52 protein-coding genes and 1 riboswitch (1 of these 53 running past the window's edge) are annotated in these 56,909 nt (G+C 64.5%); of the genes, 25 read left to right on the top strand and 27 right to left on the bottom strand.

Features of this window, described 5'->3' with window-relative positions; translation table 11 throughout:
• From HGQ17_RS05845 to dnaG, 5 genes are all read right to left on the bottom strand, one after another.
• Positions 1-881: the 5' end (the start) of a prolyl oligopeptidase family serine peptidase gene (locus tag HGQ17_RS05845; protein WP_168887042.1), read on the bottom strand. It extends 1,315 nt beyond the left edge of the window; 881 of the gene's 2,196 nt are visible here — the first part of the coding sequence; its start codon is at positions 879-881; its stop codon lies off the left edge, out of view.
• 42 nt (positions 882-923) lie between these two features.
• Positions 924-2,309: a uracil-xanthine permease family protein gene (locus tag HGQ17_RS05840; RefSeq protein ID WP_168887041.1), complete on the bottom strand. Its 1,386-nt coding sequence runs from the start codon at positions 2,307-2,309 to the stop codon at positions 924-926.
• 23 nt (positions 2,310-2,332) lie between these two features.
• Positions 2,333-5,011, bottom strand: coding sequence for a phosphoenolpyruvate carboxylase (locus HGQ17_RS05835; RefSeq protein ID WP_168887040.1), 2,679 nt, complete (start codon positions 5,009-5,011; stop codon positions 2,333-2,335).
• A 124-nt stretch (positions 5,012-5,135) separates the two neighbouring features.
• Positions 5,136-6,113 carry a hypothetical protein gene (locus HGQ17_RS05830; protein WP_168887039.1) on the bottom strand — a complete coding sequence of 326 codons (978 nt, stop codon included), beginning with the start codon at positions 6,111-6,113 and terminating at the stop codon, positions 5,136-5,138.
• A 42-nt stretch (positions 6,114-6,155) separates the two neighbouring features.
• Complete coding sequence (gene dnaG / locus HGQ17_RS05825; protein ID WP_168887038.1) at positions 6,156-8,009, bottom strand: DNA primase; 1,854 nt, start codon at positions 8,007-8,009, stop codon at positions 6,156-6,158.
• Positions 8,010-8,093: 84 nt separating this feature from the next.
• On the opposite strand from dnaG, the gene HGQ17_RS05820 reads away from it, so the two are divergent.
• A complete protein-coding gene (locus HGQ17_RS05820) occupies positions 8,094-8,579 on the top strand; it encodes an aminoacyl-tRNA deacylase (RefSeq protein WP_168887037.1) in 486 nt (161 codons plus the stop codon).
• Between the two features lie 23 nt (positions 8,580-8,602).
• On the opposite strand, the gene HGQ17_RS05815 is transcribed toward HGQ17_RS05820, so the two are convergent.
• The 7 genes from HGQ17_RS05815 to HGQ17_RS05785 all read right to left on the bottom strand — a co-directional run bounded on the left by HGQ17_RS05815 (position 8,603) and on the right by HGQ17_RS05785 (position 18,842).
• On the bottom strand, positions 8,603-12,046 hold the full coding sequence (locus tag HGQ17_RS05815; RefSeq protein WP_168887036.1) for a pyruvate carboxylase: 3,444 nt from the start codon (positions 12,044-12,046) through the stop codon (positions 8,603-8,605).
• A 114-nt stretch (positions 12,047-12,160) separates the two neighbouring features.
• Positions 12,161-12,751, bottom strand: a complete 591-nt coding sequence (locus HGQ17_RS05810) for a short chain dehydrogenase (RefSeq protein WP_168887035.1) — start codon at positions 12,749-12,751, stop codon at positions 12,161-12,163.
• Positions 12,752-12,758: 7 nt separating this feature from the next.
• The gene (locus HGQ17_RS05805) at positions 12,759-14,084 is read right to left on the bottom strand and encodes a deoxyguanosinetriphosphate triphosphohydrolase (RefSeq protein ID WP_168887034.1); all 1,326 of its coding nucleotides are present in this window, start codon (positions 14,082-14,084) and stop codon (positions 12,759-12,761) included.
• Between the two features lie 58 nt (positions 14,085-14,142).
• Entirely contained in the window at positions 14,143-15,342 is a 1,200-nt protein-coding gene (dusB, locus tag HGQ17_RS05800) for a tRNA dihydrouridine synthase DusB (protein WP_324615208.1), read from the bottom strand.
• A gap of 119 nt (positions 15,343-15,461) precedes the next feature.
• A complete protein-coding gene (locus tag HGQ17_RS05795; protein WP_168887033.1) occupies positions 15,462-16,415 on the bottom strand; it encodes a GNAT family N-acetyltransferase in 954 nt (317 codons plus the stop codon).
• Between the two features lie 59 nt (positions 16,416-16,474).
• Positions 16,475-17,863 (bottom strand): glycine--tRNA ligase, encoded by a 1,389-nt coding sequence (locus tag HGQ17_RS05790; RefSeq protein ID WP_407670756.1) that lies wholly within the window; start codon positions 17,861-17,863, stop codon positions 16,475-16,477.
• Between the two features lies 1 nt (position 17,864).
• A complete protein-coding gene (locus HGQ17_RS05785) occupies positions 17,865-18,842 on the bottom strand; it encodes a DMT family transporter (RefSeq protein WP_168887031.1) in 978 nt (325 codons plus the stop codon).
• Between the two features lie 23 nt (positions 18,843-18,865).
• Here HGQ17_RS05785 and HGQ17_RS05780 point away from each other — a divergent pair, with 23 nt between their 5' ends.
• Positions 18,866-19,108: an RNA-binding S4 domain-containing protein gene (locus tag HGQ17_RS05780; RefSeq protein ID WP_168887030.1), complete on the top strand. Its 243-nt coding sequence runs from the start codon at positions 18,866-18,868 to the stop codon at positions 19,106-19,108.
• Positions 19,109-19,122: 14 nt separating this feature from the next.
• Here the strand turns inward: HGQ17_RS05780 and HGQ17_RS05775 are convergent, their stop codons facing one another.
• The gene (locus HGQ17_RS05775) at positions 19,123-19,785 is read right to left on the bottom strand and encodes an alpha/beta hydrolase (protein ID WP_168887029.1); all 663 of its coding nucleotides are present in this window, start codon (positions 19,783-19,785) and stop codon (positions 19,123-19,125) included.
• A 60-nt stretch (positions 19,786-19,845) separates the two neighbouring features.
• On the opposite strand from HGQ17_RS05775, the gene HGQ17_RS05770 reads away from it, so the two are divergent.
• Positions 19,846-20,742 carry an SGNH/GDSL hydrolase family protein gene (locus HGQ17_RS05770; protein ID WP_324615200.1) on the top strand — a complete coding sequence of 299 codons (897 nt, stop codon included), beginning with the start codon at positions 19,846-19,848 and terminating at the stop codon, positions 20,740-20,742.
• 14 nt (positions 20,743-20,756) lie between these two features.
• Here the strand turns inward: HGQ17_RS05770 and HGQ17_RS05765 are convergent, their stop codons facing one another.
• From HGQ17_RS05765 to HGQ17_RS05755, 3 genes are read right to left on the bottom strand one after another with little or no spacing between them, the layout of a single operon-like run.
• Positions 20,757-21,176, bottom strand: a complete 420-nt coding sequence (locus HGQ17_RS05765) for a molybdenum cofactor biosynthesis protein MoaE (protein ID WP_168887027.1) — start codon at positions 21,174-21,176, stop codon at positions 20,757-20,759.
• On the bottom strand, positions 21,173-21,655 hold the full coding sequence (gene moaC / locus HGQ17_RS05760; protein WP_168887026.1) for a cyclic pyranopterin monophosphate synthase MoaC: 483 nt from the start codon (positions 21,653-21,655) through the stop codon (positions 21,173-21,175). Before moaC ends, HGQ17_RS05765 begins: the two co-directional genes overlap by 4 nt.
• Positions 21,652-22,986, bottom strand: a complete 1,335-nt coding sequence (locus HGQ17_RS05755; protein ID WP_168887025.1) for a molybdopterin molybdotransferase MoeA — start codon at positions 22,984-22,986, stop codon at positions 21,652-21,654. Before HGQ17_RS05755 ends, moaC begins: the two co-directional genes overlap by 4 nt.
• On the opposite strand from HGQ17_RS05755, the gene moaA reads away from it, so the two are divergent.
• Entirely contained in the window at positions 22,985-24,091 is a 1,107-nt protein-coding gene (moaA, locus tag HGQ17_RS05750; RefSeq protein WP_168887024.1) for a GTP 3',8-cyclase MoaA, read from the top strand. The genes HGQ17_RS05755 and moaA overlap by 2 nt on opposite strands.
• Position 24,092: 1 nt before the next feature.
• Positions 24,093-24,347 carry a MoaD/ThiS family protein gene (locus HGQ17_RS05745; RefSeq protein ID WP_168887023.1) on the top strand — a complete coding sequence of 85 codons (255 nt, stop codon included), beginning with the start codon at positions 24,093-24,095 and terminating at the stop codon, positions 24,345-24,347.
• 2 nt (positions 24,348-24,349) lie between these two features.
• Here the strand turns inward: HGQ17_RS05745 and HGQ17_RS05740 are convergent, their stop codons facing one another.
• From HGQ17_RS05740 to gluQRS, 6 genes are all read right to left on the bottom strand, one after another.
• Complete coding sequence (locus HGQ17_RS05740; protein ID WP_168887022.1) at positions 24,350-24,616, bottom strand: helix-turn-helix domain-containing protein; 267 nt, start codon at positions 24,614-24,616, stop codon at positions 24,350-24,352.
• Positions 24,613-26,091, bottom strand: coding sequence for an amidohydrolase family protein (locus HGQ17_RS05735; RefSeq protein WP_168887021.1), 1,479 nt, complete (start codon positions 26,089-26,091; stop codon positions 24,613-24,615). Before HGQ17_RS05735 ends, HGQ17_RS05740 begins: the two co-directional genes overlap by 4 nt.
• A 66-nt stretch (positions 26,092-26,157) precedes the next feature.
• Entirely contained in the window at positions 26,158-26,331 is a 174-nt protein-coding gene (locus HGQ17_RS05730; RefSeq protein WP_168887020.1) for a hypothetical protein, read from the bottom strand.
• 55 nt (positions 26,332-26,386) lie between these two features.
• Positions 26,387-27,544: a homoserine O-acetyltransferase MetX gene (gene metX, locus HGQ17_RS05725; RefSeq protein ID WP_168887019.1), complete on the bottom strand. Its 1,158-nt coding sequence runs from the start codon at positions 27,542-27,544 to the stop codon at positions 26,387-26,389.
• A gap of 3 nt (positions 27,545-27,547) precedes the next feature.
• Positions 27,548-28,894 (bottom strand): O-acetylhomoserine aminocarboxypropyltransferase/cysteine synthase family protein, encoded by a 1,347-nt coding sequence (locus HGQ17_RS05720; RefSeq protein WP_168887018.1) that lies wholly within the window; start codon positions 28,892-28,894, stop codon positions 27,548-27,550.
• A gap of 47 nt (positions 28,895-28,941) precedes the next feature.
• Positions 28,942-29,059: riboswitch (SAM riboswitch) on the bottom strand.
• Positions 29,060-29,099: 40 nt separating this feature from the next.
• Positions 29,100-29,996, bottom strand: a complete 897-nt coding sequence (gluQRS, locus tag HGQ17_RS05715) for a tRNA glutamyl-Q(34) synthetase GluQRS (protein ID WP_168887017.1) — start codon at positions 29,994-29,996, stop codon at positions 29,100-29,102.
• A gap of 198 nt (positions 29,997-30,194) precedes the next feature.
• Here gluQRS and paaI point away from each other — a divergent pair, with 198 nt between their 5' ends.
• The 12 genes from paaI to HGQ17_RS05655 all read left to right on the top strand — a co-directional run bounded on the left by paaI (position 30,195) and on the right by HGQ17_RS05655 (position 41,636).
• Positions 30,195-30,608: a hydroxyphenylacetyl-CoA thioesterase PaaI gene (gene paaI, locus HGQ17_RS05710; protein ID WP_229503356.1), complete on the top strand. Its 414-nt coding sequence runs from the start codon at positions 30,195-30,197 to the stop codon at positions 30,606-30,608.
• Between the two features lie 14 nt (positions 30,609-30,622).
• Entirely contained in the window at positions 30,623-32,011 is a 1,389-nt protein-coding gene (locus tag HGQ17_RS05705) for a phenylacetate--CoA ligase family protein (RefSeq protein WP_168887015.1), read from the top strand.
• Between the two features lie 23 nt (positions 32,012-32,034).
• Positions 32,035-32,661, top strand: coding sequence for a TetR/AcrR family transcriptional regulator (locus tag HGQ17_RS05700; RefSeq protein WP_168887014.1), 627 nt, complete (start codon positions 32,035-32,037; stop codon positions 32,659-32,661).
• A gap of 90 nt (positions 32,662-32,751) precedes the next feature.
• A complete protein-coding gene (gene paaA / locus HGQ17_RS05695; protein ID WP_168887013.1) occupies positions 32,752-33,792 on the top strand; it encodes a 1,2-phenylacetyl-CoA epoxidase subunit PaaA in 1,041 nt (346 codons plus the stop codon).
• Positions 33,793-33,844: 52 nt separating this feature from the next.
• Positions 33,845-34,198: a 1,2-phenylacetyl-CoA epoxidase subunit PaaB gene (gene paaB, locus HGQ17_RS05690; protein WP_168887012.1), complete on the top strand. Its 354-nt coding sequence runs from the start codon at positions 33,845-33,847 to the stop codon at positions 34,196-34,198.
• On the top strand, positions 34,195-35,085 hold the full coding sequence (gene paaC / locus HGQ17_RS05685) for a 1,2-phenylacetyl-CoA epoxidase subunit PaaC (protein ID WP_168887011.1): 891 nt from the start codon (positions 34,195-34,197) through the stop codon (positions 35,083-35,085). The genes paaB and paaC overlap by 4 nt, the downstream gene beginning before the upstream one ends.
• 12 nt (positions 35,086-35,097) lie before the next feature.
• A complete protein-coding gene (paaD, locus tag HGQ17_RS05680) occupies positions 35,098-35,655 on the top strand; it encodes a 1,2-phenylacetyl-CoA epoxidase subunit PaaD (RefSeq protein ID WP_407670755.1) in 558 nt (185 codons plus the stop codon).
• Positions 35,655-36,836: a 1,2-phenylacetyl-CoA epoxidase subunit PaaE gene (gene paaE / locus HGQ17_RS05675; RefSeq protein ID WP_168887010.1), complete on the top strand. Its 1,182-nt coding sequence runs from the start codon at positions 35,655-35,657 to the stop codon at positions 36,834-36,836. The genes paaD and paaE overlap by 1 nt, the downstream gene beginning before the upstream one ends.
• 23 nt (positions 36,837-36,859) lie before the next feature.
• A complete protein-coding gene (locus HGQ17_RS05670; protein ID WP_168887009.1) occupies positions 36,860-37,630 on the top strand; it encodes an enoyl-CoA hydratase/isomerase family protein in 771 nt (256 codons plus the stop codon).
• Between the two features lie 153 nt (positions 37,631-37,783).
• Positions 37,784-39,754, top strand: a complete 1,971-nt coding sequence (locus tag HGQ17_RS05665) for a TRAP transporter permease (RefSeq protein WP_168887008.1) — start codon at positions 37,784-37,786, stop codon at positions 39,752-39,754.
• 8 nt (positions 39,755-39,762) lie between these two features.
• Positions 39,763-40,731: a TAXI family TRAP transporter solute-binding subunit gene (locus tag HGQ17_RS05660; protein ID WP_168887007.1), complete on the top strand. Its 969-nt coding sequence runs from the start codon at positions 39,763-39,765 to the stop codon at positions 40,729-40,731.
• A complete protein-coding gene (locus tag HGQ17_RS05655; protein ID WP_168887006.1) occupies positions 40,728-41,636 on the top strand; it encodes a prephenate dehydratase in 909 nt (302 codons plus the stop codon). Before HGQ17_RS05660 ends, HGQ17_RS05655 begins: the two co-directional genes overlap by 4 nt.
• Positions 41,637-41,639: 3 nt before the next feature.
• On the opposite strand, the gene HGQ17_RS05650 is transcribed toward HGQ17_RS05655, so the two are convergent.
• The 3 genes from HGQ17_RS05650 to HGQ17_RS05640 all read right to left on the bottom strand — a co-directional run bounded on the left by HGQ17_RS05650 (position 41,640) and on the right by HGQ17_RS05640 (position 45,409).
• Positions 41,640-43,064 carry an amidase gene (locus tag HGQ17_RS05650; RefSeq protein WP_168887005.1) on the bottom strand — a complete coding sequence of 475 codons (1,425 nt, stop codon included), beginning with the start codon at positions 43,062-43,064 and terminating at the stop codon, positions 41,640-41,642.
• Positions 43,065-43,129: 65 nt separating this feature from the next.
• The gene (locus tag HGQ17_RS05645; protein ID WP_168887004.1) at positions 43,130-43,690 is read right to left on the bottom strand and encodes an aldolase/citrate lyase/malate synthase family protein; all 561 of its coding nucleotides are present in this window, start codon (positions 43,688-43,690) and stop codon (positions 43,130-43,132) included.
• 156 nt (positions 43,691-43,846) lie between these two features.
• Complete coding sequence (locus HGQ17_RS05640) at positions 43,847-45,409, bottom strand: GMC family oxidoreductase (RefSeq protein ID WP_168887003.1); 1,563 nt, start codon at positions 45,407-45,409, stop codon at positions 43,847-43,849.
• Positions 45,410-45,581: 172 nt separating this feature from the next.
• Here HGQ17_RS05640 and HGQ17_RS05635 point away from each other — a divergent pair, with 172 nt between their 5' ends.
• Positions 45,582-46,547 carry an AraC-like ligand-binding domain-containing protein gene (locus HGQ17_RS05635; protein WP_168887002.1) on the top strand — a complete coding sequence of 322 codons (966 nt, stop codon included), beginning with the start codon at positions 45,582-45,584 and terminating at the stop codon, positions 46,545-46,547.
• On the opposite strand, the gene paaZ is transcribed toward HGQ17_RS05635, so the two are convergent.
• Positions 46,544-48,658, bottom strand: coding sequence for a phenylacetic acid degradation bifunctional protein PaaZ (gene paaZ / locus HGQ17_RS05630; RefSeq protein WP_168887001.1), 2,115 nt, complete (start codon positions 48,656-48,658; stop codon positions 46,544-46,546). The two genes, HGQ17_RS05635 and paaZ, sit on opposite strands and share 4 nt — an antisense overlap.
• Before the next feature lie 85 nt (positions 48,659-48,743).
• Positions 48,744-49,208 carry an Lrp/AsnC family transcriptional regulator gene (locus tag HGQ17_RS05625; protein WP_324615199.1) on the bottom strand — a complete coding sequence of 155 codons (465 nt, stop codon included), beginning with the start codon at positions 49,206-49,208 and terminating at the stop codon, positions 48,744-48,746.
• A gap of 240 nt (positions 49,209-49,448) precedes the next feature.
• Here HGQ17_RS05625 and pdhA point away from each other — a divergent pair, with 240 nt between their 5' ends.
• The 7 genes from pdhA to HGQ17_RS05590 form a co-directional block, all read left to right on the top strand.
• Complete coding sequence (gene pdhA / locus HGQ17_RS05620) at positions 49,449-50,651, top strand: pyruvate dehydrogenase (acetyl-transferring) E1 component subunit alpha (RefSeq protein ID WP_168887161.1); 1,203 nt, start codon at positions 49,449-49,451, stop codon at positions 50,649-50,651.
• Positions 50,651-51,688, top strand: a complete 1,038-nt coding sequence (locus tag HGQ17_RS05615) for an alpha-ketoacid dehydrogenase subunit beta (protein WP_168887000.1) — start codon at positions 50,651-50,653, stop codon at positions 51,686-51,688. The genes pdhA and HGQ17_RS05615 overlap by 1 nt, the downstream gene beginning before the upstream one ends.
• Positions 51,685-53,043, top strand: a complete 1,359-nt coding sequence (locus HGQ17_RS05610; RefSeq protein ID WP_168887160.1) for a dihydrolipoamide acetyltransferase family protein — start codon at positions 51,685-51,687, stop codon at positions 53,041-53,043. The genes HGQ17_RS05615 and HGQ17_RS05610 overlap by 4 nt, the downstream gene beginning before the upstream one ends.
• 94 nt (positions 53,044-53,137) lie before the next feature.
• On the top strand, positions 53,138-54,340 hold the full coding sequence (locus tag HGQ17_RS05605; protein WP_168886999.1) for an acetyl-CoA C-acyltransferase: 1,203 nt from the start codon (positions 53,138-53,140) through the stop codon (positions 54,338-54,340).
• 29 nt (positions 54,341-54,369) lie between these two features.
• Positions 54,370-55,161: an enoyl-CoA hydratase/isomerase family protein gene (locus HGQ17_RS05600; RefSeq protein ID WP_168886998.1), complete on the top strand. Its 792-nt coding sequence runs from the start codon at positions 54,370-54,372 to the stop codon at positions 55,159-55,161.
• A complete protein-coding gene (locus tag HGQ17_RS05595; protein ID WP_168886997.1) occupies positions 55,158-56,036 on the top strand; it encodes a 3-hydroxyacyl-CoA dehydrogenase family protein in 879 nt (292 codons plus the stop codon). The genes HGQ17_RS05600 and HGQ17_RS05595 overlap by 4 nt, the downstream gene beginning before the upstream one ends.
• Positions 56,037-56,511: 475 nt before the next feature.
• Positions 56,512-56,909, top strand: a 398-nt coding sequence (locus HGQ17_RS05590; RefSeq protein ID WP_168886996.1) for a hypothetical protein, incomplete at its 3' end; no start/stop codon positions are given.

Genomic DNA, 56,909 nt, shown 5'->3' with positions numbered 1-56,909 from the left:
AGGTCTCGGTGGAAGCCGGTGCGCACATCGGTGGGGACATCCACGCGGGTCAGCCGGGGTTCGCCCTCCTCATAGTCGATGAGATAGGTCTCGGAGTCGTAGAAGCCGAGCACGCGGGTGGCCAGATGCCGCTCATGCCCCGGAGTGGAGTCATATCCGGCGGTGGCGAGCATATCGTCCTCGGCAACCGAGATGATCGGTTCCGCCTCGGAGAGTTCAGTGCCGCGCTGCCACCGGGTAGCGACCCGGGGATAGCCGGAGGTGGTCACTGGGGCCTCATCAGAAGGACCCGGCTGATCGGTGTAGGCGTAGACCGTATGGGCATCGATCCAGCTGAGCCCGCCCTTGCCTTCAGGCCGGTAGAACCCGCCGTCCTGGGGTTCGATGAATTTGCCGGTGTTGAGGTCGAACTCTCGGGTGACATCGGCATCCGAACCTCCTGGGGAGAGGTCGATCAGCGCCCGGGAGTAGCCGGGGATCTCCTCATCTGTGGTTTGTTCCGGGCGAAGCACCGCTGCCCCGTGCCAGACCCAGGTGATGCCCTCGGTCTCGGAGAGCGCATCGAGATCGAGCAGGGTCTCCCATTCGGGGGTCTCACTCCGGTAGGACTCCAGGGTGGTGCGCCGCCAGATTCCCTGGGGGTGCTCGGTGTCAGTCCAGAAGTTATAGAACCAATCGCCGCGTTTGGTGACCCCGGGGATCCGGTCTGAGGCGTCGAGGATCTCACGCAGGGAGTCCTTCAGCCGGGCGAACTCCTGATCCTGCAGGGCCTGTTCAGCCTGCCGGTTGCGTTCCTCCACCCAGGTCAGCGCCTGATCTCCCTCAACATCTTCCAACCAGAGGAAGGGGTCGGACTCCGGGTTGATCAGGCGCTTGGTCATGGGGGTGCTCCTATCTCGCACGGCTGTGGCGGGGTTGGGCGGTTATTTGCCGGAGAGGTCGTCGTCGAGGTCTCCGCCGGCTTCCAGATGGTCGATATCCCTGCGGTTGATCGGGGTTGCGATGGCTTCGGGGTCGCTGTCCTCATAGCCGGCATCGGTTCCTCGCCAGCGGGCGATCGCACTCATCCCGTGGTGAATGGCCAAGGCGGAGAGGGAGCCCACGGCAATGCCTTTGAGGACCACGTCTCCGAAGGTGATGGTGTAGTCGGCGATGGCGATGATCAGGGGAACACCGGCCACTGCGAGGTTGATGGGATTGGAGAAGTCGACCCGGTTCTGCACCCAGATGCGCACCCCGAGGATGCCGATCATGCCGTAGAGCACGGTCCCGGCCCCGCCGAGGACGCCATCGGGGATTGTATTGACCACGGCCCCGAATTTCGGCACCAGGGCCAGCAGGATTGCGAAGGTTCCGGCCACCCAGTAGGCGGCGGTGGAGTAGACCTTGGAGGAGGCCATAACGCCGATGTTTTCCGCGTAGGTTGTGGTGCCGGAGCCGCCTCCGGTGCCGGCGAGCATGGTCGCGGCACCATCGGCCATCAGTGCCCGTCCGGTGACCGGGTCCAGATCGCGTTTGGTCATCAGGCCCACGGATTTCACATGGCCGACGTTCTCGGCCACCAGCACCAGGATCACCGGGATGAACAGGCCGATCACCCCGATGTGGAAGGTCGGGGTGGTGAACTCCGGCAGCCCCACCCAGCCGGCCTCCCCGATCTCGGAGAAGTCGACCTCATTGCGGATGACGGCGACGATATAACCGACGACGACGCCCAGCAGGATGGACAGGCGGCCCAACAGGCCGCGGAAGAGCACACCGCAGACCAGCATGGCCACGATGGTCGCCGTGGCGGTGACCGGTCCTTCTTGGACATTGTCCCAGGCGGCTGGGGCGAGGTTGAGGCCGATCAGGGCCACAATGGAGCCGGTGACCACCGGCGGCATCAGGCGTTGGATCCAGGCAGGGCCGGCGAAGTGGACGATGAGGCCGACCAGCAGCAGGCCCAGGCCGGCCATGAAGATTCCGCCCAGGGCTCCGCCCATGCCGTATTGGGCGGTTGCTGCACCTACTGGGGCCAGGAAGGCGAAGGATGAGCCGAGGTAGCTGGGGACTCGCCCTGCGGTGATCACCAGGAACAACAGGGTTCCGATACCGGAGAACAACAGGGTGGTCGATGGTGGGAAACCGGTGATGACCGGGACCAGGAAGGTCGCACCGAACATGGCGACCACATGCTGCATGCCCACGCCGGTGGTCTGGAACCAGCTGAGGCGTTCATCGGGGGCGACTACATCGCCCGGGCGGATGGTCTTGCCGTCTCCGTGGAGACTCCAGCCGAAGCCGGGCAGAATACGTCGTCGGGCCATGGGCTCAACTCTACCGGCAGTGCTCAGCCGGTGTTCTGCAGGCCGGCGGCGACCCCTTTGAGGGTGATCAGCAGCAGGTTCCGGGGGTCTTGGATCTCCTCTTCGGACAGGGTGCTGGAGCGCAGTTTCTTCAGTGCCCGCAGTTGGATCAGGCTCAGGGCGTCCACATAGGGGTTGCGCAGCTGCACCGCTCGGCCCAGGACCCGGTGTTGGGCCAGCAGCCGGTCCTGGCCGGTGATGGCCAGGATCCACTTCTCGGTCAGCTCGAGTTCCTCGAGCACTGCTGTGGCCAGTTCCTGTTCCTGTCCGAGGCCGAGGTAGCGCCGGGCGATGCGTTTATCAGTTTTGGCCAAGGACATCTCGATGTTGTCCACCATGGCGGTGAACAGGGGCCATTCGGCATAGGCATTGCGGAGCAGGTCGAGGTCACCGACTGTCTCCAGGGCGGTGCCGAGGCCGTACCATCCGGTGAGATTGATCCTTGCCTGTCCCCAGGCGAAGTTCCAGGGGATGGCGCGGAGGTCTTCGAGAGATTCCACGGAGAGTCCACGTTTGGCCGGGCGGGATCCGATGGCCAGCAGGCCGATTTCGTCCTGGGGTGTGACCTGGGCGAACCAGGGGGCAAAGCCTTCGGCGTGGACCAGCTGGTGGAAGCGTTTCCGTGAGGCGTCATCGAGCTGCTGGGCCAGCTCTGCGTATTTCTCAGCGGCTGCGGCATTGCGCTTCTCGGTGGAGGGTGCGCTGGCCATCAGGGTCGCGGCGGCCACCTGTTCGATATGCCGCAGGGCGATCTCGGGGTTGCCGTAGCGGGCGTCGATGACCTCGCCCTGTTCGGTGACTTTGAACCGTAGGTCCACCGAGTGTGGGGGTTGGGCCAGGATCGCCCGGTTAGCCGGACCGCCGCCTCGGCCCAGGGCGCCGCCGCGACCGTGGAATTGGGTCAGTTGGATGTTGTTCTCCACTGCCCAGGCAGCGATCTTCTCCTGTGCGGTATACAGCGCCAGGGTCGCGGCTACCGGGCCGACGTCCTTGGATGAGTCGGAGTAGCCGAGCATGACTTCCATCCGCCGACCGGTCTGTTCCAGCCGCTGCTGCAGCTGCGGGTTCTGCAGCGCCTCTTCCAGGATCTTGGGGGCGTTCTGGAGGTCGTCGTAGGTTTCGAACAGGGGGATGACATCGAGCACAGGTGCCTGATCGGCCCCGCCGAGGGCTTCTTCTGCCAGGCGGTAGACATCGGCGAGGTTCTGCGCGCTCTGAGTGAAGGAGACGATATAGCGTCGGGTGGCGTTGACCCCGTAGCGCTGCTGCAGGGAGGCGATGGCCCGGAAGGTCTCCAGCACCTCCTCGGGTGGGACGGCGGATTTCTCCACCGCATTGGGGTCCTGCAGCCACTGCAGGGTCTGGGTGTGCACGGCGGAGTGTTGGCGGACCTCCAGTTCGGCGAGGTGGAAGCCGAAGGTCTCCACCTGCCAGATGAGCTCCTGAAGGTCCCCGTAGGCGGACCGCTGTGCCCCAGCCTCAACCAGGGAGGACTGCACGATGCGGAGGTCTTCGATGAGCTCCTCGGGGACCCGGTAGGCGAGGTCTGCATTGCGCTGGCGGGTGGCTTCCACTCGTCCTGCGATGCCCAGCAGCACCTGCCGATGAGGTTCCTTGGGTGAGTGCTGGACTGCCTGCTCGGCCAGCTCCTCGGAGAGCTGTTTGATCCGGTTCCACAAGGCTGTCAGCTCCGCATTCGGCGGGGTGTACCGCTCATCCAGGGTCAGGGAAAGTCCGACGACGCGGGTGCGCTGTTCCAGATTGCCCAGCACCCGGTCGGCGGCCTGGGCTACGGCCTGACGGGTGATGGAAGCGGTGACATTGGGGTTGCCGTCACGGTCGCCGGCGATCCAGGAGCCCAGCCGGATGAAGGCCGGGACCTTGGGTGCTGAGCTGCCGGCCCGGCGGTTCTGCAGCCAGTCGTCCATCCGGCGATAGGCCTCGGTGAAGACTGTGGAGAAGGAGGATTCGAAGACTCCGAGGGCGGTGCGCACCTCATCCAGGGGTGAGGGATTGGAGACCCGCAGCTGGGCGGTGCGCCACATATTGTCGATCTCTTCGGTGATCTCCCGGAGGTTCCGGGCCTGGGCGGCCGGTCCCATCCGGGGGCCATCGCGCTCATCCAGCAGGGCACCGATCCGGCGGATGCTGGCGGTGATCGCATTGCGCCGGGCCTCGGTGGGGTGGGCGGTGAGAACCGGATGGAAGCGCAGCTCCTGAAGTCGACGCTCAGCCTCCTGGTGGCCCACTTCCCCGGCGAGGTGGGTGAAGGCTGCGGCCACCGAGTCCGAGGGTTTCTGCTCCTCCAGGGAGATCTCACCGTCGCGGGCCCGGAGGGTGCGGACCCGGTGCTGTTCCTCGGCGAGGTTGGCCAGCAGGAAGTAACAGGTGAAGGCCCGGGCGACCTCTTTGGCGCGTTCGGCGGAGAGGGATTCCACGAACTCCTCGGCCTTGGCCAGGGTCTCCTCGGTATCGTCCTCGACTGCGGCGATAGTCAGCCCGCGCAGTGTCTCGACATCCTCAAGCAGGCCGGGTGAACCGTATTCCTCCAGAACTGTGCCCAGCAGTGAGCCGAGCAGGCCGACATCACGTCGCATTGCTTCGGGGATCTGGTGTTCGGCTGCGCTGCGCGAGTGGTCCACGGTGGGGTCCGATGCGGTCATGCTGCAGTGTCCTCCTCAATCCTCCAGACCGGTATGGCCTGGTATTGGGCGGGACCCCATTGTCACGCGGGTTGTGCAGTGGGTTACACCGTATCAACCCCTCGGCTGGTGCAGGTGGAGGCTCCTACTTCTGGTCAGCCGGCTGCAGCCGGGGCACTACCTGCACTGTTCCCTCGCCGTAGGTCTCATCGAATTGGGACTGCAGGGTCCCGTCGTCGTAGTCGACATCGACGATCACCGAGTTCTCCACCGGCTGTTCGTAGGCCGACTGGACTACCGAGAGTGACATCAACGCCTGCTGGATATCGCGCAGCTCTTCATGACCGCGTTCGACCTCGGTCACGCACAGCATGCCGCCCCATTCCTCTCGGATGGCGTCGTAGGCGGGATCGGGATCCTGGGTGACCTGGACGTTGAGGATGACGTATTCGGGGTCGTTGAGGGATGCCTCCAGTTCCAGCCGCTCTTCCTCATCGAGGTCGGGATCATTGATGTCCTCCTCGGCGTTGGGGTTCAGGGACTGATCAATCCAGGATCCGGCGTAGCCGTTGGCCTGTTCGGCCACGGCCAGTGCCTCGTGCATCTGCTCTTCGGAGACGAGGTCTGGGTCTTCGAGCTCGGCTTCGTCATGGAACTCCTCGCAGGGGCTGGTGAAGTCCACCTGGTGCTCGTTGATATCCCCGTCCCATTCCTCAGCCGGGGTGAACCTTTCGACTTCGAAGGTCCCCTCATGGGGGTCGTAGTCGCCGATCAGCACGTATTCACCCCAGCGGGTGTCCTCGGCCTCCTCGTATGTCTCGGGGTCCTGGTCATCCCAGTCCCAGCCGATCAGTTGGGGGCCCCCGCATTGGGGTGGATAGGACTCAGCGATGGCGCCGAGGCAGAGTTCCGGGTTCTCGCCGGTGTCCATCACGGTGGCCGGGTAGTCGGTGGTCAGCATTCCCTCGGGTGAGGGCGCGTCCACATCGGGTACCGGTGAGGGATTGCTTCCGGCATTTGCTCCGTTATCTTCACCGTTGCAGGCGGTGACTGCCAGCCCCAGGGTGAGGACTGCGGTGAGCGCGGCGGAGCGGTGCGGTCTTCTGGCGGCCAAAGGAGTCATGGCGCCAAGGTATCGCACTGCCCGCGACTGGTGGCCACTTTCCTATTCAGCGGCTCGCAGACTACGACGACGACGCTCCAGTTCCATCAGTTCGGCGTTGACCTTACGGTATTCCTCTGGTGAGGCTGCCGGGTCCATGCGTTGCAGCTGGCCGAGGAGGTTGGCCTTCTCGTGTTGGATCTTCAGCTCGACCAGGCGGTTGAGGATCTCATAGCAGTACCGGTCGAGGTGAGCCTCAGTTTTGGCCGGCAGGGCGGTGACCGCCAGTTCGGAGACCAGTGGCCGCAGTGGTTCGGGGACTTCCTGGCGCACCGTTTCGACCCAGGTACGGGGGTCGGTGGCTTCTGCTGCGGCGATGCGGATCCCATCGTGCAGGGCCTGGTGGGCCGGTGCGGTGAACCGAACGGTGAAGATCTCCTCCCACTGTTCGGCGGTGAGCCGGGCGGGATGTTGAAGGATGACTTCCAGAGCCTGGCGTTCCATCATCACCGCTGGGTCCCGGGTGTCGGGCCGCTGGTACTGGGGCCCGGGGGTCGAGTTCTCCTCAGGCGCGCTCTGCCGGCGGGGCTGTGCCCGGGGCGCCTCAGTCATGGCTTTTTCGACCTCATCGGGGTCCACGCCCATCCAGCCGGCCAGTTCGCGGGTATATGCCGAACGCAGGGAGTCATCTCGGATCTGGGTCAGCACCGGTGCTGCTGCTCGCAGCGCACCATGCCGACCTTCGATACTGCTGAGGTCCCATTCGCGCAGCCGGCGTCGCAGCACGAATTCCACCAGGGGTGTTTTGGCCTCGATGACGGCTTGGACTGCCTCATCGCCGCGGTGCTGGCGTACATCGCAGGGGTCCATACCGTCGGGGCCGACGGCGATGAAGGTCTGGGCGTTGAACTGGTGGGCTTCGTTGAAGGCTTTGACCGCTGCCTGTTGCCCGGCCTCGTCACCGTCGAAAGTGAAGACCACCTCGGCGGGAGTGCCGTCGTCGGAGAGCAGACGCCTGGCGATCTTGATATGTCCTTCACCGAAGGCGGTGCCACAGGTGGCCACCGCAGTGTCCACACCAGCGATATGGCAGGCCATGACGTCGGTATACCCCTCGACGACGACCAGCTGACGTTTCTTGGCGATATTCCGTTTGGCGTGCTCAATCCCGTACAGGACTTGTGATTTCTTATAGATGGGAGTCTCTGGGGAGTTGAGGTATTTCGGTCCCTGGTCCTCCTCATAGAGGCGCCGTCCGCCGAAACCCACGGTGTTGCCAGTCATGTCCCCGATGGGCCACATCAGCCGCCCGCGGAACCTGTCGTAGAGGCCTCGGCGGCCCTCGGAGAACAGGCCGGTGTCTTTGAGCTCCTCATCGCGGAAGCCCTTATTGCGCAGATGCCCCAGGAGGTTGTTCCAGCCTTGCAGTGAGTAGCCGACCCCGTATTTCTCGGCGTGGTCCTTGGTAAAGCCGCGGCCGGTGAGGAAGTCTCGGGCGATCTGAGCCTCTGGGGAGCCCAGGGCACGTTGGAAGAACTCATCGGCGATCTTATGCGCATCCAGCAGCCGCTGCCGGCGTCCGACCTCAGCCTTATCTGGACCTTTGCCGCCGTCCTCATACCGCAGTTCGATGCCGTATTTCTCAGCCAGACGCTCCACGGTCTCTTGGAAGGTGGTGTGCTCCATGGCCTGTAGGAAGGCGATGACGTCCCCGGATTCCCCGCAGCCGAAGCAGTGGTAGGTGCCCACCTGGGGCCGGATGTGGAAGCTGGGGGTGCGTTCGTCGTGGAAGGGACACAGGCCTTTCCAGGAGCCGATTCCGGCTTTCTTCAGGGTCACATACTGTTCGACGACCTCGCGCAGATCGGCGCGTTCTCGCACCGCATCGATATCCTCACGCTTGATCAGTCCAGCCATAGGGACCAATCTACCCTCGCAGGGGCACTGTCCTCTTCCCTGGGGAAAACCCCTGGGTGAACATCGGGCTTAAGCTGGTGAGCTATGAGCGAGTTATCTGGTCGGGACCGTGTGGCTGCCGCTGCCGAGGCCCGTGGAGTCAGTGTCGAATTCACCGAACGTGGGCAGGCCACCTCCTTGGAGGAGGCCGCCGCCAATCTGGAGGTCTCCCCCGGCGAGATCGTCAAAACACTGGTGGCTAAGGCCAAACTGACCCAGACCACCTCGGAACACTCCTATGTCTTGGCGCTGATACCCGGTGATAAGCAGGTGGACTGGGCGAAGCTGCGCAAACTGGCGGGTATGAAGAAGATGTCGATGGCCTCTCCGGATGAGGGCTTTGCCGCCACCGGCTATCGACCGGGGACGATCAACCCCTTCGGCACTGCTGAGGAACTTCCCATCTACGCTGATGCATCGATCAGTGGGCAGGTGTCCCTCGGCGCCGGCGAACCGGATCTGAATCTGTTCGTCGACGCCGAGGAGCTGTTTTCAGCCTTCAATGTGACCCTTGGGGATATTTCCAAATAAGCCGCGGGACAGACGCCGAGGGCTTATTCCACAACGAGGATGAGGTCTCCACCCTCAACCTGCTGCACCGCATCGATGGCCACCCTGGCCACTGTCCCACTGGTGGGCGCGGTGATCCCGGACTCCATCTTCATCGCCTCGATCGTGGCGATGGTCTGACCGGCTTCAACGCTTTCCCCCTGTGCGACCTGGACAGAGACAGCACCTGCGAAGGGCGCGGCGATATGCCCGGCGTTATTGGCATCTGCCTTCTCCGCGACGGCGACCTTCGATTCCACGGACTCATCGCGGACCATCACCTGGCGGGCCTGGCCGTTGAGAGTGCACATCACTGCCCGCATCCCCTTCTCATCGGGTTCGGAGATGGTCTGCAGGGTCACCAGGAGGCGCACACCCTTGCCCAGGGAGATCACATGTTCATGGCCGGAGGTCATTCCGTAGAGGTAGTCCCGGGTGTGCAGCACGTGGACATCACCGTATTTCTCCCGGGCCGCCTCGAAGTCGCGTGTGGGCCCGGGGAAGAGCAGCCGGTTCAGAGCTGCCCGCCGGGTGCTGGAATCGGCATCCAGGGCCTGGGAGTCCTCCGCGAAGAGGTCCTCCTCCACCGGTTTGACGGTGCGCCCTTCCAGGGCTTTGGACCGGAAAGGCTCCGTCCAGCCACCTGGGGGGTCACCGAGCTGTCCGGCCAGGAATTGGATCACCGAATCCGGCAGGTCGAAGCTCTGCGGGTTCTGTTCGAACTCCTGGGGGTCGGCCCCGGCACCGACCAGCTGCAGGGCAAGATCACCGACCACTTTGGATGAGGGGGTAACTTTGACCAGCCGGCCCAGCATCTTATCGGCGGCGTAGTACATATCCTCGATCTGCTCGAACCGCTCCCCCAGACCCAGGGCGATGGCCTGCTGTCGCAGGTTCGAGAGCTGGCCACCGGGGATCTCATGCCGGTAGACCCGGCCGGTCGGTGCTGGAAGTCCTGATTCGAAGGGCTGGTAGATCCCTCGGATGGCCTCCCAATAGGGCTCCAGAGATGCCACGGCCTCAAGGCCCAGACCCGTGTCTCGTTCGGTGTTCTCCAGCGCTGCAACCAGTGCAGAGGCCGGTGGCTGAGAGGTGGTCGAGGCCATTGATGCAGTAGCAGTGTCCACCGCGTCGACCCCGGCCTCGGCTGCGGCCAGAAGGGTGGCCAGCTGGCCGCCAGCGGTGTCGTGGGTGTGCAGATGCACCGGCAGATCGAAACGCTCCCGCAGGGCGGTGACCAGGATCTTGGCAGCTGTTGGCCGCAGCAGACCGGCCATATCCTTGATCGCCAGGATATGGGCCCCGGCGTCGACGAACCGCTGGGCCAGATCCAGGTAGTAGTCCAGGGTGTAGAGGTCCTCATCGGGATCGGTGAGGTTCCCGGTGTAGCACAGGGCCGCCTCGGCCACTGCGGTACCGGTGGCTCGCACGGCCTCGATGGCGGGGATGACCTGGTCGGCGTCGTTGAGTGCGTCGAAGATCCGGAAGATATCGACACCGGTGGCGGCGGCCTCCTCCACGAAGGCCTGGGTAACCTTCAGCGGATAGGGGGTGTAGCCGACAGTATTGCGTCCGCGCAGCAGCATCTGCAGCGGAATATTCGGCATTTCCGCCCGCAGCCAGGCCAGGCGGTCCCAGGGGTCCTCGGAGAGGAACCGCAGGGCCACATCATAGGTCGCCCCTCCCCAGACCTCAGCGGAGAACAGCCCCGGGGTGACATGTGCGACCGCAGGGGCAGCAGCCAGCAGATCGCGGGTGCGCACCCTAGTGGCCAGCAGGGACTGGTGGGCATCCCGGAAGGTGGTATCAGTGACCGCCAGGGCAGTGTTCTTCCGCAGCTGGGCGGTAAAGGCTTCGGGGCCTTCGGCCAATAGGAGGTCGCGCCAGCCCGGGGGTTTCGGCTGATCGGAGGGACCGTCGAAGGGTGAACGATCCGGCTCATCATGCTTATCGCCGGGGAACCTGGGCAGCTTATCCCGAGGGTCGATGCCCTGCACCCGGGGACCATGCGGCTGGTTGACAGTGATATCAGCCAGGTACTGCAGAGCCTTAGAGCCGCGGTCCTGGGACCGGTTGGCTTTGGCCAGCTCAGGGTGTTTATCGATGAAGTCGGTGGCCACATCTCCTGCGAGGAATTCCTCGGAGTCCAGCACATTGAGCAGGAAGGGGATATTGGTAGCCACACCACGGATGCGGAATTCGGCCAGTGCTCGACGGGCCCTGGCCACGGCCGTGAGGTAGTTGCGGCCGCGGGCGGTGAGTTTCACCAGCATGGAGTCGAAATGCGGGCTGATCTCCGCGCCGGTATAGGCGGTGCCACCGTCGAGCCGGATTCCTGAACCACCGGCGGAGCGGTAGGCGGTGATCGATCCAACATCGGGCCGGAAGTCATTGGCGGGGTCCTCTGTGGTGATCCGGCACTGCATGGCCGAACCGCGGACTCGCAGCTCCTCCTGGACGATGCCGAGATCGGCCAGGCTCTCCCCGGCGGCGATCCGCATCTGGGAGGCCACCAGGTCGATATCGGTGATCTCCTCGGTGACGGTGTGTTCAACCTGGATACGGGGGTTCATCTCGATGAAGACATGCTGTCCAGCCCGCTCCCCTGCGGTCTCCAGGAGGAACTCCACGGTCCCGGCATTGCGGTAGCCCATGGCTTTGGCGAAGGCCACGGCATCGGCATGCAGGGCCTGCCGGACTTCCTCGTCCAGATTGGGGGCCGGGGCGATCTCAACCACCTTCTGGTGGCGGCGCTGCAGGGAGCAGTCTCGTTCGAAGAGGTGGACCACATTGCCCTGCCCATCGGCGAGGATCTGAACCTCAATATGCCGGGGGCGGACCACTGCCTGCTCAATGAATACCGTGGGGTTGCCGAAGGCAGTATCGGCCTCGTTCATCGCCGCCTTCAGCGCATCGGGCAGCTGTTCGCGGGTCTCCACCCGGCGCATACCGCGCCCGCCACCGCCAGCTACGGCTTTGACGAAGACCGGGAAGCCGATCTGCTCAGCAGCAGCGATGAGCTCATCGACATCCTTGGAGGGTTCGGAGGAGTCCAGAACCGGGACACCGGCTGATTTCGCCGCCCGCAGGGCCTTGACCTTATCCCCGGTGGATTCGAGCACATCAGCAGGGGGCCCGATGAAGGTGATACCCGCCTCTTCGGCAGCGCGGGCCAGATCTGGGTTCTCGGAGAGGAAGCCGTAGCCGGGGTAGATGGCATCGGCTCCGGAGTCCTTAGCGATCCGCAAGATTTCCTCGACATCGAGGTATGCCCGAACCGGATGTCCCTCCTCGCCGATGCGGTAGGATTCATCGGCTTTCTGCCGGTGCAGGGAGTTGCGGTCCTCATGTGGGTAGACGGCCACAGTACGGGCGCCAAGCTCCACACCGGCTCGTAGGGCGCGGATCGCGATCTCGCCGCGGTTGGCTACCAGAATCTTTGAAAACATCAGTCAGAACCTTCCGGGGTCATTCAAATAGCCGCCACCCCATTGTGACGGCCAGCACCCACATTACATGGCTGAATGTTTCAGGCTGCTGACACGGAGGTCTCAGAGGGTGTTTCAGACCTCGAAGATCCGTCCAGTATCCAGTCCCTGGACCGCACGCACATATGCCCTGCCGACCAGCTCATCGGGCACCGGGGTGAAACCGGGGAACTTCGGGTGATATGAGGTTGCGCTTTTGAGCACATTGGGGCTGACGATGTTGAGTCGGATACCCCGCGGCATTTCCGGAGCGGCGGCGTAGACGAAGGCATCGAGTGCACCATTGGCCATGGCTGCTGGGGCGCCTTTGGCGATCCGTTCTTTACCGATGATGCCGCTGGTCAAGGTGATCGAGCCGCCGTCGTTGACGTAGTCCAGGCCGCGGGTGACCACACTGAGCTGGCTCAGTGCCTTGCCGCGGAACCCGGCCAGAAGATCCTCCTCAGTGAGATCCTCCACCGCTCCCCCTGGTGTCACCCCGGCTGCCGAGACCAGAGCATCCACGGGGCCGATCGCCGCCAGGGCTGTGCTGATGGTCTCCGGTTCCGTGAGGTCCACTCCGGGGCTTGTGCTGCGGGAGAGGCTGATCACCTCGTGGTCGGCTTCCAGGCCGAGTCGTGCAGCCCGCCCAACAGTTCCATTGCCTCCGATGACGGCGATCTTCATAGCGCTCCTAGGATGAGAACAGGACATTGGTGACCGGCTGGCCCTTGACCAGGGTCGCATACCACTCCAGGCAGGCCCCGTCGGTCAATGAGGCGATCTGGTCGATGATGGCTCGATGCCGCCCGGCGTCATCCTCGGCGGCACGGAAGTCTGCTTGGAAGGGTGGTTCCAGGAACCGGTCTCCGGTCTCGACCAGCAGGCTGTGCAGCTCTTTGAGGACTTCGGTCTGCCGGGTGTAGACCGGCAGCTGCTCCCGCGAGGCCATGATGTAGTGGGCTGCGATCCCCTTCATCACGCAGATCTCCTCCAGGGTCTCCGGCGGGATCACAAGATCAGATTCGTGCCGGACCAGAGGGCGGTCGCCATAGGCCTGGCGGGTGGCACTCCAGAATGCGTGGCAGAACCGGCCGATCAGCTCGGAGGTCATATTCTTCAGGGCCGCCAGGGATCGCCGGGATCCATCGGATTCGTGGACCCAGTTCTGGCTGGTCTCCAAACGGGCGATGGCGGCGTCGATCTGGTCCTCCGGGGTCTCCGGGAGGTACCACTCCTGGGTGGTCTGGATGACCCGGGCTCGTTGGACGGAGTCGGTGAGGAACTTCAGCTGGAACCGGCCGTTGACGATGCCGTCCTCGACGTCATGAACGGAATAGGCGATGTCATCGGCGGCGTCCATCACCTGGGCTTCCATGCATTTGCGGGTTCCGGTGACATCCTGTCGCAGCCACCTGAAGACCTCGAGGTCATCCTCATAGGCGCCGAATTTCTGGCTGCGGGTGCCATCTGGTTTCAGCGGTGCCTCATGGGCCCGCCAGGGGTATTTGACCGCGGCGTCCAGGGAGGCCCGGGTGAGGTTGAGCCCCGCCGAACGTCCATCAGGGTGGAAGCGTTTGGTCTCCAGTCGGGTGAGGATACGCAGGGTTTGGGCATTGCCCTCGAAGCCGCCGATATCGGCAGAGAGGTCATTGAGCACCTTCTCCCCGTGGTGCCCGAAGGGCGGGTGGCCCAGATCATGGGAGAGGCAGGCGCCGTCGACGACGTCGGGATCGCAGCCCAGCAGCCGGCCCAGTTCCCGTCCCACCTGGGCGACCTCCAAGGTGTGGGTCAGCCTAGTGCGGGAGAAGTCATCATTACTGGGTGAGACAACCTGGGTCTTCGCTCCCAGGCGGCGCAGAGCTGAGGAGTGCAGCAGCCGGGCCCGGTCGCGTTCGAAGCTTGAGCGGTAGACGGATTTTCCGTGCTCGGGCACCCAGCGGTCTTCATCCACCTCGGAATAGCCCGGGGCCAGGGCAACGTACTGCCCCTCCACCCGTTCGACATTGCGCACGGTCATCTGTTGTTGCCTTCCCTCACTTCACGGTGCTCCCAGCCTACCGGCCCAGGAAGGAGGTTCAGCCCCCGGAGGTGTCGACCTCGGCAGCCTGGATCATCGCGCGCTGGTCCTCGTTGAGCTCCCGGTCGACCAGCCAGTCCTCGGGCAGATGCACCTTCTTGGGGGATCCGGCCCGACCACGGGGCCCTTCGGCATCCTCACCGGGATAACCGATGCTCTGATCCAGCTGGCCCAAGAGATCCTGAAGCTGGGCGAGGGACTCCACGGTCACCAGCTGGGTGCGCAGCTTCGAGCCCACCGGATAGCCCTTGAAGTACCAGGCAACATGTTTACGGATATCCTGCATGGCCTTGCGCTCGTCGCCGTCGAAGTATGGGATGAGCATCTCGGCATGCCGCAGCAGGGTCTGACAGACCACCGAAACACCTGGCTGGTGGCGTTCAGGCCTACCTTCGAAGGCAGCCTGCAGGTCCCCGAAGAGCCAGGGGCGACCTTGACAACCACGACCGACGACGACGCCGTCGACCCCGGTCTGCTCCACCATCCGGACAGCGTCCTCCGCACTCCAGATATCACCGTTGCCCAGCACCGGGATATCAGTCAGGGAGTCCCGCAGCCGTTTGATGGCGTCCCAGTCGGCCTGCCCGGAGTAGTGCTGCCGGGCGGTGCGTCCATGCAGGGCCACGGCCACGACTCCGGAGTCGCGGGCGACCTTGCCGGCGTTGATATAGGTCAGATGGTCCTCGTCGATACCTTTGCGCATCTTCACGGTCACCGGGATATTGCCCCGGGAAGCCTCACGCACTGCCGTGGAGACGATGGATTCGAAGAGCTTGGTCTTCCAGGGCAGGGCTGAGCCGCCGCCTTTGCGGGTGACCTTGGGAACGGGGCAGCCGAAGTTGAGGTCGATGTGATCAGCCCGATCCTCTTCGACCAGCATGCGCACCGCGTGCCCGGTGGTCACGGGGTCCACCGAGTAGAGCTGTACGGAGCGCGGCACCTCATCCGGCTCATGTTTGATGATCCGCAGGGATTCCGGCCGGCGTTCGACCAGGGCGCGGGCGGTGACCATCTCGTTGACGTAGAGTCCGCCACCGTATTCGCGGCAGAGCCGGCGGAATGCGGTATTGGTGATCCCGGCCATGGGTGCCAGCACCACCGGGGTGTCCACGGTGATGGGGCCCAGGCGCAGCGGGGGCAGCAGAGGCTGCACTGGCGTCTCAGACGCCTCAGGCGGCGTCGTCGGGCGTTCAAGAATCTCGGTCACAGCACTATTGTCCGGTATCGGTCAAGTTTTCATAGGGCTTTGCAACTTTCATAGGGATATAGCCCTATGAAGAGTCCATAACCCTATGAAAAGTGGGCTAAGCGGGGTACTCAGGCGTCCCGGGCGTAGATCAGAGCTTCGAAGTCCACCTCGGCCTCGTCCCGGGCGGCCAGCTCATCGGTGACGGTCTTCAGCGGGACCATGGCATCGTCGACCTCCACAGAGACCGGGTAGCGGGCGGCCACCAGTCCCAGAAGCTGCCGGACGGCGTATTCGGCCTGGTCCTCGCGCAGTTCGGGGTCCCAGCCCAGCAGAACATCGGCCGGATCTTCGGTGCGCTGCGGGGTGTAGCTGACCGCGAAGGCAGTGATCGGCCGGTTGCTCTCATCCTCGGAGGAGGTATCCCGCAGGACGACGGCCCCGGTGGCACCGGCCTCGGGTGCCAGCAGCATCTGCTGGGCCCGGCCGATGGTCATCTCGGAGCGGTCCCACTCGTGGACGGCGTTGTAGAAGTCGGCGACCAGCTGGGTCAGCTCCACCGAACCGGTGGCGATGTCCTCGAGGTCGATCGGCAGGTTCTCCACATCCGGGACTGCCAGGCTGCCCGGCTGGATGATGACCTTGCGGGAGTGCTGGATCTTCCGGAACCCGTTGTCCTTCAGGAAGCACTGGGCGGCCGAGCCCTTGGCGCAGCGGGCCTTCAGGGACTGCACCTCACAGTTGGGGACCTCTGCCTCCAGGATCTGCAGCAGCTGGGCGGCAACACCTTTGCGGCGCTGCTCCGGGGCGACCTCGATGTAGAAGGAGAGCCGATCCGGGTGCAGAGAGGACCGGAAAATGGTGGCAGCGGCCACCGGCACCCCCTCATCCTCCGCCACAATGCAGCGGGACCAGGGGTCGTTGGAGGAGGGCCGCAGGAGGCTGCGGTCCTGGTGGTGCATGGGATTCTCGGGGTCCCCCCAGAGCTCCAGGAGCTTGAGGTCGTCCCCTTCGGCCCACGGGCGGACCGTGAGGCCGGATTCGAGAGTCAGCGTTGGAGTGCCCTCAGGCGCGGTCGGCAACATCGCCAGCTAGCGTAGACCCCTTTGCCCCCGCGCGCAAAGCGTGTGGGGCCAAGGGATTCCTAACCCAGCAGTTTGGCGGCCAGATAGCTCTGCACCTGGTCGAGGCTGACCCGCTCCTGGGTCATCTCATCGCGGTCGCGGATGGTGACCGCCTGGTCCTCCAGGGAGTCGAAGTCGAAGGTGATGCAGAAGGGTGTGCCGATCTCGTCCTGGCGGCGGTAGCGGCGGCCGATGGCACCGGCGTCGTCGTAGTCAATATTCCAATGCTTGCGCAGGGAATCGGCCAGCTTACCGGCCGGCTCGGCCAGCTCAGGCTTCTTCGACAGCGGCAGCACCGCGGCCTTGACCGGGGCCAGTTTGGGGTGCAGTTTCAGCACGGTCCGCACATCCACACCGCCCTTGGTGTTCGGTGCCTCATCCTCGGCGTAGGAGTCCACCAAGAAGGCCATCATTGAACGAGTCAGACCGAAGCTGGGCTCGATCACATAGGGCACGTACCGCTCTCCGGAGGCCTGGTCGAAGTAGGAGAGCTCCTTGCCGGAGTGCTCGATGTGCTGGCCGAGGTCGTAATCGGTGCGGTTGGCGATACCCATCAGCTCACCCCATTCGGAGCCGGGGAAGCCGAAGCGGTACTCCAGGTCGATGGTCCGGTCGGAGTAGTGGGCCCGCTCATCGGCCGGCACATCGAACTCACGCAGGTTCTCCGGGTTCAGGCCGAGATCGGTGAACCAGGCAACGCAGGCCTGCACCCAGCTGTCGAAGTGCCCACCGGCCTCAGCGGGCGGGACAAAGTACTCGATCTCCATCTGCTCGAACTCGCGGGTGCGGAAGATGAAGTTGCCCGGAGTGATCTCATTGCGGAAGGCCTTACCGATCTGGCCGATGCCGAAGGGAGGCTTCTTCCGGGCAGTGGTGACCACATTGGCGAACTGGGTGAAGATGCCCTGGGCGGTCTCCGGGCGCAGGTAGTGCAGGCCGGATTCGTCATCGACAACACCCAGGTAGGACTTCACCAGTCCGGAGAATTCGCGGGGTTCGGTGAACTTGCCCTTGGTGCCGCAGTCGGGGCAGGGCACCTCAGCCAGACCGCCCTCGGGGGCCCGGCCCTTCTTCTCCTCGAAGGCCTCAATGAGGTGGTCCTCGCGGTGGCGCTTATGGCACTGGGTGCATTCGACCAGGGGGTCGGTGAAGGTATCGACATGCCCGGAGGCCTTCCACACTGCCGAGGGCAGGATGATCGCCGAGTCCAGCCCGACCATATCCCCGCGTCCACGCACGAAGGTCTGCCACCATTCGGCTTTGATGTTCTCCTTCAGCTCCGTGCCCAACGGGCCGTAGTCCCAGGCGGAGCGGGAGCCGCCGTAGATCTCACCGGACTGGTAGACGAAGCCGCGGCGTTTGGCCAGGTTGATGACTTTGTCGAGCGTGGATTCAGGCATGGGAATCATCCTACCGTCGTCGGAAGTCGGGAAGAGAAGCGACGACGACGGCGACCAGAGTCAGCACGGTGCCCAGCACTGTCGCGGTGGTCACCACCGAGCCCGGGGCCGGGGCCATCAGATCCAGCAGAAGGGCGCCCAAGAGTTGACCGGCGATCATGCCCATGGCGGCCACCAGCACCCCGACTTTGGTGACCAAGACCGCGCCCAGGGCGATGAAGACGATGCCCAGGGGCCCGCCGATGTAGTACCACCATTGGGTGGGTAGCTGGCCGGGCACCCCGCCGTCGAGAATCAGTTTCACCGCCCAGACCAGTAACAGCAGCAGTGTTCCGGAGAGGAAGTTGAAGAAGGTTGCGGGGATGGGGCTGCGGTAGGCGGCGGATTGGCGGCCGTTCAGTGCCTGCTGGCCGGCGTTGAGGAAGCCGCCGGAGAAGGGCAGGACCACCAACAGCAGCAGGATCAGCAGTTCATGTTCGGTCTCGCGCAGCTGCGGTGAGACTGACCAGAGCACCGCCAGCACGGTCAAGATCGCCCCGATGACGCGGAAGCCGGTGATCGGTTTGCGACCGGCCGGTCCCAGGCCGATCCGGTCCCAGAGCAGTCCGCCCACTGTCTGGCCGGTCACCACGGCCACAGTGAAGACCGCCACTCCGATCAGCCCGATGGTCAGCGTCTGGGTCAACACGAAATAGGCACCGGCACACCCGGCCAACAGGTACCACCAGCGGACCTCGCCGCGCTGGAAGGCCGGACGGATCCGGGCCATGCTGCGCCGACCCCCGGGGGTCAGTGCTGCGATGAGGGTGATGGCGATCAGACCGGTGGAGAAGCTGATCGCGGCGGCCAGATAGGGGTCTTGGGTCTCTGCTGCCAGGGCGGCGTTGACCCTCCCCTGACCAGGGATGGCCATCCCCGCGGCGAGCATCACCAGCAGCAGTGAAGCCCACACCAGCGGCGAGCGCGGTGCGGCATTGCTGTCAGTCATGGAGATAACAGTAGTCTGGATTTATGGAGACCTTCGAAGTGCCCATCCGGGATGAGTCCATTCGGCTGGGGCAGCTGCTGAAACTGGTCGGTGCCGTGGAGAACGGTGTGGTGGCCCGTGAGGTGATTGCCGAGGGTCTGGTCACCCTCGACGGCAAGGTGGAGACCCGGCGCGGGGCTCAGGTCCGCCCCGGCCAGAGGGTCGTCTTCGACGGCGAGGAAGTCGGACTCCCCTCAGCGACCCTCGAGGTCACCTCCGAGTCCTGAATCCGGGCGCTGCCCTACCGCTGGCCCTTGAGCACTGTCGCGGTGAGGAACTCGTTGATATGCCCGATCTCCTGGGGCACCACACCGTGGCCCGCCCCGGCGTAGAGCACCTTGGTCAGCTTCACCGTCTGGTTGGCCCAGCGGTGGGTGTAGTCGATCTGCTCACCGGGGATGATGGGGTCCTCCTGATCGCGTCCCCAGAAGAACGGGATCTTCTGTGCGGCAAGGGCGTCGTCGTCGAAATAGCCTTCCAGCTCCTCCCCGCGGTTGGGGTCCACCGCAAATCCGGAGAGCCCGACGACGGCGGCGAAGGCCTCCGGCCGGGTGCGCAGCAGTGAGGTGGCCATGGCCATTCCCATGGAGAAGCCGATCAGGGTCACCGAGGAGTGGTTGCCGCGCACGGAGTCGATCCACTCCCAGAGGTCCTCAACCGCCTGTCGGGCGGCACTGGAGGAGTAGGCCAGGCGCTCAACATCCAGTTCGAACCAGGTGTAGGCGCCGAAGCCCATGGACACCGGTGCGCGCACGCTGGCGTAGGTGAACTCCTGGGGCAGTCCGGGAACCAGACCTAAGAGGTCCTGCTCATTGGCCCCATAACCGTGCAGCAGCACCGCCAGGGGTGTGCCTTCCCGCTCGGATTCGGACCGGGACCATTCCACCGTGTAATCAGTTGCCATAGGCACCACCCTATCGACCTCGCAATGGACGTTACTGGTCAGTTCATACACAATGAGGATGTGACCGGAACCGAAGACACCACCCCCAGCGCAGCACCTGAATACGAGACCGTCGAAGGGGCTGATCCCGCCCACGCGAAACACCCGTGGCAGCGGTATGTGGCCCTTGGTGACTCCTTCACTGAGGGGATCGGTGATCCGGATCCCTCCCGTCCGGGGTATCACCGGGGATGGGCTGACCGGATCGCCCAGGAGCTGGCCAATGGGACCGAGAACTTCGCCTATGCGAATCTCGCGGTGCGCGGCCGGTTGATCCGGCAGATCCGCGATGAGCAGATCGCCCCGGCCCTGGAGCTGAAACCGGATCTGATCACCCTCTGCGCCGGTGGCAATGACGTTATTCGCCCCGGTTCCGATCCCGATGAGACCGCCCGGGTCCTGGACACGATGGTCCAGCTGCTGGCCACTACCGGGGCGACCATCGTGCTGTTCAACGGCCCGGATGTCCGCGATACCCCGGTGATGGGTTCAATCCGCGGCAAGGTCGCGATCTTCAATGAGAATGTGCGCACTGTCGCGGCACGGTACGACGCCGTCGTCGCCGATATGTGGAGCCTGCGGGAGCTGACCGCCAAGGAGATGTGGGATGAGGACCGGCTGCATTTCTCCGCCCTGGGGCATCACACGATCGCCCGGATGGTGCTCGATACTCTGAATGTTCCTCATGACCTGGATCCGGTCCAGCCCCAGCCGCCGGTGGAGCGGTCCTGGCGTGAGGCCCGGGTCGATGATGCGGTCTGGGCCCGGCATCACCTCTTCCCCTGGGTGCTGCGGCGTCTACGTGGACGCTCCTCCGGGGATAACATCACCGCTAAGCGTCCGAATATCGAACCGCTCTTCGGCGGGTCTATGCCCCCAGGCGGCGGCAGCGAGGAATCTGAAGAGTCCACCCCCTGAGCCTCGAGGGGTAGCTACTGGATCCCGACCCAGTCGGTGCTGCCGTCGGTGTAGAACTGCTTCTTCCAGATCGGCACCTCGGCTTTGATCTCCTCGACCAGTTCCGCGCAGGCGGCGAAGGCCTCGGCCCGGTGCGCTGATGCGCAGGCGGCCACCAGGGCGTGATCGCCGATGGCCAGATCCCCCACCCGGTGGGCGGCCCAGATCCGCACCCCGGGGTGCCGGCTGCTGATGCTCTGGCATACTTCGGCCAGCACATCCGCGGCGCTGGGATGGGCGCTGTAGCTGAGCCGGTTCACCGAGCGGCCGCCATCGTGGTCCCGGACAATTCCGGAGAAGACGACGACGGCGCCGCACTCCTCCGACCAGGCCTCCTCCTCTGCCTGGGCGGGATCCAGGGCGGTTTCGGAGATGGCGGTGTGGACTGTGGTCATGCTCGGCTCCAGTCCCCGGAGGCGCCTCCGGATTTGGCCAGGACTTTGGTCTCGGTGATCACGGCCTCGCGGTGGACACCTTTGATCATGTCGTAGAGGGTCAGCCCCGCCACTGATGCGGCGGTGAGGGCTTCCATCTCCACTCCGGTGCGGCCGGTGGTCTTGACCTCGGCGGTGATCAGCACCTGCCCCGGCTTGGGGGTATCAACCTCGAGGTCCACGGTGACCTTGGCGATCGGCAGCGGGTGGCACAGCGGAACCAGTTCCGAGGTGCGTTTGGCGGCCATAATCCCGGCGATGCGCGCGGTACCCAGGGCATCTCCCTTGGCCAGGGAGTTCTCCGCCAGCATGGCGGTGACCTCCTCGGTAGTGGTGACCACCGTGGTGGCTGCTGCCTTACGCTCGGTGACATCTTTGGCGGAGATATCAACCATCTGGGCGCTGCCGTCACCGCGGACATGGGTGAGCTTCTGGTTCATAGCAGGATGGCCTCCCGTTCTGTCCCCGCAGGGACCTCAGTATCGTCTTCGCGTAGTTCCAGCAGGGCATCGGCGGCGGCCAGATGCGCCAGCAGATGTGAGCTGGGCCCGCCCACCGGATGGGCTTCTGCCACTGCCCTATCCTCTGGGGTCTGCAGCCGCACGCGCCGGTATTGGCGCAGCCCCGCCGGTGAGCTCAGCTGCTCCGCGGTATGCACCAGGACTCTGCGCTGGGGCGGGCAGGCCGGGTCCAGCGCAGCCAACACTGGGTGCAGCAGCACCTGCAGGGTCACCGCGGTGCTGACCGGATTGCCGGGCATAGCCACCAGGGCGGCATCCCCCAGCCGCCCCCAGCCCTGGGGGCCACCGGGCTGCTGTGCCACCGACCCGAATTCCACTCCACGGGCTTGAAGGCCCTGGCGGACGACCTCATAGGCACCGGCGCTGATCCCTCCGGCGGTGATGATCAGCTGCGGCTGGTGTTGCTGCTGCAGGGCCTCCAGGGTCTGGATGAAGATGGCCGGTTCATCACTGGGGACACGTGCTGTGGCCACCTGGTGGCCGAATGCCTGGCAGGCCTCGCGGATCAGGGCCCGGCTGGCGTCGTAGAGCTGTCCCGGGGCCAGGGGCTCACCGGGGGCCTGGACTTCTTCTCCGGTGGTGACCACCAGGGTTCGGATCGGCGACAGGGCGGTGATTTCGCGGATCCCACAGCCGGCCAGCAGTCCCCACCGCGCCGGGGTCATGACATCCCCGGCCTGCAGGATCACCGCGCCCTGCTGAAGATCGGATCCGGCAGTGCGGATGAATCGGCCGGTCTGGAGGTCTTGGTCCTGAAGCTCGGTGAAGTGGACAAACGGGTGCTCACCGGCTGCATGAGCGTCCAGGACGCTGAACCCATCGGCGGTTCGCTCCACGGGGATGACCGCATCAGCCCCGGCAGGGATCGGCGAGCCGGTCATCACCGCCTGGCAGGTCCCGGGCACCAGCTCAGCGGCCGCAGTTCCGGCAGGGACTATCCCAGCCAATCGCAGTCGGGGTGAGGCTCCCTCATCGCCGGCGGCGACGAGATCGCTCAGCCGCAGGGCGAAGCCGTCCATCTGGGAGTTGTCGAAGCCCGGCAGCGGCACCGGGGATTTCACCTCGGCGGCACTGACCAGTCGGCCGCCGGGGCCTTGGTCGACGTCGAGAGTTATCGACTCCCGGTTCTGCAGCACCGGGGCCAGGAGACGGTGCAGCCTGTCGATATGCTCATCTACACCGGCGCGCCGACCCGGCTGCTGCCCATTGGGCTGTGCCGGCTGGCGCTGGGGCGTAGAATGGACAGTCATGGGTTCCAGGGTAGCGCTCCCCGATCCCCGGGTGATCCCTGTGCCAGAACAGCCTCCCGAGGACCTGAGCTTCGAAGATGGTCTGCTGGATCGGTTCGGCCGCCGCGCCACGGATATGCGCCTCTCCCTGATCGATAAATGCAATCTGCGCTGCACCTACTGCATGCCCGCCGATGGGCTGCCCTGGCTGGCCAAGGATCAACTGCTATCGGCTGAGGAAGTCCGCCGCCTGGTGCGGATCGGCGTCGATCTCCTCGGCATCGGCGAGCTGCGCCTGACTGGGGGTGAGCCCCTGGTGCGTAAGGACCTCGAGGATGTGATCGCCGGTATCCGTGCTGATCACCCTGAGCTTCCGGTGGCTCTGACCACCAATGCGATCGGCCTGGATAAGCGCGCGCAGGCACTGAAGGATGCGGGTCTGACCAGGGTCAATATCTCTCTGGACTCGGTCCACCGGGAGACTTTCGCCCAGCTGACCCGGCGGGATCAGCTGCCGGCAGTGCTACGCGGGGTCAATGCCGCTGCTGAGGTTGGGCTGACCCCTTTGAAGATCAACGCGGTGCTGGTCAAAGGGGTCAATGATGCTCAGGCCCCGGATCTGCTGGCCTGGTCCCTGAAGAACGGTTTCGAACTGCGGTTCATTGAGCAGATGCCCCTGGAGGCGGAGAAGACCTGGCAGCGTGAGGCCACGGTGACTGCTGCCGAGACCCGTGAGCTGCTCAGCCGCAGCTACCGGTTGAGCCCAACGGATGAGGACCGCGGTGGGGCTCCGGCGGAGCGTTTTGATGTCCGTGAGATCGACGACGACGCCTCGGCACCTGTTCTGGGCCGGGTGGGCATTATCGCCAGTGTCACCGAACCATTCTGCGCTGCCTGCACCAGGACCCGGATCACCGCCGAGGGCCGGGTGATGAGCTGCCTGTTCTCCCGCGAGGAGACTGATCTCATGGATCTGCTGCGTCAGGGGGCGACTGATGAGCAGATTGCTCAACGTTGGGCTGAGGCTATGTGGGCCAAACCGGCCGCCCATGGCACTGATCGTCCCGGTTTCGATCTGCCGGGCTTCACCCGCCCGGACCGCTCGATGTCTGCGATCGGAGGCTGAGATGTCTACGCTGACCATCCGGCTCTATGCCGCTGCTGCCGATGCTGCCGGCACCCATGAGCTTACTGTGCAGCTGGAGAAGCCCTCGCGGCCGCTGGCCGAAGTCCTCGAGGAGCTCTCTCAGCGGGGTGAATCCCTTCAGCGGGTCTGTCGCCAGTCGAGTTTCCTGGTCAACGGCACCCGCACTCCGGTGGAAAAGGGCACGGTGGCAGCAGGCGACGTCGTCGATGTCCTTCCGCCCTTCGCCGGCGGGTAGACCTACCGGCCGCGGGCGGCTTCGCCGATGGGTACGAATTTGAGGCTGAGCCCATAGCTGCGGTCCTGCAGCTGTTTGAGGTAGCCGGCCGAGATCATCGTCCGCAGCAGCCGGTGGACTGTAGCGGCAGGCAGATCGGTGGCCGAGGCCAATTCGCTCAGGGTCGCGTTGCCGCCGCGGCCTGCGATGACGGTGACGATCTCTAGGGCCCGCTCCACTGATTGGACTCCATTGCGGCGTTCGGTGCCGGCTCCCCTGGTCTGGCTCATGAGGCGTTCACCGCCCGCAGATGGCCCCGTCGGTGCACCTTGGGGCTGTCCTGCGCCGGTGCACCATAGTTGTGGATCAGCTCCCCTGCGCTGCGCAGTGCGGAGGTGGCATCCTGGGCGTTGAACAACACTGTTCCGCCCACCACGGCTCCAACGACCGTGCCGTGAATCTCGTAACGCTCATAGGCGGTGATGGGATTCTTATGGGCCAGTCCCCCGGCTGAGACCACATGGGTCTGTTCGGGGTCGAAGATCAGGAAGTCGGCCCGGTGGCCGCTGGTGATCTTCCCCTTGGGCAGGCCCAGCAGTCGGGCGGGGGTGGTGGCGGTCCACCGGCTGACCTCTGCCAGTCCGATTCCTCGGTCGGCGGCTGCACTTGCCACGGCAGCGAAGCTGACCTGCAGGCCCGAGACTCCGGGGCGGGAACCGCTCAGATGGTCTCCCCGGTGGCGGTATTTCTCATCCTTAGTGACCGGAGTGTGCCCACTGGCGACCACGGAGAGGATTCCTTCCTGCAGTCCGTCCCACAGGCCTTCGCGTTCGGCCGCACTGCGGATCGGCGGATAGGCGGTGAATGATGCTGCCGATGCATCGGGGATCTGCTCGGCGGCGAAACAGAGGTAATGGGCAACTGTGCCGGCGCTGAGCGGCAGACCCTCCTGTTGGGCGCCGTGGATGGCTTCAACTGCAGCGACAGTTGTCACCTCCTGGACATGGGTGCGGCATCCGGTCTCCCGGACCGCATCGATGATCCCGTGGACTCCCGCCAGTTCTGCCGCGGGCGGGCGGGCTGCTGCCCAGTCGGAGTAGCTGCGTATACGTCGGCTCCCCCGGCGGGTTCCTCGTTCAGCTGAGCTGAGGCTCTGTTCCTCCTCCGGGTGGACGGCGATCAGCCCTCCGAACCGGCGGACCCGCTGCATGGCCTCCCTGAGCTGAATGAGGCTGACCCGGGGAAATTCCGGCAGCCCCGTGCCGCCCAGATGCGCGACGAAACCCAGTGCCCCGGCCTCCCAGAGTGGTTCGAGCTCATCGGTGTTGCCGGGGACGATTCCGCCGAAGAACCCGGTGTCCACATAGGTCTTACCGGCGGCGGCCCGGCGTTTGGCCTCCAGTGATGCGACACCTGTCGTGGGGGGAAGTGAACCGGAGGGGGCATCGATGAGTGTGGTGACCCCGCCCAGGGCCGCTGCCATTGTTCCGGTGGTGAAACCTTCCCATCGGCTGCGTCCAGGTTCGCTGAGCCGCACGGAGGTGTCCACTGCCCCGGGCAGCAGTACCTGTCGGGATCCCAGCAGTTCGATACCGGATCCGGCGGAGACCTCACGGGCTCGCACAATAGCGGCCTGGTGGTGGGTGTCACCGGCGTCGATGGTCCGGATGCGGCGAATTGTGCCGTCATCGCGGATCTCGATGTGCGCCGCGGACAGCCCCTCCTGCAGGAGGACCTGCTCGGCGATGAGGTGGCGCACTGTCATGCGCCTCACTGTACGAAGGAGTTATTTCAGCAACGTTGCCTACGTGTTCACAGTGGATATCAAGGTTCAGCGGTTCTGCTTCCGCCGTACCACAGGGATCGGGCCGGTGGCCATCCCGCCCATAGCGGCTGGCGCAGAGGGTGTGGCCGGACACGGTGAGGGGTCACCGGGGCGATGCTCATCAGATGGTGTGCCGGAATCCTCATGGCGGATCTGATGCGGCTGTGTGTGCTCAGTCATGTCACTTAGCGTACGCACCAATCCGCCACAGCGGAACTCCCCCGGTCAGTATCCCCTACAGTCCGAGGGTCTGGCGGATCTCGGTTCCCAGCTGTTCAGCGGAGGTCAGGAATCCATCGTGGCCGATCGGGGAGTCGATCAGATGGACCGGATGCTCCCCGGGGATGCCCTGGGCGATCTCCTGGGACTGATGCGGGAAGTAGAGCCGATCAGTGTTCACCGCAGCCAAGAACGGCTGAGCGCTGATCCGGCCCAGGGCAGCGTGGACTCCCCCGCGGCCTCGGCCGATATCGTGGCTCATCAGCGCCTCGGCCAGGGTGATATAGGCATTGGGGTCGAAACGTTTGGTCAGTTTCGCGGCCTGATGGTCCAGATAGGACTCCACCTGATACCGCCCGCTGCGGGACTGCGGACCCGCCAGCTGGACCCCGTCAAAGGGGTCCTCCGCCCCCTGGGGTGCCCGACCGAACCGGCCCTGCAGCTCCGCTTCCGAGCGGTAGGTGATATGCGCAATCCGGCGGGCCAAGCCCAAACCTGCCTCGGGAACCGGCCCCGGATAGTAGTCCCCACCGTTGAAGAAGGGGTCATTGCGGATCGCCTCGACCTGGGCCTGACCGAAGGCGATCTGCTCAGCGGTGGCCGCTGCCCCACAGGCGAAGACCCCGACGCCGCCGACGAACTCCGGATAGGTCGCCGCCCATTCCAGGGCCCGGGCACCACCCATAGAACCGCCGACCACTGCATGCAGCCGGGTCACCCCAAGGTGCTCCAGCAGCCGGCGCTCCAGGTGGACCGCATCCCGGATGGTCACAAAGGGGAACCGTGAGCCCCAGGGATGCCCCTCGGGATCGGCCGAGGCCGGTCCCGTGGAGCCGTAGCAGCCGCCGACCATAGCCGGTGCGATCACGAACCATTTATCGGTATCGATGGGCCGGCCATGGCCCAGCAGTCCTTCCCACCAGCCGATCCCGGGATCCTCCGGGGATGAGGCCACATGGGTATCCCCGGTCAGGGCGTGTGCGACCAGCACGGCGTTATCCCCTGCGGCATTGAGCTGACCCCAGGTCTCATAGGCCAGGGTCACCTGAGGCAGGTGGCCGCCGGTTTCAAAACGGAAGCTGCCGGCCTCGTAGGTCTTCAGCGCGCCGTCGGGGCGGATGCCGAAGTCGTTGCGCAGGCCGCCGGGGCGTTCCAAAAGCTGATCGCTGGCCATGGCTTAGGCCTTGGGCGCTGCCGCCAGCGCCTGGTCGAGGTCGGCGAGGATATCGTCGATATGCTCCAGGCCCACGGAGAGCCGGACGAGCCCAGGTTTGACCCCTGCGGCCAGCTGATCGGCCTCGCTGAGCTGACGGTGGGTGGTCGAGGCTGGGTGGATGGCCAGGGAGCGGACATCACCGACATTGGCCACCAGGGAATGCAGCTCAAGAGCATCGACCAGCGCCTGACCGCGGCTGGCCTGCTCCTCGGCAGTTTCGCCATAGACCTCGAAGCTCAGCACCGCACCAACACCCTTGGGGAGGTATTTCTGGCCCCGGCTGTACCAGGGATTATCGGCCAGACCGGAGTAGTGGACCGCCCGGACGGCCTCATGGGCATCCAGGAACTCGGCGACCCTCTGGGCATTGGCCACATGGCGTTCCACGCGCAGACTCAGAGTCTCCAGACCGAGGTTGATCTCGAAGGCGTTATGCGGAGACAGGGCAGGCCCAATATCGCGCAGCAGCTGCACCCGCGCCTTGAGGATATAGGAGAGGTTGACCCCGAAGATCCCCTCCGGTCCGAGATCGCGGCCGAAGACCAGGCCGTGGTAGGACTCATCGGGCTGGCTGAAGCCGGGGAACCGCTCGGGGTAGGCCCCGTAGTCGAACTTTCCGGAATCGACGACGACGCCGGCAATGGCTGTACCGTGCCCGCCGAGGAATTTGGTGGCGGAGTGGACCACCACATCGGCGCCGAAGTCGATCGGCCGCAGCAGATACGGGGTGGCCAGGGTGTTGTCCACGATCAGCGGGGCACCGTATTCGTGGGCAACCCCGGCCACAGTCTCGATATCGAGGATGTCGGTGCGTGGGTTGGCGATGGTCTCGGCGAAGAACGCTGCCGTGTTCTCCTGGATCGCGGCCCGCCAGGATTCGGGGTCATCGGGGTCTTCGACGAAGCTGACCTCGATGCCGAACTTCGGCAGAGTGTGCTTGAAGAGGTTCTGGGTTCCGCCGTAGAGGGAGGGCGAGGCCACGACATGGCTGCCGGCCTCTGCGATGTTCAGCAGCGCCAGGGTGGTTGCAGCCTGCCCGGAGCCCACTGCCAGGGCCCCGACCCCGACTTCGAGGGCGGCGATCTTATTCTCGACAGCCTCCACTGTGGGGTTCGTCAGTCGGGAATAGATGGGACCCAGTTCCTCGAGGCCGAAGCGTTTGGCCGCGGCCTCAGTGCTGGGGAAGACGAAGCTGGTGCTCTGCTGGATGGGCAGGGCCCGTGCCCCTGAGCCGGGGTCCGGCTCAACACCGGCGTGGATCTGCAGGGTCTCGAATTTGGGTTGGCTGGTGCCAATGGTGTCACTCATGGTGATGCTCCAAGGGGTCTCAAAGACCTGCACTGGGAGCCAGTGAAGGTCCGCGCTTGCCGGGACGGGGTTTTCCGTCCGGCCAGGTCGTCACCCGGGGCACCCCACCGCGAACTGGAGGGTTGCCGGCCACCAAACCGGGGTTTTGCAGTGGCACTCTTGACCTCATTACATAGTTTGCTGATCAACACGCGTCTTCGCAAGTTCAGGCCGGAGACCAGACCCAGGGGTCCCGGGGCAGGGCCTGGGGGTCGAATGCCTCCAGGGCCTGTTGGAGGTCGCCTGCTGGGAGCCCGAGGGAGCCCAGCAGCTGATCCCTGACTTCCTCGGGGCTGATCCCTTGCTCGGCCAATTCAGCCAGGGTGACAGCCCCATCGCGTTTGGCCAGGCGCTTGCCCTCACCATTGACCACCAGGGGAACATGGGCATAGCTGACAGCCTCGGCCGCGTCGGACCCGTAGAGCAGCCCACGCAGATAGGCCTGCCGGGGTGCGGAGTCGGCGAGGTCATCGGCGCGGACCACCTGGTCCACCCCGGTGAGCTGATCATCGACGACGACGGCGAGGTTATAGGCGGCTGCCCCGTCATTGCGGACCAGCACAAAATCATCCACCCCGGCAGTGATAGGCCCCAGCAGCTGATCCTCCACCGTGTACTCATCAACTCCGGCCAGCAGCCTCAGGGCGGGGTTTCGTTCCTGGCGACGGCGAGCGCGTTCGGCCTCACTGAGCTGTCGACAGCTGCCCGGATAGGCCCCCGGTGGCGCATGCGGGGCCCGTGGCGCCTCCTGGATCTCCCGGCGGGTGCAGAAACACTCATAGACCATTCCCCGCTCACGCAGCTGCGTGAGGGCGTCGTCGTACTCTTTGCCGCGTTGGGACTGGTAGACCGGCTGCTCATGGAAGGTGATGCCCAGAGCGGTCATATCCTGCCACTGCCGGTTATCGGAGCCCTCAACGGTCCGGCCGGCGTCGAGATCCTCATAGCGCAGCAGCAGTTTGCGCCCACTGGCCCGGGCGAAGAGCCAGGCCAGCAGGGCGGTGCGGAGATTGCCCAGATGGAGGTCTCCTGAGGGGCTGGGAGCATAGCGTCCGGCAGGCATGACCTCCACTGTAGACCGGCACCTGGACCGGCTGCCGCTGCTGGGATCCGTGTGCTTGACATCACAGTACTGCTGGTGCTTCAGTTGTTTACTGACCGATTGGTCTGGAATTCGGTCGACGCTATTCGACGCACCCATTGAGGAGCCCCCATGACAGACACCAGCCCCGCAGCGGCTGCCACGTATGAAGGGGTGCATATGCCAGCCGGCGGCCCGCACCACAAAATGCTGGAGACCGACCGGTGTACCGCCTGGCTCGGCGGGGAGGTTCTGCTGGCCGAGGTCGGCCACGCCAAACTGCGGATGACCGTTCGCCCGGAGATGTGCAACGGCTTCGATATCGCCCATGGGGGCATGATCTTCACCCTGGCCGATACCTGCTTCGCCATGGCCTGCAATAACCCCGAGGGTGAGGAGGGCAGGATCACCGTGGCCTCCGGGGCGGATATCAACTTCCTGAAAGCCGCTTTCAACGGCGACGAGCTGATCGCCGAGGCCCGACTGGTCTCCCAGACCGGGCGCAGCGGGGTCTACGACGTCACCGTCACCCGCGGAGAAGACACCATTGCTGTCTTCCGCGGCCGTTCCCGAACCGTCCCGCTTTCGAACTGAGAGGTAGTACACCCATGAGCATCGCCACTGCCCCAGAGACCTCCGCCACCGGTGGGCAGCAGCCGCGCAACGCAGTTGCCGCCGCCATCGCCGCCACCGAACTGGCCCCGACCAATCGAGCAAAGCCCGACGCCGCGGAGCTGCTGAGCACCGAAGAGATTGAGGCCATTCAGCTCAAGCGGCTGCAGGCGACCCTCCGGCACGCCTATGACAATATCGACGCCTATCGCGAGCTCTACGACGCCCATGGCGTGGGCCCCGATGACCTGCAGTCCCTGGAAGATTTGGCGAAGTTCCCCTTCACGGATAAGGAGTTCCTGCGCAACGCCTATCCTTTCAAATCTTTCGCCGTCCCCATGGATGAGGTCCGCCGGATCCACGCCTCCTCCGGCACCACCGGCAAGCCGACAGTGGTCGGCTATACCGAGGGCGATATTGACCGTTGGGCGACCCTGCTGGCCCGCTGCCTGCGCTACTCGGGGGTCAGGCCCGGGGATATCGTGCATAACGCCTATGGCTATGGACTGTTCACCGGAGGCCTGGGCGCCCATTACGGGATCGAGAAGCTCGGAGCCACGGTGATCCCGATGTCAGGCGGGCAGACCGAGAAGCAGATCCAGCTCATCCAGGACTTCAAACCCCGGGTGATCCTCTGCACCCCCACCTATCTGCTGGCCCTGGCCGATGCCTTCCGCAATGCCGGCCTGGACCCACGGGAGTCCTCCCTGGAGATCGGCGTTCTGGGCGCCGAGCCCTGGACCGAGGAGATGCGCCATGAGATTGAGCAGGCCTTCAACATCAAAGCCTGCGATATCTACGGCCTCTCCGAGGTGATGGGCCCCGGCGTCGGCGGTGAGTCCTGGGCCAATCAGGATGGCTGCACCCTCTGGGAGGACCACTTCCGCCCAGAGATCATCGACCCCATGACCGAGGAGGTCCTGCCGCTGGGTCACCACGGGGAGCTGGTCTTCACCACCCTGACCAAAGAGGCCCTGCCGATCATCCGTTACCGCACCCATGACCTCACCCGCCTGCTGCCCGGTACTGAGCGCAGCGGCCACCGGCGGATGGGCCGGATCACCGGGCGCAGCGATGACATGATCATCCTGCGCGGGGTCAATCTCTTCCCCACCCAGATCGAGGAGATCGCACTGGGCATCGAGGGACTCTCCCCGCATTTCCAGCTGGAACTGACCCGGCTGAACCGTATGGACCAGATGACCGTCCATATCGAACGCCGCCCGGAGACCCCACGGGAGCAGGCCGAGCAGGCTGCAGCCGAACTGGGCCGGCAGATCAAGGTCAAGATCGGCTCCAGCTGCCAGATCAATCTGGCCGAACCGGATACCCTGGCCCGCTCCTCGGGCAAACTGCGCCGGGTCTACGACAAGCGGCCGAAGTGAGTCGATCCGCTAGCGTGGATCGAATGACGAGCACCGATACCACCGCCACTGCCTCAACCAGTAAGCCGGCCAAGCGGGGCCGCCCGGGATACGACCGCGACTCCCTGGTGCGGGTCTGTGTGGAGGTCTTCAACCGCCGCGGCTATGAGGCCACGTCCATGGGTGCACTCGCGGAGGAGCTGGGGATCTCCAAATCCGCTATCTATCACCATGTGAAGTCCAAGGAAGAGATCCTCGACGCCGCCCTCAGCCACTCTTTGGCCGAACTGGAGGAGGTAGTGGCCAGCGCCGCCGCCCAGGACCTCCGGGCCATCGAGGAGCTGGAGGCGATCATCACCGAATCGGTGAATGTGCTCACCCGCTCACTGCCCTATGTAACCCTGCTGCTGCGCTTACGGGGCAACTCGGAGCTGGAGACTGCAGCACTGCGGCGTCGTCGTGAGATCACCCTGCGGATCGCCCAGCTGATCGACCAGGCACAGCAAGACGGTGATATCCGCAGCGATATCGACGCCCGGACTGCCTCCCGGCTGGCCATGGGCATGGTCAACTCCATTGTGGATTGGTTCCGCCCAGAACGGGCCGAGGGTGCCGCTCCCCTGGCACAGACAGTCAGTGGACTGCTGCTGGGCGGGCTGCGGAAGGGCTGAGCTGCCCAGATCTGGTTCCTCCAGGGTGTTGTACGCCTCACATAACTCGTATATACTGAACGAACGGTCAGTAATTCAGGAGGTTGGAGAATGTCCGCAGAGAAACCACAGCTGCAGGCTGTAGACGGTGAGTCCACCACCGATCAGATCAGCGCGGATGCCCAGCGGGCAGCCGATGAGGCCCGTGTGGGCTGGGAGCGCTTCCAGGAGCTGATCGCCGAGGATAAGCGCGTCGAGCCGCGGGACTGGATGCCCAATAACTACCGCAAGACACTGGTTCGCCAGGTCTCCCAGCATGCCCACTCCGAGATCATCGGCATGCAGCCCGAGGGCAACTGGATCACCCGCGCTCCCTCTCTGAAGCGCAAGGCCATTCTGATGGCCAAGGTCCAGGATGAGGCCGGCCATGGGCTCTACCTCTACTCCGCGGCCGAGACCCTGGGCACCTCCCGGGATGAGATGTATGACCAGCTCTACACCGGTAAGGCCAAGTACTCCTCGATCTTCAACTACCCCGCACGCACCTGGGCCGATGTGGGAGCTATCGGCTGGCTGGTCGACGGCGCGGCCATCACCAACCAGGTCCCGCTGTGCCGGGCAAGCTACGGCCCCTATGGCCGGGCCATGGTCCGGGTCTGCAAGGAGGAGTCCTTCCACCAGCGTCAGGGCTGGGAGATCCTCTACACCCTCTCCCACGGCACCGAAGCGCAGAAGCAGATGGCCCAGGATGCGGTGAACCGTTTCTACGGTCCCGCCCTGCAGATGTTCGGCCCGCCCGATGATGAGTCCCCGAACTCCCAGCAGTCCATGGCGTGGAACATCAAGCGCTTCTCCAATGATGAGCTGCGCCAGCGCTTTGTGGACATGATCGTCCCGCAGGCCGAGGCCCTGGGCCTGACCCTGCCGGATCCCGAGCTGAAGTGGAACGAAGAGCGTGGCCACTACGACTTCGGTGAACTGGACTGGGATGAGTTCTTCAGCGTGGTCAAGGGCAACGGCCCGTTGAACCATCAGCGCCTGATCCACTACCGCAAGGCCCGCGATGAGGGCGCCTGGGTCCGCGAGGCCGCAGCCGCCTATGTAGCCAAGCAGGAGGAGCAGGCTGAGCAGTCGGCACTGCTGAGCGCCTGATCCCCTCCCCCACCCCACTGACATTCCTTCACTGACAGAGAAGAGGTCCCCTATGCCGGAGCAGACCCCCAACGGCACTGAAGAGATCCCGGAAGGCGGCGTGGTCGCCGTCGACCCCGCTGATCGCAGCGCCTGGCCGCTGTGGGAAGTCTTCGTTCGCAACTCCCGCGGTCTCTCCCATGTCCACGCCGGCTCCCTGCATGCACCCGATGCCACCATGGCCGTGCGCAATGCCCGGGATCTCTACACCCGGCGCAATGAGGGGACCTCCATCTGGGTCGTCCCGGCCGCGGAGATCACCGCCTCGGACCCCGATTCCAAAGGTGGCTTTTTCGAATCCCCGCAGGGTAAGGCCTTCCGGCATGCGACCTACTACAAGCAGTCCGAAGGGGTGCCCCACCTATGAGCAGCGCAGCAGGCTTCACCGCCCAGGATTCGGCCACCCGGATCTCAGTGGGCGAGGCCATCACCCCCGAGGAGCTGCAGGCAAGTGGGGCCAGCACCGATGAGACCACCGCAAACTATGCGCTGATCCTCGGCGATGACTCCCTGATCCTGGCCCAGAGGCTGGGGCACTGGATCTCCCGGGCCCCGGAGCTGGAGGAGGATATCGCCCTGGGCAATATCGCCCTGGATCTGCTGGGGCACGCCCGGTTCTTCCTCTCATATGCCGGCACCGCCTGGGATAAGTCCGAGGATGATCTGGCCTATTTCCGAGATGAGGAGCAGTTCCGTTCGGCCCGTCTGGTCGAGCAGGAGAACGGTGATTTCGCCCGGACTATCGCCCGGCAGCTGATCTTCAGCTTCTACGCCCATGAGCTCTACAGCCGCCTGGTGGACTCCACCGATGAGACCCTGGCCGCCATCGCGGATAAGGCCCTCAAAGAGGTGGACTACCACCAGGATCACGCCGCCCAGTGGGTTATCCGCCTCGGCGGTGGCACCGAGGAGTCGCACCGCCGGATGCGGACCGGGCTCGAGGATGTCTGGCCCTATATCGATGAGCTGTTCAACGACGTCGAGCCCACCAAGGAGCTTGCCGCTGCCGGTGTGGCAGTGCTGCCCTCGACCCTGCGCGAACCGGTAATGGAACGGCTGACCGCGGTGATCGAACAGGCCGGGCTGCCGGNAATGGAACGGCTGACCGCGGTGATCGAACAGGCCGGGCTGCCGGTGCCGTCGATCAAGGGTGCCTATGGTGCTGATCGCAGTGGCCGGTTCTCCGAGCAGCGCGGCTACATTCTGGCCGAGATGCAGGTGCTGGCCCGCCAACACCCCGGCGCTACCTGGTGAGAGGAGGAGACTGTGGCTTCCACCAACGCCGCCCAGCCGGTCACCACTGCTGAGCTGGACCCCAATGGCATCCGGCCATCGGCCCCCGCCGATGCCGAGGTCTGGGATATTGCCGCCACAGTCAACGACCCCGAGATCCCAGTGCTCAGCATTGCTGATCTGGGCATCCTGCGCGCAGCCGCCAGCACTGAGGACGGCGGCGCCATCGTGGTCATCACCCCGACCTATTCCGGATGCCCGGCTATGGACACCATCACTGAGGACCTCACTGCTGCCCTGCACGCCAAGGGCTATGCCCCCGTCCAGGTTCAGACTGTCCTGAAGCCGGCCTGGACCACCGACTGGATGACCGAGGAGGGCAAACGGAAGCTGCGTGAATACGGGATCACCCCGCCCAGCGGCTCCGCCCCCGTGCGCAATGGCCCCATCTCGGTGGGACTGAGCGTGAAATGCCCCCGCTGTGACTCCCTGCAGACCAAGGAGCTGGCCCGGTTCGGCTCCACCGCATGTAAAGCCCTGTACCAGTGCCGCAGCTGCCTGGAACCCTTCGACTACTTCAAGGTGCTGTAATGACCGTAGAGACTCCCTCGGCCGAGGAGGCCGCTGCCCCGGCACGCCGTCGGGCCACTTTCAACACACTGGAGGTCGCCGAGGTTCGGCGGCTGACCTCGGATTCGGTGGAGGTCACCTTCGCCATTCCCGAGGAGCTCCAGGACGATTTCGACTACGCCCCGGGCCAGTATGTGGCCCTACGGGCAGAGATCGACGGCCAGGAGCTGCGGCGGTCCTACTCCATCTGCACCGAGCCTGTTCCCGGGGAGATCCGGGTGGCGATCAAACGCGATATCGGTGGAGTGTTCTCCACCTGGGCCAATGAGCAGCTCAAACCCGGCGACACCCTCGAGGTGATGAACCCCTCGGGCGCTTTCGTCTCCAAGACCGCCATCACCTCGATGAACCGACCCGAGGAGCTGGCCGAGGATGCGCTGGCCCGCCGGCCCGATGCCAAGCTGATCGCCTTCGCCGCCGGTTCCGGGATCACTCCGATTATGGCCATCGCCCGCTCGGTGCTCACTGCCTCACCGGAGGCCAGCTTCGATCTGGTCTACGCGAACCGTTCTGCCGGGGATGTGATGTTCGCCGAGGAGATCGGTGACCTCAAGGACCGCTACCCCTCCCGGTTCGCGGTTCACCATGTGCTCTCCCGGGAGCAGCGGCTCAACCCCCTGCTGACCGGCCGGATCGATGACGAGAAGCTCTCCACCCTGCTGGAGCATGTGCTGCGCACCCAGGAGGCCGATGAGTGGTTCCTCTGTGGGCCCTTCGAACTGGTCCAGCTGGTCCGGGATGAACTGTCCGAACGGGAGATCCCCTCAGAGAAGGTTCGCTTCGAACTGTTCACCACTGGTCGCCCCGACCGGCCCGCTGGTCAGCAGGGCCGCCGGGTGGAGACCGACACCAGCGGCGAGACCCGCCGCATCGAGTTCACCCTCGATGGCCTCACCGGCCAGGTGGACTCCCCGGTCTCCTCGGGTGAGACAGTGCTCAATGCCGCCCTGCGTGAGCGTTCTGATGTGCCTTTCGCCTGTGCCGGCGGTGTGTGTGGAACCTGCCGGGCCAAAGTGGTCGCCGGGGACTTCGAAATGGACGAGAACTACGCCCTGGAGGCCGATGAGGTCGCCAAGGGCTATGTGCTGACCTGTCAGACCCGACCCACCTCGGACACCCTCGTGGTGGACTACGACGCCTGATACCGAAAGAAGCGGAGCAAGCCATGATTGACCTCAGCATCGACAATGGCCTCGCCGAGGTCGTGCTCAACGCCCCCAAGAAGCTGAACTCCCTGAATGAGTCAGCGCTGGCCGAACTTGATGAGGCCTATCAGGAGGCGGAGTCAGCCGGGGTCCGTGCCCTGCTGCTGCGCGGTGAGGGCCGCGGCTTCTGCGCCGGTCGTGACATCTCCGGAGTCACCCCAGCCGATGACGATGTCCTGGGTTACCTCGGCGGAAAGGTCACCCCACTGCTGCGCCGAATGGCTCAGTTCCCGGCACCGACCTTCGCCGCAGTCCACGGCCCCTGCCTGGGCGTGGGACTGGGGCTGGCCATCGCAACCGATGTCGTCTACGTGGCCGAGGACGCCAAAATCGGCTCCCCCTTTGCTTCACTGGGAGCCACTCTGGACTCCGGCGGCCATGCCCTGTTCGTCGAGCGGCTTGGTGCCCACCGGACCCTGGATCTGATCTACACCGCCGAGCTGATCTCCGGTGCCGAGGCAGTCTCGGCCGGTCTCTTCTCCCGGGCGGCGCCGGCTGATGAGCTGGTGGAGTTCAGCCGCAGTAAAGCACAGAAGGCTGCCTCCGGAGCGACCCTTGCCTTCCGGGAGTCGAAGAAGCTGGTGGCCCAGATCCGCGATGAACGGATCGGTCTGTGGGAATCCCTGGATGCGGAGAACCGGGCTCAGGCCGCACTCTGTGACACTGAGGACTACGCGGAGGGTTTCGCCGCCTTCCAGGAGAAGCGCAAGCCCAGTTTTCACGCCCGCTAGAGGTATATGCCAAACTATGATGTCCACAGATTGAGACATCACTCGCGCCGAGGTACCGCCAATTCCTTCGGTCAGTAGTGTGTTGTTGTCCTCTGCTCCACGTGACCCCGCTCACGTCTGCGAGCCCAACCTTACGACCCTTGGTGACGATACATGGCGAAGACGGCACAGTTACCCGATCCGGCTAAGGATCTCGGGGATGTCACTGCCGGGACTTCCGCTCAGGAGGCCCTGGGCACTGATGCCAAACGACACTTCGGGCGTATCTCCGGGCTGATCGTCGCCACTATCGCCATCATCTGGTCGGTCTTCCAGCTGGCGGCCAATATCACCGGCATGGGTGCGATGAACCTGCGCGGCTGGCATATCGTCTTCCTGGTCCTGCTGACCTTCCTGATCTTCCGGCCCTTCAAGGCCGGCTGGACCCGCAGCAAGTACGTCACCATCTTCGATGTGGTCCTGGCGGTGGTCGCCACCGTTCCCTTCCTGTATTTCCTGCGTGAGTACGAGCAGATCGCACTGCGGGGAGGGTTCCTGGATCCCACCGACTACGTGATGGGCATCCTGGGCGTCGTCGTCGCCCTTGAGGCTGCCCGCCGGGTGGTGCGCAACCTCGCGATACTGGCCGCGATCTTCCTGCTCTATGCCTTCCTGGGCAGCTATATCAGTGGGGTTTTCGGTCATGCCGGCTATTCCATGGACCGGCTGACCCAGCAGCTCTTCTGGGGCAGCCAGGGCATCTTCGGCATCGCCATCGGAGTTTCGGCGACCTTCGTCTTCGTCTTCATCGTCTTCGGGGTCTTCCTGAAGTACAGCGGGTTCAGCGATTTCATCAGTGATATCTCTCTGGCCATCACCGGCCACTCCCCCGGCGGCCCGGCGAAGGTGGCCGTAATCGCCAGTGCGATGACCGGCACGATCAATGGCAGTGCCCTGGCCAATGTGGCCACCACCGGATCCATCACCATCCCGCTGATGAAACGCAATGGCTACAGCCCCCGAATGGCGGCGGCTGTCGAGGCGGTGGCCTCCACCGGCGGCCAGTTCGCTCCCCCGGTGATGGGCGCGGTGGGCTTCGTGATGGCTGAATACCTCGGCCTGCCCTATGTGGTGGTGATGCTGGCGGCTGTTCTGCCGGCACTGCTCTACTATCTCGCGGTGCTGCTGGTGGTCCACTTCGAGGCCAAACGACAGGGGCTGACCGGCATCTCACGGGAGAACCTTCCCCGGGCCTTCGAGGTGATCAAACAGAAGGGTCATCTTTCCCTGCCGCTGATCATCCTGGTGGTCCTGCTGCTGATGGGTTACACCCCGCTCTTCGCCGGGGTGGTGGGCATTGTCTGTGCTGTGGCCGCCTCTTGGATCCGGCCATCGGGCGGAATGGGACCGAAGGCCATTCTGAAGTCCCTGGAGGAGGGTGCCCGCAGCGCCATCGGTGTGGGTGTGGCCTGCATGGTCATCGGTGTGATCATCGGGGTGGTGTCCCTGACTGGGCTGGGCTTGAACCTCGGGTTCTTCATCGCTGATTTCACCGGAGACTCCCTTTTCATCGCCGCTGCACTGGTGATGGTTATGAGCATCATCCTGGGTATGGGTGTACCTGGAGTCGCCGCCTATGTGATCGTCGCCGCGGTGGGCGCTCCGATCCTGACCGACGCCGGGGTGGAGCCCTTGGCAGCCCATATGTTCATCCTGTTCTTCGCCTCCCTGTCGAATATCACCCCGCCGGTTGCCCTGGCCTCCTATATCGCCGCCGGTATCGCCCAGGAGGATGAGACCAAGGTATCGCTGACCGCGGTCAAGGTCGGCCTCATCGGCTTCATCCTGCCGTTCACCTTCATCTACAACCCGCAGCTGCTGTTGGATGCCGATGACCTCGCAGCGAGCCTCGTCCCTGCCGTCTCGGCCATTGCCACAGTGATCCTGATGACTGCCGGGCTCCAGGGGTGGCTGCTGGGCTCGCTGAACCTGCTGCTTCGCCTGGGCGTCTTCACCGCAGGCGCACTGCTGTTGATCCCGGGCCAGCTGACCAGCCTCATCGGCCTGGGGCTGGCCGCAGTCGCTGTGATCATCCAGTTGACCATCACCACCAGAAGCACCAAGTCCGCTTCGAAAGAAAGGTAACCCCACCGATGAGAAAGCACTCAGCACCACTGGCTGCCCTCTGCGTCTCCGCTCTGGCCCTGACCGCCTGTGAGGGCGGCGATGGCGGCGCCGATGCGGGGGATCTGCGGTTCCCCACTGCCAGCACCACGGGTGTGATCTATCCGCTGGGCGCCTCCATGGCCAATCTCTGGAACTCGGAGCTGGAGGGAGTCAGCGTCTCCTCCGAGGCTTCCAATGGTGGGGTGGAGAACCTCAATCTGATGGCCAGCGGTGATGCTGATATCACCTTCGCCACTGCCGGGATCGCCTATGAGGCTCTGCACGGTGAGGGCACTTTCGAGGACCGGGAGTACGAGGGCCTGCGGGTTCTAGCCGGTCTCTACGAGAACCCCAACCAGCTGGTGGTCCGCTCCGATGAAGGGATCGGCTCCATCGCTGATCTCGAGGGCCGGAACTTCGCCCCCGGTGCCACCGGAAGCACCCCGGAGGTTGAGGCCCGCGCCATCCTGCCGGTCTACGGGGTGGACTACCCCGATGGGATCAACGCCAATTTCGTCAGCTTCGATGAGGCCATCGACCTCATGCGCAACCGTCAGGTCGACGGCGCCCTGATCCAGGCGGGCCTGCCCAATGCTGCGGTGACTGAGATGACCTCCACCGTCGGCGGCGAGCTGCTGCCCATTGACGGCTCCGAGCGGGATCAGCTGATGGATGAGTACCCCTGGTACAACGAGTTCACCATTGAAGCCGATACCTATGACAACCAGCCTGAGGATATCGAGACGATCTCGATCAAGATGCTGCTGCTGGTTGATGAGGATATGGATGATGAGCTGGCCTATCAGCTTACGGAGGCCTTCTGGGAGAACCTGAACCAGCTGGATGAGCAGAGCGTGGTGGAGCAGATCGACCCCGACGCCGCCGCCCAGGACCTCGGTGAGGTTCCCCTCCATGACGGGGCCGCCGAGTATTACGAGGAGAACGGCCAGCTGTGAGCCAGATTCTCGACCAGGCTGCCGCGGCCAGTGAGAAGTCCGGATCCCAGGGGCCCCGGATCAGCTTTCTGGGGCCTGAGGGGACCTTCTCCGAAAGCGTGGTCGACTACATCTTCGAGGACCGGGATTTCCACCGGCTGCCGCAGAACACCATCAGTGACTGCCTGGCCTCGCTGGCCTCCGGTGCCGCCGATCATGCGGTAGTTCCGGTGGAGAACTCCACCGGCGGCGTCGTCCCGGATTTCTGGGATATCTTGGCCCGTGGTTGGCAGCAGCGCAGCTGGGAGATCACCCATGATGTGGTCAGCGATGTCTCGCAGCATCTGTTCACCCTGCCCGAGCTTGCCGAGGTCGGGCAGAAGCCGGTGAAGATCTTCTCCCATTGGCAGGCGCTGCGGCAGTGCCGGAAGTACCTGGACCGGGTGTATCCGAAGGCTGATTGGGTTCCGGTGGACAGTACCGCAGAGGCCGGGCGACTGGTGCGTGAGGCTGCCGGTGAGGCTTATGCCGCCATCGGCCACCGCAATATCGGAGATCGCTTCGGCCTGACCCGACTGGCCGCCTCAGTGGAGGACAACCCCTTCAATCAGACCCGGTTCATGGTGGTCTCGCGCAGGAGCACGACGGCGACCGGCTACCAGGGTGCCGCCGCCGAGGCGCGTGCGCTGACCTATCACTCAGCCCTGAGTCCCAGTCTCGCCTCAGTCCCTGCCGCCCTCGCCGAGATCCAGCAGGGTCAGGGCTGGGAGCTGGCCGGCTGCTACTCCCTGCCGAAGCCCGGTTATATGGGCGAGTACAACGTGTTCATGGATTGGCGCACCGGCGGCGAGCTCCCCGCCGATCCTGTGGACCCCACCCCGGACTCCGAATACGTTGTCCTCGACACCTACCTCAGGGTGCCCTGAACCTTATTCGGCACCCTCTAGGAACGGTGGGAGTTCCTTGGCGAAGCCGGTGGCCTGTTCAAAGGCGTGGGCTACCTGGAGCAGTTCGAAGTCCTGGTTGTGGTTGGCCGAGAGCTGCAGTCCCACCGGCAGTCCGGTGCTGCTGAACCCGGCCGGCATGGAGATGGCAGGGATCCCCGTGGCCGAGATGACGCTGGCTGAGCGCATCCAGTCGAGGTAGTTCTCCATCTCCACACCGTTGATGGTGGTGGGGTAGGTCTCGTCGACATCGAAGGGCAGAACCTGCACGGTCGGGCTGGCCAGCACATCGTATTCGCCGAAGAACTTCTGGACGTTATGTGCCAGGCGGGTTCGGGCTAGGGTCATCTCCACCCAGTCCTGACCGGTCAGCCCCTGGCCCTTCTCCACATTCCAGATCACCTCGGATTTGATCTTCTCCCGGTGATTTCGCACGAGGTCCCCGAACTGCAGGGCGAAGTCCAGGGCGCGCCCATTGCTGAAGACGATATCGGCGTCGCTGAGGTCTGGGGCGGTCTCCACCACATGCGCTCCGAGGCTTTCGAAGACCTCCAGCTGACGTTCCAGGACTTCGAGGACCTCTTTCTCCACCGGGATGCCCAGGCCCAGATCAGGCGACCAGGCGATCCTCATCCCGGTGAGGTCCTTCTCCAGGGGCTCAGTGAACCGCTGCGGAGCCACCGGGGTGGGGAAGGGAAGCTCGGGGTGGTCCCCGGCGATGACTGACATCACCAGGGCGATATCGGCCACCTCCCGCGCCATCGGTCCCACCCGCGCCTGCCAGTTCCACGCATTGGCCGAGGGGGCCTTGGGCACCACTGCCTCGGAGGGCCTGAACCCGATGACGTTGCAGAAGGATCCCGGGTTTCGCAGGGAGCCGCCGTAGTCGGATCCATCGCCTACGGGTTGGATCCGCGCTGCAATGGCCGCGGCAGCTCCCCCGCTGCTGCCGCCGGCGCTCTTGCTGTGGTCATAGGGGTTCTTCGTGGCGCCGAAGACCTCGTTGAAGGTATGCGACCCAGCGGCGAACTCCGGCACATTGGATTTCCCGGTGGTCACCGCTCCCCCAGCCTGGAGCCGATCGATGATGACGTCGTTGAACTCGGGGACATTGTCCTTCAGGATCGGTGAACCCGAAGTGGTGCGGATGCCCTTGGTGTTATTGGTGTCCTTATGGGTCACCGGGATTCCATGCAGAGCCGGCAGCGGCTCTCCGGAGATGGTTAGGGCATCGGCAGCTTCGGCCCGCTTCCGGGCACCGGCCTCATCGAGTGTGACCACCGCATTGATCTGCGGATTCACCTTCTCGATCTGCCCCAGATGTGCCTCGAGCAGCTCACGTGCGGAGAGCTCTTTGGCAGCAATCGCGGCTGCGAGTCGCTGGGCGGGCCAGTGAAGCTGTTCTGCCATGGGGGCACCTCCGGTTTGGAACCTTGACTCAATATGAGCCAACCTACCCCAGGCCAAGTTACAGATCAGCTACGGGAGATCAGAATCTCGGCGTTGGAGGCCTCACCGTCTTCGTCATCGTCCATATCCGGCTCCCCGGGGCCGAGGTGGATGGCGCGAATAGTCCCATCGGGCAGTCCCAGCAACTGCTCAGTGCGGACGAAGAGCTCCTGCCAGATCTGCAGTTCCTCCTCGGTCTCGGTGCCGGGCAGTGAGACGAAGGGGGCGCGGCCCTCGGCCAGCAGCCGGTGGGCATTGCGCTGGATATGCAGACCGAAATCCACGATGCCGGCGGAGATCGCAGCGCCGTTGCTCAACACCTTGTCCTGGGTGCGGCAGAGCCGGCGGGGACTGATGAAGCTGCTCGGGGGCTCCACCAGGTGCTGGTCCACCATCAGCGACCAATTGCAGGTTGTGCTCTTGGAGGCGGCGCCACCACCGAGTGCCTGCACCCGGAGGCCGAATTCCCGGTGCAGTACAGCAAGGAACTCCAGAGTCTCGGCGGTGAACAGCTCTGCCTGGCGTGGAACCTCCGGCCCGGCGAGCGTGACCGTCTGCTGTGAGGTCTCCTCAGTGGTGATAGTCATAGCGAATCTCCTTTGATTCCTGGTCCGTTATCGGTTCGTCCCTTATCGGTGACAAACACCAGTTTTCGCCAGGCCACAACCCCGATTCCAGGGATACTGAGGAAAAGATCCGCGTTTCTTTGCGAATCTCAAAGATCCGCCATAACCAGCACTTCTCTAGAAGGGCTCCTGACCGGTGATCGCGGCCGCGGCCTTCTCCCCGATCAGCACCGAGGGCGCATTAGTGTTCCCCGACGTCACCTGGGGCATGATCGATGCATCTGCCACCCGCAGGCCATTGAGCCCACGCACCCGCAGGGTCTCGGGGTCCACGACAGCCTGCTCACCGACTCCCATCGCGCAAGTGCCGACCTGGTGGTGATAGGTCGTGGTGGTATTGCGGATGTACTCCACCAGGGCCTCATCAGAATCATCCACATCCGGGCCTGGGAAGAGTTCCTCAGCACCCCACTGCTGCAGGGCCGGCTGAGCGGCAATGGACCGGCACTGGCGCAGCGAGTAGAGCATCGCCTCCAGATCGGATTTCTCGGTGTAGGCACCCAGCCGGATCTGCACAGGATCCTCCGGGTTGGGCCCTGAGAGCGTCAGGGATCCCCGGGAGGCAGGCCGGACAATCCCCGCCAGCAGGGAGAAGCCCTCCTCGGGCCCTTCCATCAGCATCCCGGCAGTGTTGGTGTACATAGGAACAGAGAAGAAGATCGGCTGGGTGTCAGGAACCGGCTGATCATCGCTGGTCTTGGCCCAGTAGTGCACCTGGGCGACGGCGACCTCCTGGGGCGGCAGCTGTTCCTGCGTGGTGCAGACCACCGGGGCCAGCAGATGGTCATGCAGATTCTGCCCGACGCCGGGATGGTCGAGTTCAACCTCGATCCCCACCTCACGCAAATGATCAGCGGGGCCGACTCCGGAGCGCAGAAGCAGTTCCGGGGAGCCGATAGCCCCGGAGGAGAGGACGACCTCATCGGCAGTGTAGGTGACGGTCTGACCCTGCGTATCGAATTCGGCACCGGTGACAGTGCCGGAATCGATGAGCAGACGCCGAGCCTGGGCTCCGGTGACCAGGCCGAGATTGGGGTGATCGGCCACCGGTTTGAGATAGGCGCGCCAGGTGTTGAAGCGTCGGCCATCGCGGATGTTCAGCTGCATCCAGCCCACACCCTCGACTGAGCCGTCGTTATAGTCCTTATTCTCAGGGATGCCTTCCTGAAGGGTCGCATCGTAGAGGCTGGCCTGGATGGGGTGCCGGGGGTAGTCGGTGGTGATATCCAGTGGCCCCTCCTGCCCACGGATATGGGGGTCGCCGTCGCCATAGGCCTCGATGGCCTGGTAGTAGGGCAGAACCTCATCCCAGGACCAGCCGGTGCAGCCCTGTTCTGCCCAGGAGTCGTAGTCCCAGCTGTCGCCGCGGACCCAGATTGTGGCATTCAGAGCGTGGGAGCCGCCCAGGACCTTGCCGCGGGGGATGTGGACTTTCCGGTTGTTCAGCTCCGGCTCCGGTTCGGTGAAGTAGTTCCAGTCCTCGGGCGAGCCCCAGAGCAGTCCGAGCCGGGAGACGTCGTCGATATCGGGGTTGGTGTCCTGACCTCCGGCCTCGACCACCCGGACGGTGTGTCCGGCATCCAGGAGGCGACGGGCGATGACGCAGCCGGCTGATCCTGCCCCGATGACCAGGAAATCGGTATGTGAGTCGGACTGCGCACTGGGCTGGGCATTTGTCATGGGGGTTCCCCTTTCCAAGGACAATGTGATGTACCTCTCCAGGATCGCCCCGGGAGGCGCCGGACTCTCGGCCGCTGACGCATGCTTCTGTGCCCGCCGCACAGTGCTGTGGCTGGGGTCACAAAACATGGGACAATAGGGCGCAGTTCACATCGAAGGAGGTCAGGTTCGTATGACAGTTCAGTCCCTGGCACCGCTGTCCTTTTCCAGCAGTGAGCTGGCCCCGGGTGACCGTTTCGACGCCTGGCACAGTGCAGTCAGCTCGGCATTTGTACCCCTGGATGTGAGCACCGCTGACCCCAAGCATTTCGACGGATACCTCCGCGCCCAGCCGCTGGGTCTGGTGACAGTGACCGAGGTCGGCGGCCAGGCAGCCCACGTCAAACGCAGCCGACAGGCCATCGCCGCAGGCAATCCCGGGGTCTATAAATTCGCTCTGCAGCGCAGCGGCCAATGCCTGGTCCGCCAGGATGAGAATGAGGCCCTGCTCTCCCCCGGTGACCTCGTCGTCTATGACACCACTCGCCCCTATGACGTGATCTCCCGGGAGCCCTACAGCATCTTTGTGGTCCAGGTTCCTCATGAGCATTTGGGCATCAGCCAGGATCAGGCCCGCGCATTGGTGGCACAACGGATCCCGGGCAGCAGCGGCCTGGGGGCGCTGACCTCATCCCTGTTGAGCACGCTGAGCACCCAGCTGGAGACCGAGGAGATGTCACCGGATCCACGCGCTGCTGCCGCAGTGCTGCAGATGGTTCAGGCCACTCTGATGGCGCGGCTGCGCCCAGCCCAGGAGATCCCGACCCGGGATGTTGTCTATCTTGAGGCAGTGCGCTTTATCGACCGACACCTGGGCGATTCGCGGCTTTCGGTCACCACTGTCGCCCAGGCGCTGCATGTCTCAGTGCGCTACCTGCAGAATGTCTTCGCCGATGAGGGCACCACAGTCAGCGACTGGATCCGCAACCGTCGGTTGGAGCACTGCCGGGTTGAGCTCAGCGATCCCAGTCAGCGTTCACGCCCGGTCAGCGTCATTGCAGCCCGCTGGGGCTACAATGACGCCTCGAGCTTCACCCGGTCCTTCAAGAACGCCTTCGGCGCCACTCCCAGCGAATACCGCCGCCAGACTCTGGCCTAACTCGCCCAGTCGGGGGTTTCCTTGGCCACCCGGGTGAGCACATCGTAGGTCGCGACGATCTCGTCGTTCTGGTTGTGCAGCACGGCGTCCCAGCGGACCTCGCCGTAATCGTCAGTCTCGCGCGGGGTGATCTGCTTGGCGGTCAGGGTCACGCGGATGGAATCGTCATAGGTCACCGGCGTCATGAAGCTCAGGTTCTCCAGACCGGTATTGGCCAGCACCGGACCCGGTGCCGGTTCCACAAAGAGACCTGCGGCCCAGGAGACCAGGAGGTAGCCATGGGCGACCCGGCGTGGGAAGAACGGATTGGCGGTGGCCGATTCCTCATCGGTATGGGCGTAGAAGGTATCCCCGGTGGACTCGGCGAAGGCATCGATATCCTCCAGCCGGACCTCGCGCAGACCCGAGGCGAACTGGTCGCCGATCTTCAGCTCCGACAGCGGCTTGCGGAAGGGATGGACGGCCTCACCGGAGGCCACTGTCTCCGGGGTGGCGGTATTGGCCTTCGCCCCCCGGTGCCAAACTCCGGTGATCCCGGTCAGCAGATCCGGGGTTCCCTGGATGGCGGTGCGCTGCATATAGTGCTTGACCCCGCGCATACCGCCGAGCTCCTCGCCGCCGCCGGCCCGTCCGGGACCGCCGTGGACCAGATGCGGCAGGGGTGAGCCGTGGCCGGTGGAGGTCTTGGCGTCATCGCGGTCGAGCAGATGCACCCGCCCATGGTGGGATCCGATACCGCGGACGAACGCCCCAGCAATCTCGGGATCGTGAGTGCAGACTGTGGCCACCAGGGAGCCGCCGCCCAGGGCAGCAAGCTCCACGGCGTCGTCGATATCTGCATAGCCCAGCACTGAGGTCACCGGCCCGAATGCCTCAACCTCGTGGACCTCCGGGGTGTGGGCATCACTGAACTTCAAAGTGGTCACCGGGAAGAAGGCACCCTTTTCCGCATCGGCGGAACCGGTGCCGGCCTGGGGCCCGCCGAAGCAGAGCTCACCGCCGGCATCGACCAGGCGCTGCACCGCGGAGGCCACCTCGGCCTGCTGGTCCTTCGAGGCCAGCGCTCCGACAGTGGTGGACTCATCCCGGGGATCACCGAGCACCGCGCGGGACTCCACTCGCTGGCGCAAGGCATCGACTACAGCCTCGACATGCTCACTGGGCACGATGGTCCGACGGATGGCAGTGCACTTCTGACCGGCCTTGGCGGTCACCTCCTGGACAACAGCCTTGATGAAGGCCTCGAACTCCGGGGTCTCCGGTCCGGCATCAGGGCCGAGGATGGCGGCGTTCAGGGAGTCGGTCTCGGCGGTGAACCGCACGCCCTCTTCCTGAACGTTCTTATGCGAGCGCAGCAGTTTGGCGGTATCGGCCGAACCGGTGAAGGCGACATGGTCCCGGTAGTCGAGATGGTCCAGGAGGTCACGGGCCGAACCGGAGATCAGCTGGATGGAGCCCTCGGGCAACAGTCCGGAGTCCACCATGATCCGCACGCAGGCTTCGGTGACATAGGCGGTCTGGCTGGCCGGCTTCACGATTGTCGGCACTCCGGCGATGAAGCTGGGAGCAAATTTCTCCAGCATGCCCCAGACCGGGAAGTTGAAGGCGTTGATCTGCACGGCGACACCGGTGAGCCGGGTGTAGATATGCTCACCGATGAAACTGCCGTCGCGGGAGAGCTGTTCGACCTCGCCGTCGATGACCACATTGGAGTTCGGCAGTTCCTTGCGCCCCTTGGATGAGTAGGCGAAGAGAGTTCCGATGCCGCCGTCGACGTCGATGAGGTGATCCTTGCGGGTAGCCCCGGTCTTATCCGAGAGCTCGTAGAGGGGCTCTTTATGCTCACCCAGGTAGAGGGCCAGCTGTTTCAGCAGCAGTGCCCGCTGGTGGAAGGTCAGTTTTCCCAGGTTGTTCTGACCGACGATGCGCCCGTATTCGACAGCCCCGGCCACATCGAGCCCATCGGTGCTGATCCGGCAGACGGCCTCACCGGTTGAGGCGTCATGGACCTCTGCGATCTTCTTCGGGGTCTTGGGGGTCCACCACTGCCCGGCGATATAGCTGGGCAGAATGGGTGCCTGGGTTGTGGTCTCTGTGGTGGCAGCAGTCATGGGGGCGTCCTTACCTCTCCGTCGCCGGACACATCATCTACTGACCGATCGGTCAGTATTTATGAGCATCCTACCGTGCTGCAGGTCACAGTGCATCACCCGGGATCGGATGCAGGTGCTGGGTGTGGTCATCGAAGATCAGCGCAGTCTGCGTACTCTGCACACACTGCAGGGGCTGGATCCGCTCGAAGATCACCCGACGCAGCTCCTCCACCGTGCGGGTCCTGACCAGCAGCACGGCGTCGTACTGCCCGCCCACCAGGGCGAGGTGCCGAACTGCAGGCTCATCGGCCAGAGTCTTGCGCACCACCTCCCAGTCATCCTGCTTCAGGGTCAGGAAGACATAGGCGGCAGTCTCCAGGCCGGCCGCCCGAGCGTCGATTCGCGCGGTATAGCCCTGCAGCACCCCTGCCGACCTCAGCTGGGCAATCCGGTCATAGGTATTGGCCCGCGAGAGGTGCAACTCCTCGGCGATGGCGGTGACAGATTTTCGAGCATCCCGGCTCAGTGCGGCCAGAATCGCGTGATCAGTGGAGTCCAGAGTTTTCACAGTTTGGACACTACCACCGAAATCACAACCAATTTCAGCAATTCGTCCACTCAATCCAGCTGACAGAAAGATAAAGTCTGCAATTTCTGCCGAATGTGGCGGACGCCTCGCCGGTGGATCCACACTAGGAGCAACTATGGTTCAGGTCACATGTGCAGATTGGGAGGCAGCATGACCGAGAGCACCACCCCGCCGCCATCACCGGAGATCCAGGCGGGATCCGAAGACGTCACCGTCCCGATGGGGGCATCCACACCCGAGCCGGGGCACCAGAAGGCTGAGCAGGCATCACGTATTCTCGAGGCCAGCCGCTCCTTCGGCATCACCCCGGAGCAGTACATGCTTCCGGCCCAGCAGCAGATCCGCATGCTGGACCCCGAGGGCAATCTCATCTCCGAGTCCGAGCAGGGCACAGGCCCCGGCCATGAATACCCCATTCCCGAGGATGATGTGCTGCTGAAGGCCTATGAGGGCCTGGTCGCCGGCCGCCGGATCAATGACCAGAACTACGCCCTGGTCCGCCAGGGCCGGCTGGCCGTCTACCCCTCCTCGCACGGGCAAGAGGCCTGCCAGGTCGGCGCAGCCCTGGGCCTGGGCACCCAGGACTGGATGTTCCCCACCTACCGGGACACTGTCTCGGTGATCACCCGCGGGGTCGACCCCCTGGAGGTCATGGTCTCCTTCCGCGGCGACTGGCACTGCGGATACAACCCGCATGACTACAAGGTCTCGGCCATGTCCACCCCGCTGACCACCCAGCTGCTGCACGCCGTCGGCGTCGCCCATGCGGCCAAACTGCGCGGCGAGGACACTGTGGTCCTGGCCATGTGCGGTGACGGTGCCACCAGTGAGGGCGACTTCCACGAGGCACTGAACTTCGCGGCGGTCTTCGAGGTCCCGGTGGTCTTCTTCGTGCAGAACAACGGCTATGCCATCTCGGTACCGCTGTCCAGCCAGTCGGCTGCCCCCTCCCTGGCCCATAAGGCCATCGGTTACGGCATGGCCGGTGAGCAGGTGGACGGCAATGACATGGTCGCAGTCCTGGCGACCCTGCGCCGGGCAGTCCATCTCGCCCGGGAGAACTCCACGCCCCTGCTGCTGGAGGCCACCACCTACCGGATGCAGGCCCACACCAACGCCGATGACGACACCCGCTATCGCGACTCCGAAGAGGTCGAGCAGTGGAAGCGCAAGGACCCCCTGAAGCGGATGCGCACCTTCCTGACCAATAAGGGCCTGCTGGACGAGGCCACCGAGGAGCGTATCTCCGCCAAGGCCGAGGAGATCGCCGCCTCCCTGCGTCAGGCCATGACCACTGAACCCAAGGGGGATCCCCTGGAGCTCTTTGAGCATGTCTATGCCGAGCCCACCGCCCAGCTGCATGAACAGCGCGATCAGCTGGCCGATGAGTTGACCCGCGCCGAAGAGGGAGGCCACGCCTGATGAGCGCCACTACAGCCACCAAGAGCACGACGACGTCGTTCGCCTCTGCCCTGAACACCGCCATGTCTGACGCCATGGAGAACGACCCCTCCGTGGTGGTCTTCGGCGAGGATGTCGGCACCCTCGGCGGAGTCTTCCGGATCACCGATGGGCTGACCAAACGCTTCGGTGAGAACCGCTGCTTCGACACCCCCCTGGCCGAGTCCGGAATCGCCGGCACCGCCGTGGGTATGGCCATCAATGGGATGCGCCCGGTAATCGAGATGCAGTTCGACGCCTTCGCCTACCCCTCCCTGGAGCAGATCTTCAGCCATATCGCCAAAATGGCCAACCGCACCCGCGGCAACGTCCGGCTGCCGATCGTCATCCGCATCCCCTATGGCGGCGGCGTCGGCGGTGTGGAGCACCACTGTGACTCCTCGGAGGCCTATTACGCCCACACCCCGGGCCTGAAGGTCTTCACCCCAGCCACCGTGGCCGATGCTTACCTCATGCTGCGAGAGGCCATCGACTCCGAGGACCCGGTGGTCTTCTTCGAACCGAAGAAACTCTACTGGTCCAAGGAGGCCGAGGACCTCTCGGAGCTGCGCGCTGAGTACGAATCCGGCACCAGCAGCCGGCGGATCGGCGCCGAGGCCAATGCCCAGATCGTGCGCGAGGGCACCGATGTCTCCATCATCAGCTACGGCCCCTCAGTTTCGACCGCATTGAAGGCCGCTGAAGCAACTGCCGAGGATGGGATCTCCGCCGAGGTTCTGGATCTGCGCAGCATTGTGCCCTTCGATGACGCCGCACTTCAGGCCACCGTGGAAAAGACCGGCCGCGCCGTCGTCGTCGCTGAGGCTCAGGGTTTCGCCTCTGTGGCCAGTGAGATCACCGCCCGGATCCAGGAGCGCTGCTTCCACTCGCTGTCCTCCCCCGTGCTGCGGGTCACCGGCTTCGATATCCCCTATCCGGCGCCGAAGCTGGAGGAGCACCACCTGCCGGATGTCGACCGCATTCTTGACACTCTCGACGAACTGCAGTGGGAGGACTGAGCATGACCACCTTCAATCTGCCTGACCTGGGCGAAGGCCTCACCGAGGCGACCCTGCTGAGCTGGCTGGTGGCCGAGGGCGAGACTGTCGCCGTCGATCAGCCCATCGCCGAGGTGGAGACTGCAAAGTCCGCCATCGAGGTCCCCTGCCCCTTCGAGGGAACTGTTGCGACCCTGCATGGGGAGGTCGGCGAAACCCTAGAGGTCGGCAAGCCCCTGATCACCGTCACCACAGCCAACGACGACGCGAACGACACCAATGGCCATGCCGGGGCACTGTCCTACCGGGAGGAGGAAAGAGCCGGGACTGCAGTGCCTGCCGAAGAGGAGTCCTCCGAGGGCTCCGGCAACGTTCTCATCGGCTACGGGACCTCCGAGTCAAATGGCCGCAGGCGCCGTCGTCGTCGTGAACGTGCCGCCCAGCCGGCCCCTGCCGTCACCGCGCAGAAGACGGCTGAACCGAAACAGACCAAGGCACCGCGGGTCTCCTCTCCCCTGGTGCGGCGACTGGCCCGCGAACAGGGTATTGATCTCAGCTCGCTGACCGGCAGCGGCCCCGGCGGGTTGATCATGCGCGCCGATATCCTCGCTGCAGCCGAGCCGAGCAACCCAACCACTGAGGCAGCACCGGCGGGCGCTGACTCCCACACCGGCCTGCCGGTGCGGGAACGGGTCGCGGTGGCAGGTATTCGCAAGGCGATCGCCACCAAGCTTTCGCAGTCTCGCACTGAGATCCCTGAGGCCACCGTCTGGCAGGACGTGGATGTCACCAAGCTGCTTCAGCTGCGCGGTGACCTCAAGGCCGCGGAGGGTCAGGCTCCCTCAGTGCTGGCCTTCCTCTCACGGTTCGTGGTGGCCGGGCTGTGGCGCTACCCGGAGTTGAACTCGCGGATCGAGGACACCGGCTCCGGCCAGGAGATCATCCAGCTGGAGGGGATCAACCTCGGCTTCGCAGCTCAGACCGATACCGGGCTGGTGGTTCCGGTGGTCCGTGAGGCGCACAGCCGCTCAGCTCGGGAGCTCAACGCCGAGATCCGCCGTCTGGCCGACGCCGCCCGGGAGGGCAAGCTCACCGGCAAGGAGCTCTCCGGCGGTACGTTCACCGTCAATAACTACGGGGTCTTCGGCTCCGATGGGGCCACCCCGATCATCAACCACCCCGAGGCCGGGATCCTGGGCATCGGGCGGATCATCGACCGCCCCTGGGTTGTCGATGGGGAGCTGGCCGTCCGGAAGGTCACCACCCTGACCATCGCCTTCGATCATCGGGTCTGTGACGGCGGGGCAGCAGGTGGCTTCCTGAACTATGTGGCCACCTGTATGGAGAACCCCGGCGCGGCCCTGGCTGATCTCTGAGCAGCCAGTCTGTGTGATTGACCTCATAGCCCCTTCGTGACAGGCTAAGAGGGTATTAGTGAACGATCGGTCAGTAAATCGGAGGTCCCCTGCCGTGGCAGAAGCTGCTTATCTCGTCTCTGGAACCCGCACTCCCGTGGGACGCTACGGTGGGGCACTCTCCGCAGTGCGCCCCGATGACCTCGCTGCCCTGGTGATCCGCACTGTGGTTGAGGATGCCGGGATCCCCTCCGCCGAGGTGGATGAGGTCATCTTCGGCAACGCCAATGGCGCCGGCGAGGAGAACCGCAATGTGGCCCGGATGGCCTGGCTGCTGGCCGGTTATGAGGACACTGTCCCGGGGATCACCGTCAACCGGCTCTGCGCCTCGGGGATGTCCGCCATCGCTCAGGCTCAGTACATGATCGCCGCCGGTGCCGCAGATATCGTCGTCGCAGGTGGTGTGGAGTCGATGTCGCGGGCCCCCTGGGTAATGGCTAAACCGGAGAGGCCCTTCGCCAAGCCGGGCGAGGTGGTGGACACCTCGATCGGTTGGCGGTTTGTGAACCCGAAGCACCTCGAACACGAGGGCCGCACATTCTCCATGCCGGAGACCGCCGAGGAGGTCGCCCGGGTGGACAATATCTCCCGGGAGGATGCTGACGCCTTTGCCCTGCAATCCCAGCAGCGGGCCGCAGCCGCCATTGAGAAGGGGCGCCTGACCCGCGAGATCACCCCGGTGGAGATCACCAGCCGCAAGGGAAAGGTCACCGTGGTCGACACTGATGAGGGCCCCCGCCCGGAAACCACCCTGGAGGCCCTGGCTGGGCTCCGCCCGGTGGTCAAGGGTGGTTCAGTGGTCACCGCCGGTAACTCCTCAACCCTCAACGACGGCGCCTCTGCGGTGATCGTGGCCTCCGAGCGCGCCGTGGAGAAATACGGACTTCAGCCCCGGGCACGGATTGCCGGTTCCGCCAACGCCGGCGTTCCCCCACAGATCATGGGGATCGGGCCGGTCCCGGCCACTGAGAAGGTGCTGGAGCGCACCGGCTGGAGCCTCGATGATCTCGGCGCCGTTGAGCTCAACGAGGCTTTCGCCACCCAGTCCCTGGCCACTATTCGCCGGCTGGGCCTCGATGAGCAGATCGTCAACGCCGATGGCGGAGCTATTGCTCTGGGTCACCCCCTGGGATCCTCTGGTGCCCGCATCGTGCTGACCCTGGCCCGTCGGATGGAGGATGACGGGATTCAGTGCGGCCTGGCGACCATGTGCATCGGTGTCGGGCAGGGTTCTGCCATGCTGCTGGAAAAGGTCTGAGCCGGAGCCCGGAGCGAAGAAGGATAATGATGAGCCAGACTCTCAACCCCGAGGATTTCAGCACGCTGACCATCTCGGAGACCGATAACCGGTTCCATGCCCAGCTTGACCGCCCCGAGGTGCGCAACGCGATTGATGCGGCCATGATCGATGAGCTGCATGCGGTCTGCGCCCACCTGGAGGCGTTCCCGAAGACGCTGATCCTTTCGGGCACTGAGGCTGGAGGTAAGGGGATCTTCGCCTCCGGCGCCGATATCGGTCAGCTGCGCGAGCGTCGTCGTGATGATGCTCTGCGCGGGATCAACTCCACTGCCTTTGACCGGATCGCGAAGCTGCCGATGCCGGTTATCGCCGCTATTGACGGCTACGCCCTGGGCGGCGGCGCCGAGCTGGCCTGGGCGGCAGATTTCCGCCTGGCCACCCCTCGGGTAAAAGTGGGTCAGCCCGAGACCGGCCTGGGGATCATCCCCGCGGCCGGCGCGCTGTGGCGGCTGAAGGAACTCGCCGGTGAGGCCATTGCCAAGGAGATTCTCCTTGCGGGGCGTATCCTCTCGGCTGAGGAGGCTCTTTCCCATGGGCTGGTCTCCTCTATCCATGAACCCGAGGATCTCCTCGCTGCAGCTGAAGAGCTCGCCGGCCGGATCGCCAAACAGGATCCGCTGGCCGTTCAGGTCTCCAAGCGGGTATTCGCAATGCCGAGGGAGGCCCACCCCCATGTGGACAATCTGGCCCAGGCCATCCTGTTTGAGTCTCAGGCGAAGTTCGACCGTATGCAGGCATTCCTCGACCGGAAGAAGCAGAAGGAGTCCCCCTCTCAATGAGCGAGCAAGTCACTACCCAGTCTGCACAGCTTCCCACTCGGGTCGGTGTCCTCGGTGGCGGTCGGATGGGGGCCGGCATCGCCCATGCGTTCCTGGTGGCTGGTGTCCCTGAGGTTGTGGTCGTAGAGATCAACGACGACGCCGCCGAGGCAGCTGCTGCGCGGATATCCGGTGATCTTCAGGCGAGTTTGGACCGCGGGAAGATTTCCGGCTCCCTTGAGGAGTGGACGGCTCGGTTGAGCACCTCGACTGATTACGCAGTCTTCGCCGACTGTGGGCTGGTGGTTGAGGCTGTGCCGGAGAAGTGGGAGATCAAGGTCTCCTCGCTGCAGAAGGCCGAGGCACAGCTGGGCGAGGGCGCCTGGTTGGCGACGAATACCTCCTCGATTTCGGTCAGCAAGCTCGGTGAGCAGCTGCAGCGGCCTGATCGGTTCTGTGGTCTGCACTTCTTCAATCCGGTGCCGGCATCGAAGCTGGTTGAGGTTGTACTTGCGGAACAGACCAACTCGGAGCTGGAGGAGAAGTCCCGGAGCTGGGTCGAGGCACTGGGGAAGACCCCGGTTGTGGTCAATGACGCTCCCGGTTTCGCCTCCTCCCGACTGGGCGTTGCCATCGGCCTGGAGGCGATCCGGATGGTCGAGGAGGGCGTGGCCGCGCCGGAGGATATCGACAACGCGATGGTGCTGGGATATAAGTTCCCGATCGGCCCCTTGGCTCTGACCGATATCGTCGGTTTGGATGTGCGTTTGGGAATTGCGGAGTACCTGCACTCCACCCTGGGTGACCGTTTTGAACCTCCGCAGCTGATGCGCGATATGGTCGCCCGCGGCGAGCTTGGCCGGAAATCAGGCAAGGGCTTCTACACCTACGACTGATAGCCGGCCGGGAGTCACTGCCGCCTTGCCCGAACCGTGAGGTTTCGGCGGAACCACTGGATCATCACAGCCGCCCCCACTAGAACCGCGCCGATCGGGAACAACATCAGCTGCAGTGGAGTAACCAGCCCCATGGTTGCATAGGGTAGCCCCGTAGCCTCCAGCAAGTACGGGGCACTGACCGTCATTGCGATGCCCAGAACGAAGCATGCCACTGCCCAGCCAACGCATTTGCGCGCGGTCGAATCTAGCCCTTGTCTCTCTTTCTTCGCCTGATTCACCTCAAGTACATTGCATTCATCAACCGACCTATATCTCTTCACGCTATCTCAGGTGGAACTTCTCGACACGGAACTGGAACATGAGCATGTCCACCCCTCCACCTACAGTGGTTTTATGGATATAGAAAGTGGTCCCAGACAGAGGATTTGCCTGGTATCTGGGCATGTCCGCCCCCAGGGGTAGCGTGGGTTTTATGAAGGATGACCAGCAGTTCCCCCGCCCGGAGGTACCGGAGCGTGTGGCTCATCTGATGCATGAGCCAGCACTTGCTGCTGCCCATCACCACACCATCAATATCCGGCGAGAAACAGCCCGCCAGATCATCCGCCTGCTGGACTACCGCGAAGACCGCCAGCGGGAAGTCGCCCGGGACCACATCCACTACCGCAGAGCCACCGCACACGAGGCCAACCGGCACGCCGCCCTGCTCTTAGAAACCACGGAGCAGACCGCTACCGCCATCCTCAATTCCGCTGAATACGTGCGCGAGCATCTGCCGAAGTTCTGGAAAGCATTCCGCGCCGGGGCCATCGACCTCGCCAAACTGCGCAAGACCGCAGTCGAGACCACACCACTCATTCACCGAGAGGA

Origin of the sequence: Nesterenkonia sedimenti (assembly GCF_012641515.1) — a bacterium.
GTDB classification, from domain to species: Bacteria; Actinomycetota; Actinomycetes; order Actinomycetales; family Micrococcaceae; genus Nesterenkonia; species Nesterenkonia sedimenti.
This window is presented reverse-complemented; position numbering and strand designations above follow the sequence as displayed.

Excerpts from the sequence above, each read along its gene's own strand:
- HGQ17_RS05730 (WP_168887020.1), bottom strand. The coding sequence starts at position 26,331 with ATGACTGAGCACACACAGCCGCATCAGATCCGCCATGAGGATTCCGGC.
- HGQ17_RS05615 (WP_168887000.1), top strand. The coding sequence starts at position 50,651 with ATGAGCGCCACTACAGCCACCAAGAGCACGACGACGTCGTTCGCCTCT.
- dnaG (WP_168887038.1), bottom strand. The coding sequence starts at position 8,009 with ATGGCTGGACTGATCAAGCGTGAGGATATCGATGCGGTGCGAGAACGC.
- paaB (WP_168887012.1), top strand. The coding sequence starts at position 33,845 with ATGCCGGAGCAGACCCCCAACGGCACTGAAGAGATCCCGGAAGGCGGC.
- HGQ17_RS05720 (WP_168887018.1), bottom strand. The coding sequence starts at position 28,894 with ATGAGTGACACCATTGGCACCAGCCAACCCAAATTCGAGACCCTGCAG.
- paaA (WP_168887013.1), top strand. The coding sequence starts at position 32,752 with ATGTCCGCAGAGAAACCACAGCTGCAGGCTGTAGACGGTGAGTCCACC.
- HGQ17_RS05740 (WP_168887022.1), bottom strand. The coding sequence starts at position 24,616 with ATGAGCCAGACCAGGGGAGCCGGCACCGAACGCCGCAATGGAGTCCAA.
- HGQ17_RS05810 (WP_168887035.1), bottom strand. The coding sequence starts at position 12,751 with ATGAAGATCGCCGTCATCGGAGGCAATGGAACTGTTGGGCGGGCTGCA.
- HGQ17_RS05765 (WP_168887027.1), bottom strand. The coding sequence starts at position 21,176 with ATGACCACAGTCCACACCGCCATCTCCGAAACCGCCCTGGATCCCGCC.
- HGQ17_RS05640 (WP_168887003.1), bottom strand. The coding sequence starts at position 45,409 with ATGACAAATGCCCAGCCCAGTGCGCAGTCCGACTCACATACCGATTTC.
- HGQ17_RS05645 (WP_168887004.1), bottom strand. The coding sequence starts at position 43,690 with ATGACTATCACCACTGAGGAGACCTCACAGCAGACGGTCACGCTCGCC.
- paaE (WP_168887010.1), top strand. The coding sequence starts at position 35,655 with ATGACCGTAGAGACTCCCTCGGCCGAGGAGGCCGCTGCCCCGGCACGC.
- HGQ17_RS05650 (WP_168887005.1), bottom strand. The coding sequence starts at position 43,064 with ATGGCAGAACAGCTTCACTGGCCCGCCCAGCGACTCGCAGCCGCGATT.
- paaZ (WP_168887001.1), bottom strand. The coding sequence starts at position 48,658 with ATGACTGCTGCCACCACAGAGACCACAACCCAGGCACCCATTCTGCCC.
- moaA (WP_168887024.1), top strand. The coding sequence starts at position 22,985 with ATGGGTTCCAGGGTAGCGCTCCCCGATCCCCGGGTGATCCCTGTGCCA.
- paaI (WP_229503356.1), top strand. The coding sequence starts at position 30,195 with ATGCCAGCCGGCGGCCCGCACCACAAAATGCTGGAGACCGACCGGTGT.
- HGQ17_RS05700 (WP_168887014.1), top strand. The coding sequence starts at position 32,035 with ATGACGAGCACCGATACCACCGCCACTGCCTCAACCAGTAAGCCGGCC.
- HGQ17_RS05815 (WP_168887036.1), bottom strand. The coding sequence starts at position 12,046 with ATGTTTTCAAAGATTCTGGTAGCCAACCGCGGCGAGATCGCGATCCGC.
- HGQ17_RS05830 (WP_168887039.1), bottom strand. The coding sequence starts at position 6,113 with ATGACTCCTTTGGCCGCCAGAAGACCGCACCGCTCCGCCGCGCTCACC.
- gluQRS (WP_168887017.1), bottom strand. The coding sequence starts at position 29,996 with ATGCCTGCCGGACGCTATGCTCCCAGCCCCTCAGGAGACCTCCATCTG.
- HGQ17_RS05780 (WP_168887030.1), top strand. The coding sequence starts at position 18,866 with ATGGAGACCTTCGAAGTGCCCATCCGGGATGAGTCCATTCGGCTGGGG.
- moaC (WP_168887026.1), bottom strand. The coding sequence starts at position 21,655 with ATGAACCAGAAGCTCACCCATGTCCGCGGTGACGGCAGCGCCCAGATG.
- HGQ17_RS05755 (WP_168887025.1), bottom strand. The coding sequence starts at position 22,986 with ATGACTGTCCATTCTACGCCCCAGCGCCAGCCGGCACAGCCCAATGGG.
- HGQ17_RS05795 (WP_168887033.1), bottom strand. The coding sequence starts at position 16,415 with ATGTTGCCGACCGCGCCTGAGGGCACTCCAACGCTGACTCTCGAATCC.
- HGQ17_RS05665 (WP_168887008.1), top strand. The coding sequence starts at position 37,784 with ATGGCGAAGACGGCACAGTTACCCGATCCGGCTAAGGATCTCGGGGAT.
- pdhA (WP_168887161.1), top strand. The coding sequence starts at position 49,449 with ATGGGGGCATCCACACCCGAGCCGGGGCACCAGAAGGCTGAGCAGGCA.
- HGQ17_RS05840 (WP_168887041.1), bottom strand. The coding sequence starts at position 2,309 with ATGGCCCGACGACGTATTCTGCCCGGCTTCGGCTGGAGTCTCCACGGA.
- HGQ17_RS05635 (WP_168887002.1), top strand. The coding sequence starts at position 45,582 with ATGACAGTTCAGTCCCTGGCACCGCTGTCCTTTTCCAGCAGTGAGCTG.
- HGQ17_RS05660 (WP_168887007.1), top strand. The coding sequence starts at position 39,763 with ATGAGAAAGCACTCAGCACCACTGGCTGCCCTCTGCGTCTCCGCTCTG.
- metX (WP_168887019.1), bottom strand. The coding sequence starts at position 27,544 with ATGGCCAGCGATCAGCTTTTGGAACGCCCCGGCGGCCTGCGCAACGAC.
- HGQ17_RS05745 (WP_168887023.1), top strand. The coding sequence starts at position 24,093 with ATGTCTACGCTGACCATCCGGCTCTATGCCGCTGCTGCCGATGCTGCC.
- HGQ17_RS05820 (WP_168887037.1), top strand. The coding sequence starts at position 8,094 with ATGAGCGAGTTATCTGGTCGGGACCGTGTGGCTGCCGCTGCCGAGGCC.
- HGQ17_RS05785 (WP_168887031.1), bottom strand. The coding sequence starts at position 18,842 with ATGACTGACAGCAATGCCGCACCGCGCTCGCCGCTGGTGTGGGCTTCA.
- HGQ17_RS05600 (WP_168886998.1), top strand. The coding sequence starts at position 54,370 with ATGAGCCAGACTCTCAACCCCGAGGATTTCAGCACGCTGACCATCTCG.
- HGQ17_RS05790 (WP_407670756.1), bottom strand. The coding sequence starts at position 17,863 with ATGATTCCCATGCCTGAATCCACGCTCGACAAAGTCATCAACCTGGCC.
- HGQ17_RS05705 (WP_168887015.1), top strand. The coding sequence starts at position 30,623 with ATGAGCATCGCCACTGCCCCAGAGACCTCCGCCACCGGTGGGCAGCAG.
- HGQ17_RS05805 (WP_168887034.1), bottom strand. The coding sequence starts at position 14,084 with ATGACCGTGCGCAATGTCGAACGGGTGGAGGGGCAGTACGTTGCCCTG.
- HGQ17_RS05835 (WP_168887040.1), bottom strand. The coding sequence starts at position 5,011 with ATGACCGCATCGGACCCCACCGTGGACCACTCGCGCAGCGCAGCCGAA.
- HGQ17_RS05595 (WP_168886997.1), top strand. The coding sequence starts at position 55,158 with ATGAGCGAGCAAGTCACTACCCAGTCTGCACAGCTTCCCACTCGGGTC.
- HGQ17_RS05735 (WP_168887021.1), bottom strand. The coding sequence starts at position 26,091 with ATGACAGTGCGCCACCTCATCGCCGAGCAGGTCCTCCTGCAGGAGGGG.
- HGQ17_RS05670 (WP_168887009.1), top strand. The coding sequence starts at position 36,860 with ATGATTGACCTCAGCATCGACAATGGCCTCGCCGAGGTCGTGCTCAAC.
- HGQ17_RS05775 (WP_168887029.1), bottom strand. The coding sequence starts at position 19,785 with ATGGCAACTGATTACACGGTGGAATGGTCCCGGTCCGAATCCGAGCGG.